Raw genomic sequence first — 57671 nt, forward strand, 5'->3', positions numbered from 1 at the left:
CTCATAACCTGAAGGCCGCAGGTTCAAATCCTGCCCCCGCAACCAACGATCCCTGTGATTGCGCCAAGCCCTTGCCACGCAGGGGCTTTTTGCGTTTCTGGACTGATGAAAACACTTCAGGTCTGCGCCTGCAATGATCGGCCCGATTTCTAGCCTTTTGTCACCTGAGATGGTGGAAAAGCCGGATATGCGGGTTGTGGGAACGCTCCAGGCTAAAGGCTGAGATCCGGAAGAACGGTGCGGATGTGGTTACCCAGCGCCCTGGCTGCTGAAGATGTCTGCGCGTCGGCAAACTCGATGGCAATGCCGATCGTTGGTAGGGGTGGTAGCCCGTTTTTGACGATATGAAGGTCGGCTGGAACGGCTGTCCTTGTCAGCACGCTGATGGCGTGGCCGGAACGCGCGATTGCGATGAGGCCGGAAAGGCTGTTGCTGGCGAAGGCGACGCGGTAGCGGCGATTGGCGGTTTCCATGGCGGCGCACGCCGCGCGGTGATCCAGCGTCACGGGCGCGGAGAGTGCGAGCGGCAGCACATCCTTGGCAAGGAGATCCGGCTCAGGCCTGTCCGCCACCCAGACGAAACTTTCCCTGCGGAGCACATCGCGGTGATCCGGATCGGATTGCGAAACCAGGGCCATGTCGATCTGGCGGCGCTGCAGGAGGGGACGCAATTCCGTCGTGGGCGCACAGACCATGCGCAGGTCGATTTTAGGGTAGGTGCCGAAGAAGCCTCTTAGCAGTTCCGGCAGGAAGGCAATGGAATAATCTTCAGGGCAGCCAAGGCTGACGGTTCCCTGCAGCGTCGCCTCGCCCATATCGGCAAGGATTTCGTCATGCCGGGCAAGCAGGCCGCTGGCATGGGCAAGCAGTCTCTCTCCCGCTGCGGTTACACGCACTCCAGAACCCGTTCGCTGCAGCAGGATATGGCCTACCAGCCCTTCCAGCCGCTGCATCTGCGTGCTGAGCGCAGATTGGGTGCGGCCAATCTGCATTGCGGCGACACTGATGGAGCCGGCGCGAGCGACGATGATGAAGTTCTTCAGCAGGGTGAGATCGAGCATGGTGATATCAAGATTATCAATATCGGAGTATAATACTATCAATTGGACTGAGGGGGCAATGGGTGGTTATGTTTCCGCAAGATAAACTTTTGGGGAATGTGCCATGGACAAGCCTGCGAAGACCTTCGCCTCGCTCAATGACGAACCGGCTTTCTGGGAGGCCGCCAATAAACATCTGACCCGCTACGGACCGGCCTTCGAGGAGATCATCGTCGAGCGGGCTAAGGGAAGTTTCGTCTATGATGCGGATGGGCGCGCCATTCTCGATTTCACCTCCGGCCAGATGAGCGCGTTGCTCGGGCATACCCATCCGGATATCGTCGCCACCGTCAACCGGCAGATGGCATCGGTCGCGCATCTATTCTCGGGCATGTTGTCTCGCCCGGTCGTCGACTTGGCGGCGCGGCTGGCGGCGCTTGCGCCTGGTCTCGATCGTGTGCAATTGCTGACCACCGGGGCTGAGTCCAACGAGGCGGCGATCCGCATGGCGAAGCTCGTGACCGGCGGGCATGAAATCGTCGCTTTCGCGCAGAGTTGGCACGGCATGACGGGCGCTGCGGCCTCCGCTACCTATAGTGCCGGCCGCAGGGGCTATGGCCCTGCCACGGCTGGCTCACTCGTTATTCCCGCGCCGAACGCCTATCGTCCGCGCTTCAAGAATCCCGATGGATCGAATGACTGGCAAGCGGAACTCGACGATGCCTTCGAACTGATCGATCGCCAGTCGACCGGCAATCTTGCCGCCTTCATTGCCGAACCGATCCTGTCGAGTGGCGGTATCCTCGAACTGCCGGTCGGCTATCTCGCTGCGCTAAAGAAAAAGTGCGAGGAGCGCGGCATGCTGCTCATCCTCGATGAAGCCCAGACCGGTGTTGGCCGAACCGGGCATATGTTCGCCTTCCAGCGCGATCGTGTGACCCCCGATATCATGACGCTGTCGAAGACACTCGGCGCCGGCCTGCCGCTTGCGGCGGTGATGACGAGCGCGGAGGTCGAACAGAAGGCCTTCGAGAGGGGTTTCCTGTTCTATACGACCCATGTTTCCGATCCCCTGCCGGCGGCTGTCGGCGTGACGGTTCTCGATGTGGTGGCACGCGATGGGCTGGTGGAACAGGCGATTGCCCGCGGAAACCGTTTGAAGGAGGGGTTGCTCTCGTTGCAGCAGCGCTTCGAATGCGTTGGTGACGTGCGCGGGCGCGGGCTTTTACTCGGACTTGAAGTCGTCGCCGACCGGCATACGAAAGCCCCGGGTTTCGAACTCGGTGCACGCATCATGCAGGAGGCGATGTTGCGTGGCCTCAGCATGAACATCGTCAAGCTGCCCGGCATGGGCGGCGTCTTCCGCATTGCGCCGGCGTTGACGGTATCGGAGCCGGAAATCGATCTTGGGCTGGAGATACTGGTGGATTCGATCGAATCCGCACAGCTTGCCCGCTAGGTGTGGCCGGCATTTGCCGGGAAGGTCAGTTCAACCCTTGCGCCTTCGCCGGGTCTGGAGTTGATATGCGCTTCGCCGCCGCTCTGGCGCACGAAACCGTAGACCATTGCGAGGCCGAGACCTGCGCCGCCATGGTCGCCCCGCGTGGTGAAATAGGGCTCGAAGGCCTTGTCCACGGCCTCCGGCGTCATGCCGATGCCCTCGTCGGCGACGGCGATCACCAGCGAATCTTTGCCCGAAGCGGCCTCGATTGAAATCAGGCCGCCATCGGGCATGGCGGCTGCGGCGTTCAGGCAGAGATTGAGGATGGATTGTTCGAAAAGGGCCGGGTCCAGCGGTATCGAGGGAAGATCGTCATCGATATGGAGCGCGATCCGGCATTTGGGGCCGACAGCGATTTCGAGAATATCGGCCATGCCGCGCAGCAGGCTGGCGACATTGATGACGCTTGGATGTATCGGTTGCTGGCTGCCGATGGTAAGCATGCTGCTGGCCAGAGAGCGGCCGCGATCCGCCGCCTTGCGGATGCGGGCGATGTGCCGCTTCTGGCGGTCGTTGAAACCGGCCTCCCGCTCCAGAAGACCGAGGCTGCCGGTGATGATGCCGATCATGTTGCCCACCTCATGGCTGACCTGGTGGGTCATGCGCATGATGCCATCAAGTCTCTGGGCTTTGACGGCTTCCGCTTCCTGGCGATCGAGCGCGGTCACATCGCGGGCGAGCAGCACGATGCCGCCGTCCGGCTGGCGTGACATCGATACTTCGATCACCCGCTGATCGTCAGTGCGGTGGCGCAGGACTGCGCGGTCGAGCAGTTCTCCCCGCTCTGCCTCGAAGGGTAGCAGGGCCGGGTCGATTTCCGGGATCGGCTCGACAAACCGGCGAAGCGGCAGTTTTCGCGATGAGCCGGAGCGTCCGACGAGTTCGATGATGCGGCGGTTCATGGTGATGGGCCTGCCGGCCGGATCGAAGAGTGCTATTCCCTCATTCATGGTGCGGAATGTCGAGCGGATGGTCCGGGCTGCCGCTTCCGCCGTGCGCCTGAGGCGCGAGACGCGGTCGACGCTGTCATGGAAGGCGCGAAACGCATCGAGCAGCCGGATCAACTCCGTCTCGGGACCAGTATACGAGGGCGGGCCGACATCCTTATTTCCTTTCGCAAGGGCATTCATGCCGTTGGAGAGCGTCACTATCCCGCGCGAGACACGCATCACTGAGCGGATCGAGAAGATCGCCACGATGAGAACCAGAAGCGAGGCGACGGCGACAATGATCAACAGTCGGTTGAGAGCATCGGAGGTCGAAATCAGGTCTTCGTTCAGCCTGCGCGCAACCGCATCGCCCTGGGTCTCGGTTGCGTGGGAAAGATCGCGCGACACGGTGTGAAGACGGGACACCGAGGCACGGATGGCGAACATTTCCAGAAGGTAGCGGCTCTGGGCCTCGAAGACCCGCTCATAGGGGTGCAGCTCGGACACGGGCAGGCGTTCGCCGGGATAGCCCTGTTGGCGCGCTGTTGTTTCCGCCACGTAACGGCGGCGCAGTTCACCAAGCTGGAAGAGGCTGTCGGATGCGGATGCGGCCTGCACGATGCCGTTCATTCGCCGGCGCAGTTCCGGATCTAGGATGCCCTGACCGGTGGCGATTTCGCCGAGTGCTGCTGCCGCTTCCGCTTTATGGCCCTGTGCCGCATCGGCATCCTTCGCAAGATCGAGCGTCTGTTCCCGGATAATCTGGAGGAGTTCAACGATGCGTTCGCTGGCAAAGCCGCGGGTAATCCGTTCGCCGCCGCCCGATCCTGTCATTTCGAGCAAAATATCGACCTGCTGGACCACCGAGCGGCTTTCGCTGGAAACGCGGTAGGGTGAGGCGGCGTTCATCAGAAACGGTGCGCTGGAGACGAGATCGGAGACCTGCCGCGAGACCAGCGACGCCTTGGCGAGACTGGAAAAGGCCTGCAACCCATAAGCCGCCATTTCATCGCGGGCGCGCTGCAGACCATAAATGGCGATGGCGGAAAGGCTGAAGACGAGGAGGCAGGTAAAGACGATCGCAAAGGGCAGGCGGAAGGCGATGGAGGACAGGAAGGAGCGGCTGATCACGGGGAAAGCTCGCCCTCGTCGGTATGCAGGACATAACCCTTGCCGCGCCGCGTCTTGATGTGGCGCGGCAGGTCGGGGTTTATCTCGATCTTGCGCCTGAGCCGCAAAACCAGCACGTCGACATTTCGGTCGATATAACGGTCGCTTTCCGAACCCAGCCTGTCGAGGATCTGGGAGCGGCTGACGGGCTGGTTGGGTGTTTGCGCCAGTATTTCCAGCAGCGCGAACTCCGCAGTCGTCAGCGTTCGGCTATGGTCGCTCAGGCAGACCGCCCGGCGGGCGTCGAGATCGATCGCCCAGTCGCCAAGGCACAGCGCCCCGCGCCCTTGATCGCTGTCCTTGTCCTGTTTCAGCGAAGGGATCGTTCGCCGCAGGACGGCCTTGATCCGGGCGGTGAGTTCGATCGGTTCGAAGGGTTTGACAACATAATCGTCGGCGGCCGTTTCCAGACCGAGAACCCGGTCAGCGGCGCTGCCGGCGGCGGTGACCATGACGATACCGATGTCGATCTGGCTGCGCAGCCGCTGGGCGAAGGTGCGTCCGGACGTGCCGGGCAGATTGTGATCGACGAGCACAAGCTGCATCCTTTCGCGCGCCAATATCTCGTACGCCTCCTCGGCGGAGCGCGCGCAGGTGGGTAGCCAGCCCTCCGCCTCAATGAGGTCCGAGATGAGCTCGGCCATATCCGGATCGTCCTCGACGATCAGAATGCGAACCTTCTGATTAAGCACTGCACTTTCCTCCCATCACCATCATAGGCATGGCAGCGGCGATCTTCAAAGGCTCGCTGGTTATCGCTGCTGTCATAAATGTAATATCTGTAATCTTGTTCGGCGGTGCGGTGAAAGATTGGTAACCATTCTTCGATTGCGGTGCGGGCTGGATGTGACATGCTGTTGGTGGAGACTGGAACGGGGAGGTTCCAGGCAGGGAGGCTTAATTGAAAGCATTGACCGCACTTGCGGCGAGCATGGTCCTATGGCTGTGCGGCGCAGGGCATGGCATGGCCGAGCCGAAGTTGAACGTCCTGTGCGGCGTCGACGAGGCCTGGTGTTTGACCATGAAGCAGGCTTTCGAAGCCAAGACCGGTCTCGAGATTTCGATGGTGCGAAAGAGCACCGGTGAAATCCTCGACCAGATTCGCGCCGAACGATCCCATCCCACTGTTGATGTCTGGTGGGGCGGTACCGGCGACACCCATTTGCAGGCCGGCTCGGAAGGGTTGCTGGATGAATACCGGCCCGTCCACCAGCAGGATTTGTTGCCCTGGGCGCAGAATTTCTCGGTAATGTCGGGATCGCGGTCTGCGGGAATTTATGCTGGCGCGCTGGGTTTTGCCTATAATTCGGAACTGCTTGCGAAGAACAATCTGCCGGCGCCGACCTGCTGGAAGGACCTGGCGAAGGATGTCTATCGCGGCCATATCCTGACCGGCAATCCGAACTATTCCGGTACGGCCTTCACCATGCTGGCCACCCTCGTCCAGCTGTTTGGCGAGGAGGAGGCTTTCGGTTTCATGGCGAAACTCAACCAGAATGTCGTGAGCTATACCAAGGTGGGCGCTGCGCCCGTCAAGGCGGCGGCGCGGGGCGAGATCATGATCGGGATTTCCTTCATGCACGATGCCGTGACCCAGAAGATCGAAGGTTTTCCGCTGGTCATCGTCGCGCCGTGCGAGGGCACCGGTTATGAAATCGGGGCTGTGAGCATCGTCAAGGGCAATCGCAATTCGGCCCTTGCACAGGATTTCGTGGAATTTGCGCTGAGCCCGGAAGGGCAGGCGACCGGGGCCCAGGCCGGCCAGAACCAGGTGCCTTCCAATGCCCGGGCGACATTGCCGCTGACCGCACCTGACATATCGATGATCAAGATGGTGGATTACGATTTCGCCACCTTCGGACAGCCGGAAGAGCGAAGTCGGTTATTGAGCCGCTTCGACAGCGAAATCCACCCCACCCAGACCCAGTAGGGCAAAAACCAACATCCCGAAGAGACAGCGCGTGCTGCAAGACGCCGCGACCGGCAGCGCCATGTCTGCGCGCGGCCCAAGAATTCAGACGCAAGCTACAGGAGGATAACCATGCGACTGACGATATTTTCCACCCTGCTTTTTGCCGGCACGGCACTCAGCGCCGTTTCCGCGCAGGCGGCGGGCGAACTCAACCTGATCTGCTCGGCCGATGTCGTCATCTGCGAGCAGATGAAGGGCGATTTCGAAAAGACGCATGACATCAAGGTCAATATGGTGCGCCTGTCTTCAGGCGAGACCTACGCCAAGGTTCGCGCGGAAGCCCGCAATCCGAAGACAGACATCTGGTGGGCTGGCACCGGCGATCCGCATATGCAGGCGGCATCCGAAAACCTGACGCTCGAATACAAGTCGCCGATGCTGGACCAGTTGCAGGACTGGGCCGTGAAGCAGGCGGAAAGCACCGGTTACAAGACTGTCGGCGTTTATGCCGGTGCACTTGGCTGGGGCTACAATACCGAAATCTTCAAGTCCAAGGGATACAAGGAGCCGAAGTGCTGGGCCGACCTGCTGGCGCCGGAGCTAAAGGGCGAAATCCAGATCGCCAATCCTAATTCGTCCGGCACCGCCTATACAGCGCTCGCGTCGCTCGTGCAGATCATGGGCGAGGATCAGGCGATTGATTATCTGAAGAAGCTTAACGCCAATATCTCGCAATATACCAAGTCGGGTTCTGCGCCGGTCAAGGCGGCGGCGCGCGGAGAAACGGCGCTTGGCATCGTCTTCATGCACGATGCGGTGGCGCAGACGGCGGAAGGCTTTCCGGTCAAGTCCATCGCGCCGTGCGAAGGCACGGGCTACGAGATCGGCTCGATGTCGATCATCAAGGGCGCCCGCAATCTCGACAATGCGAAGATCTGGTACGACTGGGCGCTGAAGCCCGAAGTCCAGTCGCGCATGAAGGACGCCAAGTCCTTCCAGCTTCCCTCCAACAAGACGGCGGAAGTGCCGAAGGAAGCGCCGAAGTTCGAGGATATCAAGCTCATCGACTATGACTTCAAAACCTATGGCGATCCGGCCAAGCGCAAGTCGTTGCTGGAGCGTTGGGACCGCGAAGTCGGTGCGATCGCAAACTGATCTGAACCACTGATCTGAACTCAGGCGACAGGCATCCCGGCTTTTTAAGCCGGGGTGTCCGCCACTCTTTCATCGGCATGAAACAAGCGAGGTCGGCCATGACACGTGGCAATCGCAGGCTGGACATCGTCCTGGCGCTCGGGGCTTTTGCCCTCATTCTTCTCCCCTGGTATCGCATCGAAGGCGGCTTTTTCAGCTTCCGCTGGCTGTCCGGATTTTTCTCTTCGGCCAGCGATGCGCCCGGTGTGCTGCAAATATTGTCCTATGGAAAACCATGGCTCGTCGGCATCGTCCTCTTTTTCCTTGCCGCGTGCCTTGTTCGGCCGATGCGTGATCCAATGCGGCGTGGCGGGTTGCTTGCCTTCATAGGCGCCGCCGGTCTCTTTTTCCTCGCCTTGCAGGGGCTGGCGATCGGCTTCAGCGGCTGGACCTGGACGGCGAGCGAGAACCTCTTCGGCATGCTTGCCGACGGCCAACCCTCCATGGGCGCCGGCGCCGTCGTCATGTCGCTTGTCTTCGTGCTTCTCTTTGCCTTCGGGCTTGCAGAACGCGGAGTCATGAAAGGCGACGCCTTTGTCGTCGCCGCCATTTCTGTTCTGGTCTTCCTCGTCGCGGTTTTTGTCTTCTATCCGATCGGCAGCATGCTGATCGCGTCCGTTCAGGATTTCGACGGCTCCTTCAATGCCGATGGTTTTATTCGCAATATTCAGGATCCCGGCATCTGGAGCCTTGGCTGCGTTACGGGGGAAGAGCGTTGCGGCGTTGCCTGGCGCACGCTGTTTCTTGCCCTGATGACGGCCTTCGGTTCGACCGTGCTCGGTCTCGGCTTTGCTCTGATCGCCACCCGCACGCGCTTTCCTTTCAAGAAGGGCCTGCGCCTTCTCACCGTTCTGCCGATCATCACGCCGCCTTTCGTCATCGGACTCGCGTTGACGCTGCTTTTCGGCCGTGCCGGTGTTGTCACCGAATGGCTTTCTTACCTCTTCGGCATAGAACCGGGCCGCTGGCTTTACGGCATGACCGGCATCTGGATCGCACAGGTTCTGTCCTTCACGCCTATCTCGTTTCTGGTGCTGATCGGCGTGGTCGAAGGCGTCAGCCCGTCAATGGAAGAAGCCTCTCAGACGTTGCGCGCCGACCGCTGGCGCACCTTCTGGCGGGTGTCGCTGCCGCTGATGAAGCCCGGTCTCGCCAATGCCTTCCTGATCGGCTTCATCGAGAGCATGGCGGATTTTGGCAATCCGCTGGTGCTCGGCGGCACGCATGGCGTGTTGTCGACGGAAATCTTCTTTGCCGTCGTCGGCTCACAGAACGATCCGTCCCGCGCTGCGGTTCTGGCGATCATCCTGCTGTGCTTCACGCTTTCGGCCTTCCTTGCCCAGCGCTTCTGGCTGGCGGGCAAGAATTTTGCGACGGTGACGGGCAAGGGTGACAGCGGCGCGCATATCGCGCTTCCGCGTGGCCTGTCCATCGGCGTCCACGCTGTCGTCGTGCCGTGGATGGTCTTCACCATCGTTGTTTATGGCATGATCCTTGTGGGCGGTTTCGTGAAGACCTGGGGTCTCGACAATTCCCTGACCCTAGACCACTACGTCCGCGCCTTTTCCATCAGCTTCTCCAATGGCTCGATTGCCTGGACAGGCGTTGCCTGGAATTCGTTCTGGACGACCATGAAGATCGCATTGGTTTCCGCACCGCTGACCGCCGCCGTCGGTCTTTTGACCGCCTATATCATCGTGCGGCAGAAATTTGCCGGGCGGAACCTCTTCGAATTCGCGCTGATGATGAGCTTTGCCATTCCCGGCACGGTCATCGGCGTCAGCTACATCATGGCCTTCAACCTGCCGCCGGTGGAAATGACGGGATCGGCACTCATCCTCATCGCTTGCTTCGTGTTCCGCAACATGCCGGTCGGCGTGCGCGGCGGCATTGCGGCGATGAGCCAGCTCGACAAGAGCCTCGACGAGGCTTCGCTGACGCTGCGGGCCAATAGTTTCCGCACCATCCGCAAGGTCATCCTGCCGCTCTTGAGACCCGCAATCACGGCCGCGCTGGTCTATTCCTTCGTGCGCGCCATCACCTCCATCAGCGCTGTCATCTTCCTCGTCAGCGCCGAATACAACATGGCGACCTCCTATATCGTCGGCCTTGTCGAGAACGGTGAATATGGGGTGGCGATCGCCTATTCCTCCATGCTGATCGTGGTGATGATCACTGTTATCACCGGCTTCCAGCTCATTGTCGGCGAGCGTCGCCTGCGGCGTGAAAACCGCGTCGCCGGCCTGCCCTCTGCTTCCTCCGTTCCTCTTGCCCAGGAGAAAACCGCATGATTTCCGTAAAGCCCGGCTCCGTCACCTTTCAGAATGTCCGCAAGACCTTCGGCGCCTTCACCGCCATTCCCGACCTGTCGCTCACCATTGAGCCCGGCACGCTGGTGACGCTGCTCGGTCCCTCCGGCTGCGGCAAGACGACGACGCTGCGCATGCTGGCGGGCCTCGAGCATCCGACCTCGGGCCGTATCCTCATCGGCGACAAGGATGTGACCATGCTGCCTGCCAATGAGCGCGATGTCTCGATGGTCTTCCAGTCCTATGCGCTTTTCCCGCATATGACGGCGCTCGACAATGTTGCCTACGGCCTGCAATCCTCCGGGCTGCGCAAGGCGGAAGCGCGGGAAAAGGCGGAAGAGGGTTTGAAGCTTGTCGGCCTTGCCGGCATGGGGCATCGCCTGCCCGCCGAACTTTCCGGCGGGCAGCAGCAGCGTGTCGCGGTCGCCCGCGCTCTGGTGCTCGAGCCGCAGGTTCTGCTGCTCGATGAGCCGCTTTCCAACCTCGATGCCCGCCTTCGCCGCCGGGTCCGCACGGAAATCCGCGAATTGCAGCAGCGGCTTGGCTTTACTGCCGTCTATGTGACGCATGATCAGGATGAGGCGCTGGCTGTTTCCGACCGGATCATCGTGATGAAGGATGGCGAGATCGCTCAGTCGGGTGCGCCACGCGATCTTTACGAAGCCCCGGCCTCCGCCTTCATCGCCGATTTCATGGGTGAGGCGAATGTCGTCGGCTGCGAAGTGATCAGCATTGAGGGTTCGGACGCACTGATCCGCGTTGGCGGCATCGATCATCGGGTTTCGGCGCGCAACGCAAAACCCGGCCCGGCGAAACTTGCTGTGCGTCCCGGCTCGATTTCCATCGGACAGCTTGGCGGGCCGGGCCTTGCCGGCCGGGTGCTGCACAGCGCCTACCTCGGCGGTCACGTCGAATATGAGGTGGAAACCGATATCGGTACGCTTTTCATTGTCGACCATGCCGTGGAGACCAGCCTGCCGGCAGCGAGCAATGTGACGCTGGGGTTCAAGAACAGGGGCATTGCCCTGATTCAGGCTTGAAGCCGCTCCTGCACTCAGGATTACATGACGACAGAGGCAGATTTGTTCTGCCTCTGTCCGTCGGGAGCGCCGGTCTCAAATATCCTTTGCCAGACGCAGCGCGTCGTAGATCGCCGCATGGGTATTGCGCGCGGCGACCGCATCGCCGATCCGGAAGAGCCGGTAGGCGCCTTCCGGGTTGCGCTCGACCGTCTGGGCCGTTCCCGCAAGCAGGGCGTCATAGGAGATTTCGCCAAGGTTCTTCGAACCGGGCTTGAGTTCGAAATAAAGGTCATCCAGCGGGATCGTGCCGTGGTTGACGACGATCTGGTCGACGGTTCTCGATTTCGCCACGCCGCCATAGTCGCTGCCGACATGGGCGACAAGCTGGTTGCCATTTCTTTCCGCCGCTTCCAGCCGGTAGGTAACGGTGAAGGTGACATCGTGTTTTTGCAGCGAGCGCATATAGGGAACGAGGTTCATGGCCATGACTTCCGGGGCGAAGGCGCGGTCGGGCGTCATGATCTCAACCCTTGCGCCTGCCTTTGCCAGAAATTCGGCGGCCTGCAGACCTGCATGGTCGCCGGCATCGTCAAAAACCAGCACATTCGTTCCCGGTTTGACGTCCCCGGAAATGATATCCCATGCCGAGACGACGAGATCGGCGCCGCTGGAAAGCACATCGGTGTGCGGCAGACCGCCGGTGGCGATGAGAACGACGTCAGGGTTTTCCGAAAGAACCGTGTCCGCTTCGGCCCAGTTGTTGAAGTGGAAGGTGACGCCCAGCCTTTGACACTGGCTCATGCGCCAGTCGATGATGCTGATCATTTCCCGGCGGCTTTCGCTTTGCGCGGTTAGCCGGATCTGGCCGCCGGGATTGTTGGCGGCCTCGAACACAACGACCTCATGGCCGCGTTCGGCACAAACGCGCGCGGCCTCGAGCCCGGCCGGACCGGCGCCGACGATCACCACCTTCCGGCGCTCCGCCGCTTTGGGTATCTCGTGCGGCATGGTTTCCTCACGGCCCGTTGCCGCATTGTGAATGCAGAAGGCGAGACCGCCCTGATAGATGCGGTCGAGACAATAATTGGCGCCCACGCAGGGGCGAATATCTTCCTCGCGTTTTTCCATGATCTTGCGCACGATATGCGGGTCGGTCATGTGGGCGCGGGTCATGCCCACCATGTCCACCTTGCCGGCGGCGATGGCGTGGCGGGCGGTGGCGACATCGGGGATCTTGGCGGCGTGGAAGGTTGGGAAACTGGTCGCGGCGCGGATTTCACCGGCGAAATCGAGATGCGGCGCGTTGGCCATGCCTTGGATTGGGATGACGTCGGTCAGGCCGGGGTCGGTATCGATATGGCCCCTGATGACATTGAGATAGTCGATCAGGCCGCTATCCTTCAATCGTCTGGCAATTTCGATGCCCTCTGCCTTTCCGGTGCCGCCCTCAAGACATTCGTCGGCGGTATAACGGACACCGAGGATGAAATCGTCGCCCACGCGTTCGCGCATCGCCCTGAAGACGTCTAGACAGAAGCGCAGGCGGTTTTCGAGCGGGCCGCCATAGGGACCGTCCAGTTCATTGGTCAGCGGCGAGACGAACTGGTCGATCAGATGGCCATAGGCTTCCAGCTCCACGCCGTCCATTCCGCCCGCCTTCATGCGTTCGGCGGCGTCGGCGAAGTCCTTGATGATACGCTCGATATCCCAGTCCTCGATCTTCTTCGGAAAAGCCCGATGCGCCGCTTCGCGATGATGGGACGGCGCAAGGATTGGCAGCCAGTCCCCCTTGTCCCAGCGGGTGCGGCGGCCGAGATGTGTGAGCTGGATCATGATCGCCGCACCCTGTTCATGCACGGCGTCGGTCATTTCCCGGATCCATGGGACGATTTCATCCTTATAGGCGAGTAGATTGTTGAAGACGGGCGGGCTGTCCCTGGAGACAGCGGCGGAACCGGCTGTCATTGTCAGCGCAACGCCGCCCTTTGCCCGCTCCACCGTGTAGGCGCGGTAACGTCCCTTCGGCATGCCATCCTCGGGATAGGCGGGTTCGTGCGATGTGACGATGATGCGGTTGCGCAGCGTGAGGTGTTTTAGCTGGTAGGGCTGCAGAAGTGGATCGCTCGACATAGCCTGCTCCAAAAGGTTTCTATCTCAAGGCTAAGCGTTAATGTACACTTGTGTCAATTTACAAAACACAGTTGTCTTTCTTTTCGACATGGGTGTACATCCGCTTGTCGCGAAGAGGCCTATTTGCTACGAACTCGTTATGGAAGCGACATTGAACGACACCGGTTGGCGTGGATCGCAGGAGGGGTGGCTTGAGGCCGCCTATCAGGCTTTGCTGGAATCGGGCGTGGATTCCGTCAAAATCCTGCCGTTGGCGAAGAAGCTAAATCTGTCGCGCACGAGTTTCTACTGGTTCTTCAAGGACCGGGAGGAATTGCTGGCCGCGCTCGTCGCCCGCTGGCGGGAAAAAAACACCGGAAACATCGTCACGCAATCCGAAGCCTACGCCGAGACGATGGCCGAAGCCATGCTGAATGTTTTCGATTGCTGGCTGGATTCCTCGCTCTTCGACAGCAGATTTGAGTTCGCCGTTCGAAGCTGGGCTCTTCAGTCCGATGAGATTCTTGCGGAAGTTCGCAAGGCTGACGAGATGAGAATGGCGGCGCTTTCACGCATGTTCGTGCGGTTCGGTCACAATGAAAACACGGCGGATGTGCGTGCCCGGACTACCTATCTGGTGCAGATCGGCTACATTTCCATGCAGTCCGAGGAAGATGTGGCGGTGCGGATGCAGAGGATTCCGGACTATATCGCCATCTATACCGGTGAGATGCCGCAGCAGCGTGAGCTTGACCGGTTTTATGCGAGACACGGGTACAGACCGGGTTCGTAAACCTTAGGCGACACGTCCATAAGACCGCCCTTTTGCGAAAACACACGCAATGCCGTCGGATTTTGGCAGGCAGGGTGGTAGAAGATGAACTGTCCGTGCGTCCTCGTGCAATGTAGCTGCAACATTCAGCGAACAGTGGTGAGGGTGGCAAGGATTCATCTGGGGAACGTCATTGCGTATCTTGCTTCTTGAGGATGAACCCGAAATGGCGCGCGCGCTTCTTGAAGCCCTGCGTCGGCGCGATGTGCTTGCCGATCATGTCCGCACCATCAGCGATGCTGAAGCCCTTGCGCGGGACGGGTCTTACGATGTTCTGGTTCTGGATCGCCGCCTTCCCGATGGCGAGGGGCTGAATCTGGTGGCTTCGCTTCGCCGGAGCAGGCATTCCGTGCCTATCCTTGTTCTGACGGCGCTTGGAAGTGTCGATCACCGTGTCGACGGGCTCGATGCCGGAGCGGATGATTATCTTGCCAAGCCCTTTGCAATCGAGGAGCTGCTCGCTCGCCTCAGGGCTCTGCATAGACGCGGCCCTTCTCTTTCCGACAAATATGCGCATTTCGGAAATCTGAGCATCGATCCGCGCAGCAATGAGGTCAGCATTGCCGGCTCCATCATCGAGTTGCGGCGTCGGGAATATCTGGTGCTGGAGGCGCTGATGCGTCGTCCCAACCGCATCGTCACGCGGGCGAACCTGATCGAGGCGGTCTATACGCTCGATGACGAGATCGAGTCCAACGCTCTCGATGCGCACATTTCCCGTATCAGGAAGAAGCTGGCGCAGGCGGAAGCCTCGGTGGAGATAAGGGCCGTGCGGAATATCGGTTATCTCGTCCGGTTGAAGACATGACACAGGAGCGCAATCGATCCCTGCGATGGGTGCTGATGAAGCGCCTTTTCGCATTGCAGGCGTTTCTGCTCGTGCTTTTCGTCATCCTTCTCATAGGCTGGATATGGATCATTGATCCGCGGCTCGAAGGTGCGAATGAAGAGGCCGCCCGCATCGTCGCGGAGAGCGTGACGAAGGATGGACAGGGCAGGCCGCAACTTTCGGCGACGCCGGAGCTGGCGGAGCTGAAACGGCGCTATCCGAATCTCTGGTTTGTGGTGCGGGACGCCAAGGACATCGTCTTGCAATACGGCGTTGTTCCGGCGTCTGCCCTGTCGGCGGCTTTTCCCTGGAGTTTTGACCGCGCGCGGCTGGAGGCGGCCGGTACAGTGCGCGCCACCGTGGAAAACCGCGATACATCCGCCGGGCGGCTTCAGTTCATTGCCGGGACGGAGGAAGGAATTCCCAATGACGGGCTGAGTATCTGGATCAATGTTCAGCTGGATCTGGAAAAGGATGCCGAGGGCGCCATCCGCTGGCTGACCGTGCTGCCAGCGCTGGGTTTCATCATCCTCATCGCCGTCGTGCCCATGCTGATCCTGACGGGCATCGCGACACTGCTCGTGACCCCTCGGGCGGTCGGCCGCTCTTTGAGCGGGCTGATGGAAACCGTCAAACAGGCGCAGTCCATCGATTTCGAGAACCGGTCTGAGCGGATCGACCGTTCGAAAGTTCCCCTTGAAATCATCCCGCTGGTGGATGCCTTCAACGTCGCGCTGTCGAGGCTCGATGACGGGTATAATCGCCGCAACCGCTTTCTTGCCGATGCGGCGCATGAACTGCGGACTCCGATCGCAATCGTACGCACCAGAGCCGACCTCTTGCCCGATGATGCACTGAGCCGCCAGATCAGGGCCGATATCGACCGCTTGACCCGCGTTGCGCAGCAGCTGCTGGAAATGCAGGCGGTGGGTGCGGTGAAACTGCCGGCTGAGCCGCGCGATCTCAATAGGCTTGTCGAGCGCATCGCGACCGATCTCGCCCCGATTGCGATGGATGCCGGTTACGAATTCGATTTCGAGCCAGGCGTGGGCGACGTCGTTTTCACGGTGCAGACTTCGATCATCGAGATGGCGGTCGTCAATCTCGTGCGCAACGCGATAGACCATGCCGGGGGCAAAGGCGCAATTACGATCCGGATCGATCCGGCCGGAGCCATCGAGGTCTGCGATGAAGGGCCGGGCATAGCCGTTTCGGAGCGCGGGCAGGTATTCGAGCCGTTTCACCGTATCAACACGAATTCGCCCGGAGCAGGCCTTGGGTTAAATCTGATCCAGAAGGCCGCCGAGCTTCATCGCGGCCGCGTTCTGTTCCTCGATCTCAATCCCGGCTTCTGTGTCCGGCTCGAGATTCGATCGATAGTTTCCAAAGGGGCTGCGACCGCGCGCTGATAGTGAAATTTCTTACGATTCGGTTAAGAAAACACATCCAAACCATTTAAATAAATAAATAATTTCTAATAAAATTCGCCCGATGTAATGCAGACGCAATTCTCGTGGGGAAAATCCCCTTATCTGCTGAACGCATCCGCATGTCATGTCGGCCGGCGCAGCAGACTAACGGGAGCCGGTTTCCGGTTCTTCAACGCGAACTGAAACTTGGCTGCGCCACAAGATGGCGCATCGGTTTCGTCTGGAGTCATTCATGTCGATCATCAAGAAATCGCTTGTCGCCGTGACCATCGCCGTCGCGGTTGCAGGCAATGCCTACTCCGCTGATCTTACCAACTACAATACGCAGCAATCCTTCGATTATGGCAATACGCCAGCCTTATCCTGGGGCGGGGCCTATGTGGGTGTGCATGGTGGCGTCTCCTCCCCGAAATTCAACCCACTGGCCAGCGGCCGAGGCCTGACGGGCGGTGTGCAGGCCGGGTATAACTTCCAGTTCGGTTCGGGCGTGGTCGGTGCGGAACTCGAAGGGTCCTATCTCGGGAACGAGGCGCGTGTGCCGAACGGTCGGTTGCGGGAGCGTTTCCGTGGCGCGGCCAAGATGAAGGCCGGCGTGGCGCTTGACCAGACGCTCATTTACGGCACTGCCGGCCTGACCACGACGAAGTTCAAGGACGGCAATGGCGTGACGGGTCCCGATGGCTGGAAACAGGGTTATCTGGTCGGGGCAGGCGTTGAACAGAGCTTCGGCGGCGGCCTGTCGGCAAAGTTCGAATATAATTATGTGAGCACAGGAAATGTGGCCACGACGACTTCAAGCGGCAGGTCGAAGACCGATATCAGCGATCATGTCATCAAGGCCGGCCTGAACTATCGTTTCTGATCGGCCCGCCCCATGACAGGCCCAGGGAGACTTCTCAAAAGAACGCCGCCGCTTTCGGCCTGGAAGCGGCGGTGAAAAAGGGCGGGGCGCGGCACATGCGGAACCGGGCTGAAATTTGAAACCGGTAACGGTCATTCGCATTCGAGCGAAGGTTGCCGGAAGCTCGTAACATACCATTCGTTCCCTGAATTGCGGGTGTAGAAGGTATAGAAGCAGTCGATGCGCTCGATATAAGCCGGTGTTTCGGACACTTCGTAACGTTTGCCCCGCCGTGTTGTCCGCACTTCGCCACTCGACGATCCGGCGACAGCCTGCGTCTTGTTTTTCCGCCATTGATAGGCCTGCTGGCCAGGACCCAGACTGTAGATATTGTCCGGCGGCCCATAGTCCAGCATCACGCTGGTGATGGGCGCGCCGATATAGCTTTTCATGACAGTCGAGGCGCAGGCCGTGAGCAGTATCGATGCGCCGGCGATAAGGAAGATTGCTGCCGGGACTGCAAGGGACGATCTATTGGACATGGAAGTTCCTTTCTGCGGTGACCTTCGCAGGGATAGGAACCGGTTATTGCAAGTACATTGCACGGGAAAAGCGGGGCGAGGCGGGTGGCATCCGCTGAAAGCGGCGATGCCCGAATTGCCGGTATCTGAGGCCGGCGATGTTGCGGCGGATGTGTGTCGACAGGCCATTCCGCTATCCTGGGACAGCGGAGGTTTCGTCGTTAAGGAAGCCATTTTTCATTTTTTGCAATTAAGAATCATTTGCAATAAGGATTGACGCTGGGTTTATTTCCCATATTCTTCTGTTGCGAATGAGTTGCAATTTCGGTTTCCGGGCAAGTTCAGATGATCGATATCGAATGTGTCGCCGCGAATGGGTTTATCTGCACGGCGGAGACGGGTGATCCGGCCGGGATCGCAGTTTCTTCCCGCAATTTATTTCTTTCAATTGGATGTTCAGATGCTCTTTGTTCCTGAAGAAACCCGCAAACGCTTCCGCACCGAGGAAGCGATGCTGCGAACGCGGGCAGCCCTGAAGCGGGCCGGCCTGCGTCCAACCCGTCAGCGAATCGTGCTTGGCGGGCTTATTTTCCGGGAGGAGCACAGACATTTCACGGCCGACGATCTGCATCGTGAGACCATTGCGACAGGAACGCGGCTGTCGCTGGCGACGGTCTATAATACGCTCAACCAATTTGCCGAGGCGGGTTTCGTCCGTAGGGTCTGCATCGAGGGCGGCCGGACCTATTTCGACACCGATACCGCCAATCACCAGCATTTCTATGTCGAGGCGGAGGATCGGGTCATCGATATTCCTGCCGGTCGTATCAGCCTTGGAATGCTGCCCGAACCGCCGAAAGGATATGTCATCGACAAGGTGGATATTCTGCTTCGTCTTGTGCGTCTGGAGCCGGAGAAACAGGCTGCTCGAGGTTGCGGTTCCGCATGTCGCAGTGATCCTGAGCGCCGGTGATTGATGGATGGAGACCTGAAATGACGACCTCTTGGAGAACCGCCGGCGCCTGTGCGCCGAGCGTGTGTTCAAACCTGTTCATCGTCTCATAGCCCCGGTGCGGTCGGCGTCCGCATTGTGAAAGCCGTCACAGATTTTGGAAATTGCGGCCCGCCTGTCCGGATGGAGGCGGAATGAGCCGCCTTGTCTCGTCCGGCAAACGGCAATGAAAGGAAATCCAAATGCTTACCATTGGTGCAAGACTACCCGCATTCGACCTCCAGGCGGTTGTTTCCACTGATCCGGCCAATGCTTTTACACGCATCAGCGACACGAGCAGCGCCGGCAAGTGGAAGGTCATCTTCTTCTGGCCAAAGGACTTCACATTTGTCTGCCCGACCGAAATCGCGGCTTTCGGCAAGCTCAACCCGGAATTCGCAGATCGCAACGCGGTGGTCTACGGTGTCTCAACCGACAGTGAATTTGTCCACCTCGCCTGGCGGCAGAACCACGCGGATCTCAAAGAATTGCCAATCCCCATGCTATCGGACATCAAGCGCGAGTTGAGTGCGGCTTTTGGCGTGCTGCATCCCGCGGAAGGCGTTGCGCTGCGCGCCACCTTCATCATCGATCCTGAAGGCATCATTCGCTTCGTCACGGTCAACGATCTCGGCGTCGGGCGCAATCCGCAGGAAGTGCTGCGGGTGCTTGATGCGCTTCAAACCGATCAATTGTGCCCATGCAACTGGCAGAAGGGCGACGACGTCCTGAAGGCCGCATAAGCGAGGGTCGAGCATGAAACAGGTTTCAATCCCAGGCGGCACGCGGGCCTTTGCCGCATCGCGTTCGCGAGACTTCATCGTCATCGATGGCGGCGACCGATATTGGAAGAGGCTGACCGAACGGGCCAATATGGCCTATTCACAAGGGGAAATTTCGCTTGCGCGCGGCATCTATGGCGATGCACTGGCGGAAGGGGAGCGGCTGTTTACCGCCGCCCTCGAAAAGCCCTGCCACTATCCAGCACCGGTCATCTACAACGTCTCGTGCCATAATCTTGCGGAACTGGAGAATGGTGAGGGCAACCACCAGGAGGCGGAGGGGCTTTACCGGAGAGCTTACGAGCGGCTTCTTGAGGCCGCCCGGTCATCCTTCTCGCCAATGGCGATGCGGGTCGCCTGCGTGCAGCATCTCAAACAGGCGCTCGCAGCCCTTGCACATCATCTCCGGTCGCGGGGGCGTGACGACGGAGTGATCGACCGTGCGGTTCAGGAGGCATATGGCACAGCCTTTGCAGTCTTCCGTGCGGCCCGCCACGCGGAGCAGGCGGGCGGCGATCGCCCGCATTGCCCGATCATTCCGTCATGACGATGAAAGCCCACTCTCAAACACATCAGGATAATGCAACGTGAATACGCTAGACGATACGATGAAATCTTTTCTCGCCAAACAGCTGCCGATCCAGTCGACGGTCAGCAGGGACGGCTTGCCGGATATCGGGCCGAAGCGCTCGCTCAGGGTCTATGACGACAGGACGCTGATCTACAATGAGAATACCGGCGGTCAAACGCTGCAAAATATCCGTGACGGCTCGAAGATCGCCGTCGCGGTCATAGACCGGGATGCGCTCGACGGCTATCGCTTCGTCGGCCGGCCGGAGATTTTCACCGAAGGGGCTCCGTTTCAGAATGCCCTGGGTTTCGCCGGCAAGGCGGGAATGAAAGAGCCGAAATGCGCCGTGCTCATCCATCTGGAGGCGATTTATACGCTGCGGTCCGGCCCTGATGCAGGCAAGAAACTCTCAAATCCCGAATAGGCGGAAACCTCTGCTGATCATAACGGCCCGCGTTTTTCGAATGTGGGCCGTTTAGAGGCCGGCAATGTTGCGGCCGATATGGCGTAGTATGCTTTTGAAGAGTTTTACTTCGGCCGGGTCGAGGCCTTCGATCGCGGTTTTTTCGAACATGGCGGCGATGGGCATGAGTTCATCGGCCAGTTCCTCGCCCTTCGGGGTGAGGGTGATGCGCACGATGCGCGCATTGTCGAGCGGTCGTTCGCGGCTGACGAGGTTACGCCGGACCATCAGCCCCACCAGCCGGGAAAGCGTGGAAATCTCCACCGACACCATGTCCGAAAGCTCGGTCAGCGTCTTGCTCTCCTGCTGCCGCAATGTGGCCAGCACCCGGTACATCGGCAGGGTGATGTCATAGGAGGCCAGTCTCACGGAAAAGCGCTCGCCAAGCCGAACGCCCACCCAGTTGAGCAGGTAGGGTACCGAGTCGGTGAATTGATAGGACACGAGCAAATCCCCGTTTGAGAGCCATCTGCGCAGATGCTGATGTGCGCCTATCGGCTGTACCGGCACAATCCATCCGTTTCAATAGCTTCGCCCCATAAGACGGGGGAATGCGGCGTTCTCCCTTTCACAAAAAATGGCGAATAACATTTGCATTGACAAACGTTGCAAATGCAAATAAATAAGAGCACAGGATTTGGGAGGATCTCATGACATCAGCATTGTTTGGCCTCGGCAGCCTTGCGCCCGAAGGCGTCGGTCAGAATTTCCGTTCAACGATGCGCCGTTTCCCGGCGACTGTGACGATTATCACGGCCTGTGCTTCGGGTGATCAGCGCGATCACGGCATGACGGTCACGGCCGTCACTTCGGTCTCGATGGAGCCGCCATCCCTGCTGGTCTGCCTGAACAATCGCACCCTGCTGCATGAACTGCTGCTGTGCCGGCCCGATTTCATCGTCAATGTGCTGACGCAGGATCAGATTGCCCTATCGGATGCCTTTAGCGGCAAGGTGTCGCCGGAAGAGCGTTTCCGCGACGGTCAATGGCATCGCCACGACAATGGCGTTCTCTATCTGCCCACGGCCCATGCCGCCATCGCCTGCCGCCGGGTCGCGGCCATGCCTTACGGAACCCATACCGTTTTCATCGGGCAGGTTGTTTCGGCCGATGTCAGCGAGGTGACACGGCCGCTGCTTTACGAAAACGCCCAATATTGCGCGGCAAGCCCCTCGCACGAACCTGCCTGAATTTCCGCGATCAGAGCATTCCCGCAAGGAGACAATCATGAACGATATGAGCCATGCGCCGCAGCCGGTGCAAACGAACCCGCGTGCCCGCCTCGCCAGCCGCGTTGCCGGCATAGCCGATCTTTTCCGGGCGAGCGCCAGACAGACGGAGGAGGCCCGGCGCGTTCCCGCCAGCCACATCGAGGCGCTTCGCGGCATCGGTTATTTCGATATCGTCAAGCCCTGCGCCTTCGGCGGCAAGGGCGGCGATTTCGCCGAGCTGGTGGAAGCCAATATCGAGCTTTCGGCGGCCTGTGCGTCGACCGGCTGGGTCGCCGGCCTGCTGTCTGCCCATCAATGGCTTCTGGCGATGTTTCTGGAAGAGGCGCAGGCCGATGTCTGGGGCGAAAACCCCGATGCACTGCTGTGCGGTTCCTATGCGCCGGTGAAGATGGCGGAGCTTGCCGATGGCGGTTATCGCCTGAGCGGCAAATGGGCCTTCGCCTCAGGCTGTGAGAACGCGCAATGGTCCCTCTGCGCCGCCATCCTGCCGCCGCAGGGCGAGGGAAAGCCGGTTCCGGCCTTCTTGCTCGTTCCCGCCGGGCATTATGTGATTGAGGACACCTGGCACGTGGTGGGCCTGGCCGGCACGGGTTCCAAGACGCTCGTTCTCGATGATGTCTTTATTCCCAAACACCGGGTTCTGACCTTCCCCGACGCCACCAGTGGGAAGACGCCCGGCGGGCATTATTATGCGGAGGAAGGCCTGTTCAACATGCCGCTTCTGACCGGAATCCCCTCCTGTCTCGCGGCGGCGGGCGTCGGTGCGGCGAGGGGCGCGCTTGCCGCCTATGTCGATCACGTCGGCGGCCGGGTGACGCGCGGTGCGGTGGCGGGCGGCAATAATCGCATGGCCGAATTTCCAACCATCCAGCTGCGCGTCGCGGAAGCAGCGGCGAGCGTCGATGCGGCTTGCGAAATATTGCTGCGCGATGTCGCCCGGGCGCAGGCGCTTTCGCAGGCGAGGATCGAAGGTCGGGCGGAGTTTACCGTGGATGACCGCCTTCTCAGCCGCCGCGGCCAGTCCTTTGCGGTGTCTCTCGCCCTGCGCGCCGTGCAGGCGCTCAACGATTCCACCGGCGGCGTCGGGCTCGATCTTTCCAACCCGGTGCAGCGGGCGTGGCGCGATGCCAATGCGGTCGGCCGCCATATCAGCATGAACTGGGACGCCGTCGGCACCATGATCGGTCAGAGCATGCTCGGGCTGGAACCCAAGGGCCAATATTGATCGCTTCTCAGGCGGCAAATCATACAGTGAATTCGGAGGAAATAACATGCAAGGCAAGGTCGCTCTCGAGGAGCATTTCGCAATCCCGGAAACTCTTCAGGACTCGGCCGGTTTCGTACCCGGCGACTACTGGAAGGAATTGCAGCACCGCCTGCTCGACATTCAGGATACGCGCCTGAAGCTGATGGATGCGCATGGCATCGAGACCATGATCCTGTCGCTGAACGCACCGGCGGTGCAGGCAATCCCCGACAGGAAGAAGGCGATCGAAATCGCGCGGCGGGCGAATGACGTGCTTGCCGAAGAATGCGCCAAGCGGCCGGATCGCTTCCTTGCCTTCGCAGCATTGCCTTTGCAGGACCCGGATGCGGCGACGGAGGAATTGCAGCGCTGTGTCAACGATCTCGGTTTCGTCGGCGCGCTCGTCAACGGCTTCAGCCAGGAGGGCGATGGGCAGACGCCGCTTTATTACGACCTGCCGCAATATCGCCCGTTCTGGGGCGAAGTCGAAAAGCTCGACGTGCCTTTTTACCTGCATCCGCGCAATCCGCTGCCCCAGGACTCTCGCATTTATGACGGCCATCCCTGGCTGCTCGGCCCCACCTGGGCTTTCGCGCAGGAAACGGCTGTGCATGCGCTGCGTCTGATGGCGTCCGGCCTGTTCGACGAGCATCCGCGCCTCAACATCATTCTCGGCCATATGGGCGAGGGCCTGCCCTACATGATGTGGCGTATCGACCACCGCAATGCCTGGGTGAAGCTGCCGCCGCGTTATCCGGCCAAGCGCCGTTTCGTGGATTATTTCAACGAAAACTTCCACATCACCACCTCGGGCAATTTCCGCACCCAGACACTGATCGACGCCATCCTGGAAATCGGCGCCGACCGCATTCTGTTTTCCACGGACTGGCCCTTCGAGAATATCGACCATGCCTCCGACTGGTTCAACGCGACGACCATTGCCGAGGCCGACCGGGTGAAGATCGGCCGCACCAATGCGCGCCGCCTGTTCAAACTCGACGGGAACTGACCCATGCAGCCGTTCGTCTACACGGCCGCGCCCGCCCGCATCGTTTTCGGGGCGGGCAGCTCGGCGGGCGCGGCGGAGGAAATCCGCCGCCTTGGCCTGTCGCGGGCGTTGGTGCTTTCCACGCCACAGCAGAAGAGTGACGCGGAGGCGCTTGCCGCCCGGCTCGGCCGGCTTGCTTCCGGCGTCTTCTCCGATGCGGCCATGCATACGCCGGTCGAGGTGACGAAAAACGCGGTCGAAGCCTATCGCGTCGCCGGTGCGGATTGCGTCGTGGCGCTCGGCGGCGGTTCCACGACTGGCCTCGGCAAGGCCATTGCGCTGCGCACCGATGCGGCGCAGATCGTCATCCCAACCACCTATGCCGGTTCCGAGGTGACGCCCATTCTCGGCCAGACGGAAAACGGGGTGAAGACCACCATGCGCGGGCCGGAAATCCTGCCGGAAGTGGTGATTTACGATGCGGAACTGACGCTTGGGTTGCCGGTCGACATCAGCATGACGAGCGGGCTGAACGCCATGGCGCATGCGGCGGAGGCGCTTTATGCGCAGGACCGCAATCCCATCGCCAGCCTGATGGCGGCCGAGGGGCTGCGGGCGATGATCGGAGCCCTTCCCGGCCTGAAGGCCGAGCCGCGGGATATCGAGGCGCGCGAAACCGCGCTTTATGGTGCATGGCTGTGCGGCTCGGTGCTTGGCGCCGTCGGCATGTCGTTGCATCACAAGCTTTGTCACACGCTGGGCGGCAGTCTCGATCTGCCACATGCGGAAACCCATGCGGTGCTTCTGCCGCACACCATCGCCTATGTGGAACAGGCGGTGCCGGATTTGCTTGCACCCCTTGCCGCTCTTGTCGGCGGCAGGGCAGGGGCGGGGCTTTATGATTTCGCCGCCCGACTTGGCGTGCCGGCAAGCCTTGCGGCTCTCGGGGTCCGGTCGGACGATCTCGATCCCATGGCAGAGCTTGCAACGGCCAATCCTTACTGGTGCCCGCGGCCAATCGAAAAAACTGCGATCCGCGACCTTTTGCAACGCGCCTTCGAGGGCACGCGGCCGGAGTAACGGGAGGAGGAGACGATGGATATGAAGATGAGCAATGATGACGGCTACTTCATCGAGGAACGTTCGGCTGAAACCGTGATCGCGCGCATGCGCGATTGTGACGATCCGCGTTTGCAGGAAATCATGGCGGTCGTAACACGCAAGCTGCATGAGGCGGTGAAGGAAATCGAACCGACCGAGGAGGAGTGGATGAAGGCCATTCATTTTCTCACCGAGGTCGGCCAGATCTGCAATGAATGGCGGCAGGAATGGATCCTGTTTTCCGATATTCTCGGCGTCTCCATGCTGGTTGACGCCATCAACCATCGCAAGCCGAGCGGTGCGTCGGAATCGACCGTTCTCGGCCCCTTCCATGTGGCCGATGCGCCGGAAATGCCGATGGGTGCAAACATCTGCCTCGATGGCAAGGGCGAGGATATGGTGGTCACCGGCCGCATCCTCGATACCGAGGGGGCGCCGGTCGCCGACGCGCGCATCGATGTCTGGCAGGCCAATGACGAAGGTTTTTATGACGTGCAGCAGAAGGGCATCCAGCCCGATTTCAACCTGCGCGGCGTCTTCATCACCGGCGAGGACGGGCGCTACTGGTTCCGGGCCGCCAAGCCGAAATATTATCCGATCCCGGATGACGGTCCGGTCGGGCAGCTGTTGCGCGCCATGGGGCGGCATCCCTACCGGCCGGCGCACTTGCATTATATCGTCTCGGCGGAAGGCTTTACCACGCTCGTCACGCATATTTTCGATCCCAATGACCCCTATATCCGTTCGGATGCGGTCTTCGGCGTAAAAGAAAGCCTGCTTGCCGATTTCCAGCGGGTTGACGATGCGCGGAAGGCGAAAGAACTGGGTTTTACCAACGATTGGTTCTGGTCGGTGAACCATGATTTCGTACTTGCCAGATGAGCGGCCCGAGAAACCCAACACGGCTTTACGTGCGTTTCGCCGAAAGCGATCCCGCTACGGCTTCGCAAACCGCAGCCCATCTGGACGCCCACAAGGCCCACCTGCGCAATGGCGACGCGATGGCCGACGGTTTTAGAATTCTCGCTTCCGGCCCAATGAGCGCCGTTTCCGGCGTCTCATCGGCCGCGCTTGTCATTGCCGAAGCTCTCTCGATCGAGGACGTCATCGCTTTCAGCGAGGCCGACCCCTTCGTCATTCACGGTGTCTATAGCAGGATTCGTATTTTGAACTGGACGCCGACGCTGTCGACGATTTCCGGGCTGGAGGCCGGCTAAAATTTCGTCGGCGCGGTGCGCTTGGCAGTGGCTAACATTTCATTTGCAATTTTTGCAAATGAAACATTTAATCGAAGGCGGGTGATACTGGCGATATGTGCTTGACGGGAGCGAGGCATGTATCAGGGTAAAGCAAGCCGGGCACTCACGGAGGATATCGCAGGGACGGGAAGACGCTTATCCATTCCGGATGGCGCGTTCTTGCGTGAAAGGGAGGAACATGTCCACGAATTATCTGAGCGCCGCGTCAGTGCGGACGAAGAACCCGGCCGGCGTTATCGCGACATGCGGCCTGATGATCATGTTTGATGGTTACGATCTTGTCGTTTATGGCGCCGTCGCACCGGCACTCTTGAAAGAAAGCGCATGGGCGCTGAACCCGGCCATGGTCGGGCGCGCCGCCGCGCTGACGCTGGTGGGCATGCTGCTGGGCGCGCTGTTTGCCGGCACCATGGCCGACCGCATCGGCCGCCGCAAGGTGGTTCTTCTCAGCCTCGCCGGCTTTTCGGCGATGATGATCGCCTCGGCCATGACGCCGAATTTTCTCGCCTTTGAAATCACGCGCTTCTTCGCCGGTCTCGGGCTTGGCGCGCTTTTGCCGACGGTTACCGCGCTGGTGCTGGAATTTTCGCCGCCGCATCGCAGGGCGCAGGCCAACTCCCTGTCTTTCCTCGGTTATCTTATTGGCGGCATCATTTCCGGCGTCATGGGCATCCTTCTTCTGGAGACCTATGGCTGGCGGCCATTGATGCTGATCGGCGGTCTGCCGCTTGTTCTTTTACCGATCTTCATGCGGTTCCTGCCGGAATCGCCCGAATGGCTGGCAAGCAAGGGTCGGCAGGCGGAGGCTGACGGCATTTGCGACAGCTATGGCCTGCAACGCATCGTGCCGCATGCAAAAATTCAAAAGGGCGGGGTCGGCGCGCTGTTTTCGGAAGGCCGGATGCTCTCGACGCTGAATGCCTGGGGCATCCACTTCTGCTCGCTGCTTCTCACCTTCGGCATGGTCAACTGGCTGCCCACCATCATGAACAAGATGGGTTATGACATCAGTTCCGCGCTCAGCTTTTCCGTCATGCTCAATGTCGGGGCTGCGATCGGCATTCTCATCGGCGGGCGATTTGCGGATAAGGGGAACGTCAAGGTGGTCGTGGCGATCCTGTTTGCCATCGGCGCCGCCTCGATCTTTGCCCTTACGGTGAACAAGGGTCCGCTTCTTTATGCCTTCGTCGCCCTTGCGGGTGCGGGCACCATCGGAACGCAGATCCTCGCCAATGTTCTGGTCGGGCGGCTTTATCCCGTCCATATTCGCGGTACGGGTCTCGGCTTTTCGCTGGCGGTCGGGCGGCTTGGCGGCATTGCTGGCCCGATGATCGGCGGCCTTGTGCTGCAGCGGGGTTTGGCGCCGGAGTGGAACTTCTATATTTTCGGCTCGGTCGCACTTGTAGGGCTGATGCTGACGGTATTGACCCTGCTTTACCGCACCTCCGGTGATGCGCGGGCTTGATGAATGAAACGGCCGGCCGCGGAGGACTGAACTCTGCGGCCGGACCATTTCCGATAACGCTGCCGAGCGATTTTACGCCCGGCAGCATCATGCCTTACGGGACACCGGCGCTATTGTCGCCATCTGCTGCAACGTCCGCTCGTTTGTGCGTTTGGCCCGTGCCAGCGCATCGTCGCGATCTTCCGGCAATGTATAAGTCATATAGGACAGCGAGGTTTCGAGGTCGTTGTTGTTATGTCCGAGAATGGCGGCGAAGTAGCTGTTCTTGGTCACATGCGGCGGCGCGAAATTGTGAAAGGCCACCTCTGCATAGAGGTGCCGGAGGCCATAGGGCTTGGGAAGCTCTTCCTTCGGCCAGATATCCTCGAACAGGTTAAAAACCGTGTCCCGGAGCAGCAGACGGGTTTCCGACGAAAAATCGTCGATCGACATGCCATGCCACAATTTTCCCTGGCCGCTTTCACGCAGGCGCCTGTAGGCGGCGAGAATGGTCGCCGAGCGGGCAAGCACCGGGATTTCATAGGTAATCCCGTATTTCGTTCCTTCGCCCTGTTTCGTCTTGGCCTGGCCGTTGAACAGGAGGCTCCATTTGGAGACGCCCTTGCCATAAGGGGCAGGCGAAAATTCGGCCTGGGTGAAGACCTCATAGGGGCGGCGTCCGGTCATGCCGATCAGGCCGATGCCGATCATCAGGGGATCGGCGGACAGGAGCTTATCGGCGCAGATCTTCAGAACCTCCCGGTAATTTTCGAAGGTGATCAGCGCGCCGTGCTTTCTGGCGATCTTCTCCATCTTGACCCGGCGCGCATCGTCATACATCGCGGCATCGCCGGTGGCGATCTTCAGCATCGGATGGTCGTCGCCGAAGGCCTCGCGGATGGCGTTGCGATATTTGGTGATGTAGGAGATGATCGTTGTCTGGGCCCTGCCCTGCATGGTGCTGATTTCAGCGTTCCACAGGGTCTGCATCTCTTCTTTCGTTCCCATACCGTTCATCGCCGAAATGAAATCTGCGATGCGCAGCAGAACGGTCGGCTTGCGACCGGCGGTATTGAACTCCGCCCGTTCGATTTTCTCGACGATGGAGGTCGCCACACCCGTCTTCGTATAGTCGGCGCGCGCAATATAGGTGTTCAGCCGCTCGCGCAGCTTCTTCATGTTGCAGATGGCAAGCGGCGTGCTCTTCGGCCCGAACTCGGCCTTTAGCGCATTGCGATATTTCATGATGTAGAGTTCGAGCGTCTTTTCGGTGCGGCCATTGTCGAAATGGTAGCGGACCTCGGCATCCCACAGGTCGCGGATTTTTCTGTTGCGCAGGGTCTCATCGCTTTTCATCGCCTCTTTGACCTGGCCGACGAAATGATCGATGCGTTCCACGAGGACTGGTGTTTTCGTCTTTCGCTTTAAAGCGGGCATGCGGCGGCTCCCTGAACCCGTCCGGAAATACAAAATCCATGGTTGGCGATCAACAGCAGCACGGTTGCGGAAATGTGATGAACATCCACTGCAGGCCGGTTTCTTTTGAATAATAGTTTAGGCGATTCCGCAAGCACGGCCGCGACGCGAAGACGCGTCGTCGATGCGTTCGCCGTCAAAGATTATCCGAGATGTGGAATATCGGCCTGTGGTGATGCAGGCTATTTCGGCAGCCGGGTCTTCAGCGATGTCACGATACGCTTGGCCAACCCCTCATAGTCCTCGTCAAAATGGTGGCCGCCCTCGATGCCGACCGTTTCCACGCCCTTGGTTTTCAGGCCGGGGCAGGGGTCTTCATCTTCTTCTTCCGTGCCATAGATACATTGCACCAGCTTCGGATCGATCTTGGCGATGTCATCCACCGTCTTGCCGCCCTTGCCTTCACCGGCAACGCCAAGCCAGCCTTCGACGGAAATCTCGAAATCCACTTCGGTCGAAAGTCCCATCAGGGTCACTTGCACGACATGCGACTTGTCGCGGTCAGGCAGCAGATTATAGGTGGCGGGAAGAATATCGGCACCGAAGGAATAGCCGATCAACACCACATTGCGGACTTTCCATTCCTTGCGATAGGTGTCGATGATGCGGCCGAGATCTGTGGCGACTTCCTGCGGTTTCTTTTCCTTCCAAAAATAGCGGAGCGAATCGACACCGATGACGGGTATGCCTTCCTTCTGGAAGGCGCCGCCCACTTCCTCATCGAGATCGCGCCAGCCGCCGTCGCCGGAATAGATCACCGCCATGGTGTCCATCACCGGGCTGGTTTCCAGAACCTTGATCGGCAGGCCGAGCGGGCTGTCGGTGTCGCCTGCGGCGTCGATCTGGTCGGACAGGGTCTGGGTCAGAACCTCGTCCGCCTTGTCATCCACATCCGTCACGTCGATATCGGGATGCAGCTTGACGAGCGCATTGACGTGGTCGCGGCCCTTCTGATCCGCAGCAGAGGTGAACAGCACGCTGACGGGTGCAGGCAGCGGGCCGTCGGTCAGGCCATAGACCGTTTCGCCATCCGCCTTGTCCTTGGTGGCGGGGGTACAGAGAATTTTCTCAAGCGGCAGGCCGGCCTTGGGGTCGACGGCAATGGCTTCGCGGACGGTGGAGACTGGGCTCTGCGCAATCATCGCCAGCGCCAGCGTTCCGCCCTTGCCGATGCCGGTGAGGATGGGCTGGCGATAGCTGCTCGTGCCGGCGGTGCGCTGAATCTGCTGCGAGAGCGACTCGATGTCCGAGATCATATAGATGCACTCGTCGTCATCGGCCTCGAGCGCCTTCAGATATTCCTTGAAGTCGATGCCGACCACGGCAGCACCCTTTTCCACCAGCGCCTTGGCGCGGGTCTCATCGGTGGCCGTCCATCCGTCCGCATCGGAAATCAGGAAGACGCTGGCGAGAATTTCGCCATCCGGCACCATGATGTGTCCGGCGGGGATCATGCCGGTCTCGTAAGCGGGCTTGTCCTGCGCAAAAACGGTGACAGAAGCCAACAAGGGGGCGGCGAACAGGGTGGAGGCGGCAAGAACCGCTTTCAGCATGCTGGATTTCCTCATTTTCCGATCACTCCTCTGACGCCGCCGCTGATGAGAACCGTCGCATCCATCAGCGCCAGAGCGGCGTCTGCGCCGTTCTGCACGGCAAGGTAACGCGGTTCCCATTTCGGGTGGAACTTTGCCTTGAAGGCGCGAAGTCCCTTGAAGTTGTAGAACCGTTCGCCGTGTTCGAACAGCGTGCTGCCGATGCGGTCCCAGACGGGGGCGGCGTCGCGTTTCGACATGCCGGACATGGGGGCCATGCCGAGATTGAAGCTCGCATAGCCCGCATCGCGCAGATATTGCATGATACTGACGAAGAGAAAATCCATCGAGCCACGCGGCGCATCCGGCGAAAAACGCATGAGGTCGACGGTGGCTTCCTTTTTCGTGTCCGTCACCATGAGATTGGCGAAGGCGGTGATCTTTCCATCCTTGCGCAGCACGGCGACTGGTTGCGACAGGATGTAATTCGGCTCGAAAGCACCGAGCGAGAAGCGCTTTTCCCGGGTATTGTGGTGGGCAAGCCAGCCGTCGGATACCTGTTTCAACTCATCCAGAATATCCGCGACCTGCGCTTGCTCGACCACCTCGAAGGTCAGTCCGTCGCGCGCGCCTCGGCTCAGCGACTGGCGAAGATTGGCGAGCTTTCCGCCCTTCAGTTCGAATGCGGTGAGATCGACCAATGCCAGTTCGCCGAGCTTGAAGGCGCGCAGGCCCGCATCGGCGCAATGGGAGAGGAGAAAAGGCGAAATCTGATAGAAGGCGGCGCGCGCGCCGGCGCCACGGGCGGCTTCCACGAATTGCCAGACCAGATCGGGGAAATCATTCTCGTCGCCGACCGGATCGGCGAAAGCGATCCATGAGCGGCCCTGAATCCCATACATGATGAAGGCGTTGCCGTTTTCGGAAAACATTACGTGTTTGTCGCCCATGCGCACCAGATTGGCGTCGGCCGCATCCTGCGTCATGACGATACCGGTCGCGCTCGTGACGTCGTCGGCCTTGATGGCCTCCGGCCTGAAGGCCACCGGCCGCATCAGGCTGAAGATGGCTATCGTGGAGGAGGCGAGCACGAGGCCTAAAAGGGCGCGCAATCCGCGTGGCGCTTCCTCGGAGAATTCGAACTGCCACCATAATGTCTGGCTGTAATCCGTATCGCGATAGACGAAGAGCAGGATTGTCGCCGCGCCCGCAATGATGACGGCCATGGCGGCGAGCCAGCTTGGCCCCAACGCCTGCTTCACCAGCGAGGCATGGCGGTTGAAGCTGCGCATATTGACGGAAAGGGCCGCGATGAAGACGCCGAGGATGGCGGCTTCAAAGACGGCGATGGCCTTGAGGAGCGAGAGGACCAGCGCCAGCGAGGCGGCGACCAGCGCAATCCACCAGGCGCCGTCCAGCCGCTGCCCGAGGCCGCGCGAGGCAACGACAAGTACGAGGCCGAGAATGCTTGTCAGAAAATGCGCGGCCTCGACGATGGGAAGCGGCACGAAATTGGAGAGGAAATCCAGATTGCTGTCCGGTGTCGGCGTCACGCTCGAAAAGATCAGCATGGCGCCGAGGATCATCGCGAAGGTCGATAACAGCGGCGGCGCGAGCCTGACGGCAAGCTGGCTGATATCGGAGACAACAGGCTTTGCCGCGAACTGCTTCATCTCCGAGACGAGCATGACCAGAATGGCCACCACCAGCGGCAGAACGTGATAGATCACGCGGTAGAGAACGAGGCTTCCGAGCAACTGATCGACGCTGATGGCATTGCCAAGCCCCGCGACCATGACGGTTTCGAAGACGCCGAGGCCCGCGGGCACATGGCTGAGGACGCCAAGACCGACGGCGGTGGCGTAGATGGCGAAAAATGTCGGCCAGCCGAGATGTGTGTCGGGCAGGAGGACATAAAGCACGGAAGCGGAAGCGGCGATATCGAAGGCGGAAACGAGGAATTGCCGCGATGATGTCCGGCTGTCCGGAAGGCGCAGACGCCATGCGCCGAGCCGGATGATACGTCCGTTGCGCCCGACAAAGGCCGCCGCCCCGAGAGCCGCGATTATGGCAAGCGCCGTACCTCTGAGGATAGCGGCATCGACGTCGATGATAGCGGCGATGCGCGGCGCGACGATGAAGGTGGAGATGGCGCTGACCGAAAGCAGCCCAAGCCCGAAGGACAGCGTGACAAAGGCGATGACGCGGGCGATTTCACCCGGTGAAAGACCCAGCCGGGAATAGGCCCGAAAGCGGATCGCGCCACCGCTCAAGGGGCCGAAACCGGCAGTATTGCCAATGGCATAGGCCGCAAATGCCGTTGCCGCCATGGGCGGAAAGGGCAACTTGCGGCCGATATATTCGATGGCATTGGCGTCGTAGAATATCAGCGCCAGAAAGCTGAGCCCGGTGAAGACGATGGCGAGCAGCACCGCCGACGCCGAGGTCTGCGTCAGCGCATCGATGACGTCGTCATAACGGACTTCGGAGGTCAGGTGATAGATGGCGAATGTCATCATCACGAAGACCAGCGTAATGGCGATCGCAGTCAGATAGGGGCGGTTTCTGGCAAAAAAGCTTTCAACCGCAGATTCCGTAACATCGGTTTGTGTAATTTCGCTCTTGTCTGCCATTTATTTTGCCCAGCGCCAGTTCCTGTTGGCGAACCACAGGATTGTGTCGCTAATTCGTTTCGGTTGAGGAAATGTGATTAGCAGAAAAGCATGAAGTGTCGATGTGAACTTTGTCGCCGGTTATTCGGGAATAACCAGCAGTTTAATCGCGCAAATGCAACTTAAGAATGCAAGATTTTGGAGATCGTTCCCAAAGGGACAAAATTGACCGCGGCGGTTGCCTGGTGGTGGTGTTTGATGCCATTACACGCTCCTTTTGATTGAAGGAGATGCAGATGAATACGCCATCAAGAATAGCGCTTTCGGTGGTCGTCGCCCTTGTGGCGGGCGGCGGATACATGGCGGTGGACAAGATGCGCGGCGCCGAATGGGTCGTTTCGCCGCAGCAGATTGCGGAGGCCAAGGCGAAAGGGCAGATGGGCTATGAATCCCGTCCGGGTACCGTGACCGTGTTGCCGATCCGCAGCGAGACGGCGGATGTGCTGCCGATGAAATGGGCGATGGTCGGTGTCGTCGCCGGGCTTCTGGCCTTCCGGGCGAGCGGCAAGAAAAAAGCGGCAAAGGCTTAACGGCCTGCCGCTTGATGTCTCCGGCGTCCTGCGCCGGAGATGCACTTGATGGGAGGTTTTACGCGCCCCAGGTCTTTTCCAGCACGCGAATCCAGTTGCCGTGGCAGATTTTGGCAAGCGCCTCGTCGTCATAACCACCCTTGCGCAGGGCTTCGACCAGCAATTGCAGGTCGCCCGCATCCTTCATGGCGGCGGGAATGGTGGTGCCGTCGAAATCCGAACCGAGCGCGACGTGGTCGATGCCGATGCGATTGACGATGTAGTCGATGTGGCGGACGAGTTCGCCAAGGTCGGTATCCGGGTTCTTCACGCCGTCCTGACGCAGGAACAGCACGCCGAAATTGATGCCGGCAAGGCCGCCCGTATCGCGGATGGCGTCCAGCTGGCGGTCGGTGAGGTTGCGGCTGTGATTGCAGATTGCGTAGGCGTTGGAATGCGATGCCACCAGCGGCGCGTCTGAAATCTTGGCGATATCCCAGAAACCCTGTTCGTTCATGTGCGAGAGATCGACCATGATCTTCAGCTCATTGCAGGTTTTTACCAGCCGCTTGCCGGTGTCGGTCAGACCCGGGCCGATATCCGGCGTCGAGGGGAAGCGGAACGGAACGCCGTAAGCGAAGATGTTTGGGCGGCTCCAGACCGGTCCAAGCGTGCGCAGGCCCGCTTCGTAGAGAACGTAGAGCGCATCCAGATCGGCGCCGATCGCTTCCGCGCCCTCGATATGGAAGATGGAGGCGAAGGCGCCTTCTGCCATGGCGCTGCGGATATCGGCGGCGGTGCGGCAGACCTTGAGTGCGCCTGCGGATTGTTTCTCGGCGCGGAACAGCAGGGCGGCCATGGCATGCGTCGCCTTTAGCGCATCAGCCTCGGCAGGTGTCGGGAAGTCACCGTTGGCGTCCTTCTCCATGCTGGGCGACGGCACATACATGGCGCAGAGACCGCCGGCCAGCCCGCCCTTTTTCGCACGTGGCAGATCGATATGGCCAACGGTGTCGCCTTCGATGAGAAGCGTTTCGGGAGAGACATTGCCCGATTTCCATAACCGCAGAAGCACGTCGTTGTGACCGTCGAAGACGGGTACGGGTTTTTGATCGGTCATGGTCATTCACCTTCGGATAGCGGGAGGGCGCGGACGCGCGTCCATCAGACTTTTGGGAATTGGTAGAGGAAAGGTCAAGGCGGGAGCAAATGCAATCCATGCATAGGCTCTGCCAAATTTGGAATTGGTCGGGCCTCGTTTGCTCGTGGTAATCGCGGGAAAACATAAAAAAAACGACTGGATTGGGGCAAACCCATCATTTTCTGAAAAATAAGGTCCGAAAGGGGATTTTCGATGATTTCAAGACGCAACCTGCTGATTGCCGGCGCTGCCGTTCCGTTCCTGTCCTATGCGCGCATTCCGGCCTTTGCCGCAACGCCCAAGGATATTCTGGTCGTGGCCCAGCAGCTGGACAATATGACGAGCCTTGACCCGCATGAAGGTTTCGAAGCCGTCGGCGGTGAAATCATCTCCAACATGTACCAGAAGCTGGTGCGGGCCAACCGTGAGGATTCCACCAAGGTCGATCCGGTTATCGCGAAATCCTGGGAAGCCGATGCGGACGGCAAGGTCTTTACCTTCACGATCGGTGACGATGCGACCTTCTCCAGCGGTGCGAAAGTGACTGCGGAAGACGTTGCCTTCTCTTTGCAGCGCGCGATCAAGATGAACAAGAGCCCGGCCTTCATCATCGGTCAGTTCGGCTTCACGCCTGAAAATGCCGAAACGACCATTGTTGCCGCCGACGACAAGACGGTGAAGCTGACGACGGCCAAGCCGACCGCCATCTCCTTTCTGCTGTATTGCCTTTCCGCCAATATCGGCGCGATCGTTGAAAAGAAGGCGGTTCTCGCCAATGCTTCCGGTGAAGACCTCGGCAATGGCTGGCTGCAGAAGAACAGCGCCGGTTCCGGCGATTTCATGCTTCAGGCCTGGAAGCCGAGCGAAAGCGTTGCGCTCACCGTCAACCCCAACGGCCCCTACAAGGGTAACATCAAGCGCATTGTGCTGCGCCACGTCACCGATCCGTCTTCCCAGCTTCTGATGCTGCAAAAGGGCGATATCGATATCGCCCGCGACCTGACGTCGGAGCAGCTGCGCACCGTCAAGGACGACGCCAATATCGAGCTGCAGCGCAAGTCCATCGCCTCGCTGGTCCTGATTTCGCTCAATCAGGGTAATGAAAACCTTGCCAAGCCGCAGGTCTGGCAGGCCATCAAGTGGGCGCTGGACTATAAGGGCATGCAGGAAAACATCGTGCCGCTGACGCACGAAATCCACCAGAGCTTTGAGCCGAAGGGCTTCCCCGGCGCCGTTAACGACATTCCGTTCCAGCGCGACGTCGAGAAGGCAAAGGCGCTGATGGCGGAAGCCGGCCTTGCCGATGGTTTCGAGATCACCATGGATCACTATTCCGCCCAGCCCTATCCGGATCTGGCGCAGGCCATTCAGGCAAACCTTGCCGATATCGGCATCAAGGTGCGCCTGCAATCGGCTGAAAACCGTCAGGTTCTGACCAAGATGCGTGCGCGTGAGCATCAGATGGCGCTGTCGGCCTGGGGCACGGATTATTTCGATCCGCATTCCAACGCCGATGTCTTCAACATCAACAAGGACAATGGCGACGACGCCAAGTCGAAGCCCTTCCTGTGGCGTTCGCGCTTCAAGAACGACGACTTCGCCGCTAAGGCGGAAGCTGCCCGTGACGAGAAAGACCCGGCAAAGCGCGTGGAGCTTTATGAAGCACTGCAGCGCGAGCACATGGAAAACAGCCCCTTCGTGTTCATGTTCCAGACCACGAAGACGGCAGCCTTCCGCAAGGGCGTTTCCGGCTTTGAACTCGGCGTTCTCTCCGAAGGCAATTCCTACCACGATGCGAAGAAAGCGTGACATTGAACAAGCGCGTTAAAAGCATATCGTCGATACTGAGCAGCGTCCTCCTGACGCTGTTCGGTTTGATGATCATCACCTTCATGATCGGGCGCGTCATGCCTGTCGATCCCGTCATCGCGGCGGTCGGCGACAATGCGCCCGAAGACGTCATCGTGCGGGTACGGGCGGAAATGGGTCTCGACCAGCCGCTGGTCGTGCAGTTCTTCCACTATGTCTCGCAGGTCCTGCATGGCGATTTCGGCAATTCGATCCTGACCCGCAATCCGGTCTGGATCGATATCAAGCGCGTTTTCCCCGCCACCTTCGAACTTGCCACGGCAGCTCTTGTCCTCGCCGCTCTCATCGGCATTCCGCTGGGTGTCTGGGCCGCCGTGAAGCAGGGCAAGCTGACCGACCAGGTGATCCGCGTCGTCTGCCTTGCCGGTCACTCCGTGCCGGTCTTCATGCTGGCGCTGATTTCGCTGCTTGTCTTTTACGCCACGCTCGGCGTTGCACCCGGACCGGGCCGGCAGGACATCATCTATGACGGCATGATCACGCAGGTCACCGGCCTGATGACGGTCGATACGCTGCTTGCCGGCGACTGGGACGCCTTTTACGACGCCATCGCCCATATGGTGCAGCCCGTCTGCATTCTCGCCTATTTCAGCATGGCCTATATCACCCGCATGACGCGCGCCTTCATGATCGACGCGCTGAAGGGCGAATATGTCATCACCGCCCGCGCCAAGGGCCTTTCCGCCATGACCGTTATATGGGGCCACGCCTTCCCGACGGTCGCCGTGCAGCTCGTTACCGTTCTCGCGCTCACCTATGCTGGCCTTCTCGAAGGTGCCGTGGTGACGGAAACCGTCTTCAGCTGGCCCGGCCTCGGCCAATATCTCACCGTCTCGTTGATGAACGCGGACATGAACCCCGTGGTCGGAGCAACACTGTTGATCGGCTTCATCTATGTCGCCCTCAACCTGCTCGCAGACGTGCTTTACAGAGTTATGGATCCTCGCGTTCGATGATGTTAGCTAATTTCAGAAACTGGGCGCTGGATGAGACGCCGCATTCGCGAACACAGGCTGCCTGGGGCAACCGGTATCGCATCTGGCTCAATCTCAAGTCCAATCCGCTGGCGGTGGTCGGTCTGACCATCATCGTCCTCTTCATCGCCCTGTCGCTGCTGGCGCCGCTGCTCGCGCCCTATGATCCGGCGACGCAGAACCTCGGCAACCGCCTTGCCTTCCCGAGCGCCGAGCACTGGTTTGGCACGGATGAGCTGGGCCGCGACATTCTCTCGCGCATTCTCTATGGCGGCCGCGTCACGCTCGGCATGGTCATTGCCGTCGTCGTTCTCGTAGCACCCATCGGTCTCGCCATCGGCTGCATCGCCGGTTATTTTGGCGGTATCGTCGATACGGTGCTAATGCGGGTGACGGATGTGTTCCTGGCCTTCCCCCGCCTCATCCTCGCGCTGGCCTTTGTTGCGGCGCTGAAGCCGGGCGTCGAAAGCGCCATTCTCGCCATCGCGCTCACCGCATGGCCACCCTATGCGCGTCTTGCCCGCGCCGAAACCATGACGGTGCGCGGCAGTGATTTCGTCGCGGCCTATCGCCTGACCGGTGCTTCCGCCTGGCGCATCATCGCCCGGCATATCGCGCCGCTCTGCGTGCCGAGCCTTATCGTGCGCATCACGCTCGACATGAGCTCGATCATCATCACGGCTGCCAGCCTCGGCTTCCTCGGCATGGGCGCGCAGCCGCCTTCGCCGGAATGGGGCGCGATGATTGCGACGGCCAAGCGCTTCATCTTCGAACAATGGTGGGTCGCCACCATTCCCGGCATCGCCATCTTCCTCGTTTCGCTCGCCTTCAACTTCCTCGGCGATGGCCTGCGCGACGTTCTCGACCCGAAGGGACATTGAGCCATGCTGGTCGAAATCGAAAATCTGAAGATCGCCTTCCAGACCCGCACCAGCCGTTTCGAGGCGGTGCGTGGTGTTTCCATGAAGCTCGGCACCGAAAAGCTCGGGATCGTCGGCGAATCCGGTTCGGGCAAGAGCCTGACGGCCCGGGCGCTGATGAAGCTTCTGCCCTCCAATGCCGATATCGGGGCCGACAAGCTCGCTTTCGATGGCATTGATGTGCTGTCGGCCAGCGAAAGGCAGATGCGCCAGATTCGTGGCAAGCGGGCTGGCTTCATTCTGCAGGACCCGAAATATTCGCTGAACCCGGTCAAAACCATGGGTGCGCAGATTGCGGAAGCCTGGCGCGCCCATAAGGGCGGCAGCAAGCGTGCCGCCATGGAAGCGGCAATCGCCCTGCTTGATCAGGTGAAGATCCGCAATCCGCGTCAGGTCGCCGCGTCCTATGCACATGAGGTTTCCGGCGGCATGGGTCAACGTGTCATGATCGCGATGATGCTGGCGCCCGATCCCGAGCTTCTGATCGCCGACGAACCGACGAGTGCTCTCGATGCCACGGTGCAGGCGGAAATCCTGCGGCTGATCGAGGAGCTGGTGTCGGAACGCGGCATGGGTCTCATCCTCATCAGCCACGACCTGCCGCTCGTCTCGCATTTCTGCGACCGCGTCGCCGTGATGTATTCCGGCCGGGTGATGGAGGAGCTGAAAGCGTCCGAACTTCTGAAAGCCGAACATCCCTATACAAAGGGACTTCTGAACTGCATTCCCTCGCTGACGCATCCGCGTGAGCGTCTTCCCGTTCTCAACCGTGATGCAGCGTGGTCCAGCCAATGATCGACGTCGAAAACCTCCGTATCAAGTTCGGCGACCGTGAAGTGGTGAAGGGCGTGTCCTTTTCGGTGGAAAAGGGCGGCAGCTTCGGCATCGTCGGTGAAAGCGGCTCGGGCAAATCCACCATCCTGCGCGCCATGGCCGGGCTCAATGAAAGCTGGGAAGGCCGCATCGCCTTTGCCGGCAAGGACGCGCCGCTACGCCGTACGCCGGAATTCTTCCGGCAGGTGCAGATGGTGTTTCAGGACCCCTACGGCTCGCTGCATCCGCGCCAGACCATCGACCGTATTCTCAGCGAATTGCCGCTGGTGCACGGCATGGACAATATCGAAAAGCGCATCCAGCAGGCGCTTTCGGATGTGGCGCTGCCGCAGGCCGTGCGTTTCCGGTTCCCGCACCAGCTTTCCGGCGGCCAGCGCCAGCGCGTGGCGATTGCCCGTGCCCTGATCGCCGACCCTCAGGTGCTGCTGCTCGATGAGCCGACCTCGGCGCTCGATGTCTCGGTACAGGCGGAAATCCTGAACCTGTTGCAGGACCTGCGTGCCGCGCGCAATCTCACCTATATTCTCGTCAGCCACAATCTGGCTGTCATCGCGCATCTGTGCCCGCAGGTTGGCGTGATGCTGAACGGGGAAATGGTGGAGCAACTGAGCGCGGGTGATCTGCGCGAGGGCCGCACGAAACATCCGCATACGGAAGAGCTGCGCAGCCTGAGCATTCGGCTGGAAGAACCGGCCTGAGGTCGGGGCGCTAGTAGATCGAGTGGGTGCTGCTCGTTTCTTCTCCCCGTCGGGGAGAAGTCCGCGGCAGCGGGATGAGGGGGCAAGCTCTCAGTTTATCGCTGACGTTGCCCCCTCATCCGACCCTTCGGGCCACCTTCTCCCCGGCGGGGAGAAGAAACAAGCTGCGATGGCGGCGATAAACCGTTGTCCTCGCGTGTGCATTCGACCCATAAACACACGAGACCAAACCATGCCACATCAATTCGATTGGAACGCCGCGTCAACCCTTTCAGAGACCTTCGTCTCGCAATGGGCGGGCAACGAGCCGGGCGGAGCGGTCATTGGTTTTGATCTCGATGGCATTCGTTTTGCCCATGCGGGCGGCGTCGAAAGTCTCTCGACCTTCGCACCCTTCACGCCGCAGAGCGTGGTGCGTTATGCCTCCGTCACCAAACACGTTTTCTGCGCCATGGTGCTCGCCCATTCCGATCTGATCGGGCTCAACGATCCGCTCGGCAAACATCTGCCGGAGCTGCAATCGCCGCTGCGCGACGTTACGGTCGGGCAGGCGCTGGATATGAGCGGCGGCCTGCCGGATACGCGCGAATGCCTGTCGCTGCTTGGTCTTTCCGTCTATACCGAAACGAAGGCTGGCCCGCTTCTCGATTATCTCACGCGTCTGACCCGGTTGAACTTTCCAGCCGGCAGCGAGGTTTCCTATTCCAATACGGGCTATCGTCTCGTGGAAGCGGCGCTGGAGCGCCGGGGTTTCCGTTTCGATGATTTCGTGCAGGGGCAGATTGCGAGCCCCTTTGGTGTTTTCCTGAAGGCGCCTGATGTCTGGAACGACCCTGTCGACGGTCTCGTACCGGGTTACTGGAAGTCCGAAGAGAACTGGCAGCTGTCGGCCGCTGGCCTGCATATCTCCGCCTCCGGCAGTCTTGCCGGCAGTGCCGAGGCGCTGACCCGCTGGCTGCAGGGACTGATGCGGGGTGAGGGCAGCTTTGCCGATGTTCTGGGCAGGCTCTCCGCCGTGCGGCCACTCGCCGATGGGCGGATGAGCGAATATGGACTTGGCCTGCGCTGGTCGCATCTCGGTGACCGGCGTTTCGTTGGCCATGGCGGTTCGCATCCCGGCTACAAGACCTATTTTCTGCTCGACCCTGAAAACGGCACTGGCTTCGTCGTGGTGTCGAACCGCGAGGACACCAATGGCTTCAAGATCGCGCTGGAAAGTATGGCGGCCTTGACCGGCCTGCCTCTGCCGAAACCCGCGGCCAGCCTGCCCGACGGTCTTTACGCTACGGAAAGCGGTCCTTGGTGGCTGGAGATCAAGGGCAGCACATCCACTTTCATCGATGGTGACGACACGCTTTACGAGGATGCCGACGGCTGGGTCTCGTCGCGTTCGGCATCCTCGCCCATGCGACTGAGGTTCGATGGCGAAGCGATCATTGGCGAGGCGGGCCATGCGGCCCGACGCTTCCTGCCTGTTGGCGAGCATGCCGTGCCGGATGATCTTTCGGGGTTGTGGCGCTCCGATGAGGGCGCCGAATTTTCGATCAGCGGTTCGTCGCTGACGATGGGCATCGGCCCGACGCGTCGCAGCATGCCTCTGAAGGCGCTCGGCAATGGTCGTTTCCTCTTCACGCTGATTGACGGGCCATGGACGAAGCGCGTCTGCCTCAATCGCCTGGGCGATGATCGGATCGAGCTGGTTTCCAGTCGGGCGCGGATGATCGAATATTCGAGGGGCCTTTAAAAGGGTTTCATTCACCTCCCATTGCTCCTAATAAAGACGCTTTCCGGATAAACGGATAAGATGTTTTGTTGGGAGTGTGAGCCTTGGAAGTCAAATGGCTCGAGGATTTCCTGGCGCTGGCCGGAACGCTCAATTTCTCGAAGGCGGCGGATGAGCGGCATGTGACGCAATCCGCCTTCAGCCGGCGCATCAAGCAGCTGGAAGCCTGGGTAGGCGCGACGCTGGTCGACCGCGCATCCTATCCCTCACGATTGACGGAGGCAGGAGCGAAGTTCGTGCCAGTAGCGCAGGAGACGCTCAAACAGCTCTACCATGCGCGGCGCACCCTGTTACAGGAAGATGGCGAGGATGCGAAGACCGTACGGCTGACCGCCCTCCATACTCTGTCCTTCACCTTTTTTCCTGGCTGGTTGAAACGGGTGAATGACACAGCTGGCCCCCTGTTTTCCGTGCTGCGGCCCGACTCCGGCAGCATGGAGGAAAACCTCAACTCGCTGGTGGACGGGCAGAGCGATTTTCTTCTGACCTATGCCCATCACGAAGTGCCGATGCTGCTCGATGCGCAACTGTTCGAATTCCGTCTGCTCGGGGCGGAAAACATCATTCCCGTTTCAGCGCCCACTCAGGATGGCGCACCGCTGCATGCGCTGGTGGAAAATGCGAAAAAACCCTTTGCCTATCTGGATTATGAAAAAGCCTCGTTCTTCGGGCCGCTGCTGCGCGATCTCTTAAGCGCGCGGTTGCCGCAATTCGAGCGTGTGCATGAGGGCAGCATGTCGGTGGGGCTGAAAGCCATGGCGATGGCCGGCTGGGGTGTCGCCTGGGTGCCGGAAAGCCTGATGCGGCAGGAGCTGGATAGCGGCGCTCTGGTGCGCGCCGCCGATGACAGTTTCGATATTGCCGTCGATATCCGGCTCTATCGTTCCAAAGAGAACCGCCGGCCCGTTGTCGAGCGCATCTGGGCGGTTCTCGAAGGCTGATACCTGCTTAAATCGCCGTACGGCGGGCGTTTTCGAGGTAGAGCGCGCGCAGGCGGCTCACCATCGGGCCGGGCTTGCCGTTGCCCACCGGCTTGCCGTCGATCTTCGTTACCGAGACGACGAAGTTGGAGGCGCTGGTCAGGCATGCTTCGTCGGCATTCATCGCTTCTTCGAGCGTGAAGGGGCGTTCTTCCAGCGTAAACCCGGCCTCCTTGGCCAATTGCAGAGCGGCAAGGCGGGTGCAGCCGGGCAGGGTCTTGTTGCTGTTGCCGCGGGTGATGATCTTTTTATCGGCGGTGACGATATAAGCGGTCGAGGACGCGCCTTCGGTGACGAAACCGTCCTCGATCATCCACGCCTCGTCACAGCCCTCGGCCTTGGCGATGCGCTTGGCCATGACCTGTGGCAGCAGGCAGACGGTCTTGATGTCACGACGTTCCCAGCGCTGGTCGGGAACCGATTTGACGGCGATACCGGCCTCCTCGACGGCGGTGCCAAGCAGCTTTTTTGCCTGGGTGAACATGACCAGTGTCGGTTTCAGATCGGCGGAGAACAGGAAGTTGCGGTCTTCGGCGCCACGCGTCAGCTGCAGATAGATCATGCCTTCGACGAGATTGTTGTCGGCGATCAGGCGACGTTCGGCTTCAACGATCTCTTTCGTCGTGACCGGCAGGGCCACATCGATTTCACGGGCGCTGCGTTCCAGCCGGGTCATATGCAGGTCGCTGTCGATCAGCTTGCCTTCCAGAACCGACGTGACTTCGTAAATTCCGTCGCCGAACAGGAAACCGCGGTCGAAGATGGAAAGGCGGGCGTCCGCTTCGGGCAGAAATTCGCCGTTGACGTAAACGATGCGGCCGGATGGGCTGGTCATGAAAACTCCGTCTGGAAGATCAGGCTGAAACAAGGGTTTTAAGGGTGTCGATGGAAATGGCTTCAACCGTGGCGGCCTTGCCGGTGCCGGCATTGAAGCCCGTAGTCGTGGTTGCTGCGCAGAGCGAATTGAGGATCGCCTCCTCCGTCGCCTCAATCGCAGCTTCGAAGAGCGGCGAAATCGCATCGTTGGAAAGTTCTGGATAGTCCGCGACGGTATTGCGGCGCGCAGGCGTGCGACGCAGCCGCTCATCGGTGGAAAAGGCCAGCGAATAGTCACCGGAGCCGTTGCTGAGTGCGGCGCCCGTGCGGGCCAGTCCACCGAAGCTTCTGGCAGCGAGGCGCTTCAGATTGCGGGGGGAGAGCGGCGCATCGGTTGCGACCACGATAACGATGGAGCCGTCCTTGTCTTTATGCTCAGGGCTGACATAGGGCTTACCGCAGACCAGCAGATGGCCACCATAATTGGACTGCACGAGAACGCCGAGCGTGTAAGTCTCCCCGGCGATGGGGACGATGCGGGATGCGGTGCCTATGCCGCCTTTCATGCCGAAGGCGACCGTGCCCGTTCCGGCGCCAACGCCACCCTCGGCCACCGGGCCTGTGGTAGCGTTTTTCAGCGCGGCCGAGATCTCCTCGACGGTCGGGCGGCTGGCGCGGATGTCATTCAGGCGGGAATCGTTGGTCTCTCCGACCACCGAGTTGATCGACACCACTTTTTCATTGCCCGGCTGTGCCAGAGTATGGCGGTTGATTGCCTCAATGGCCCGGCCTGTCGCCAGCGTGTTGGTAAGGATAACGGGCGTTTCGAGTTCGCCGAGTTCGTCGATCTGGGTCGAACCGGCAAATTTTCCGAAGCCGTTATAGACGGCGAAGGCGGCGGGCACCTTGTCCTGAAAAAGATTGCCGCCATGCGGCAGGATCGCGGTTGCGCCGGTGCGGATCGTCTCGCCTTCAATCACTGTGGAATGGCCGATGGTCACGCCTTCGACATCGGTGATGGCGTTGAGCGGGCCGGTATCGAAATGGCCGGGCCGGAAACCGATATCGCGCAGTCTCGGGCGGGTCGTCTGATGCATCGGGCGATCACTTTTGCGGAATGCGGGCTCAAGCTGGAACAGGCGCGGCTTCATGAAAAGCTTTGCTCTGACTTGACGTTAGCCTAGTTCGCCGTGAAACGGCATCGCAAAAATGGAATAGTTTTATGCGGGCAATGGATGCGCTCAGGAGGCGCGCAACGCGGCTTCGCCTTCCCGCTCCAGCCATTGCCGCATCGCGTCTTCCGTTTCTCCGCGGGTCGGCGCGCCGATGCGGCCGCCGAAGACGGTGCATTTGAGCGCGGCGGCAACGGAGGAGAGGCGGATGGCGGCGCGGCTTTGCATGCCCTCAGCCATCGCCAGCGCAAAGGTGCCGTGGAAGATATCGCCCGCCGCCAGCGTATCCACTGCCTTGACCTGCATCGTCGTCTGGAAATGCACCGCCGGATCGCCGGCCTCCGTCCACCAGCAGCCCGCCGGACCGGCGGTGACGGCGATGAAGGTTTGCGGATGACGGGCGTGTAGCACCGGTAGCATGTCTTTTACAGTTTCGATGCCCGTCATCCGGGCGGCGGCGGGTTCGGAAAAGACGATATGGGTTGCGGCAGGGGCGAGCTTCTCCAGCGTTTCCACCGGTGCAACGTCGCCATCCAGAATGGCGGGTTTGCCGAGCGTACGCGCCACATCAAGGACATCAAGCGCCAGTTCCGGCCAGCGAACATCAACGAGAACGGCATCAAAGGGGGCAATATCTTCCGGCGTGCAGGCGCGTTTTTTCTCGTGCAGGCGGTGATCGTAGAAAGGCACGATCAGCCTTTCACCACGATCATCGATGATGATCGTCGAGAGTGCCGAGCGCGCGCCGGAAGCAACGGTCATGCCGGCAACATCGATGCCGCTTTCGGAGAGATCGCGCAGGATACGGCTTCCGGTCTCGTCGTCGCCCACCGCACCCCACAGGCTGGCGTGGCCGCCCATGCGATGGACGGCATAGGCGGCGCTGGAGGCCATGCCTTCGGCGATCTGCAGCATCTCATAGGGCAGGACCTTGCCTTCGCCCTTCGGCATGTCTGCCACGCGAAACAGGGTGTCGAGCACGGCGGCACCCACGCAGAGCACATGCTTGCCGCCCGCTTCCTTTACCATTCTCTCCGCTCCCGCCGTGTTCAGATGCGCTTGCCGCTGTCCTTGTCGAACAGATGCACCGTTGCCGGGTCGATGGCAATGTGGATCGTATCGCCGAAGCGGACATTCAGGCGCTCGCGGAACAGGCAGGCGATATCGTCACCCTTGCAATCGAGCTTGGCGTAGATTTCCGAGCCGGTGCCTTCGACCAGTTCGACCCGGCCTTCGATGCCGGTCTCGGCAGCGCGGATATGTTCCGGCCGCACGCCGTAGACGAGATCGCGGCCGCCGAGCTTGCCGATATCGGCATGGGCGGGCAGCGGCAGGCTAAGGCCCTTGGTGGTGCGGAAAACGCCTTCTTCCACCCGGCCGCGAATGAAATTCATGGCCGGCGAACCGATGAAACCGGCAACGAAAAGATTGGCAGGATTGTCGTAAAGTTCGAGCGGTGCGCCGATCTGTTCGATCACGCCATCATGCAGCACCACGATCTTGTCGGCCATGGTCATGGCTTCCACCTGGTCGTGGGTGACGTAGATGGTTGTCGTGCCGATGCGCTGGTGCATGGCCTTGATCTCGCCGCGCATCTGCACACGCAGCTTGGCGTCGAGGTTGGAAAGCGGCTCGTCAAACAGGAAGACCTGCGGATCGCGCACCAGCGCCCGGCCCATGGCCACACGCTGGCGCTGGCCGCCGGAGAGCTGGCGTGGATAACGGTCGAGCAGTTTTTCCAGGCCCAGAATGGCGGCGGCCCTGTCGACCTTGGCCCTGGTTTCCTCCGCGCTCACCTTCTTCAGCTTCAGCGCGAAGCCCATATTATCCTTCACCGTCATATGCGGATAAAGGGCGTAGTTCTGGAAGACCATGGCGATATCGCGGTCGCGGGCGGGCAGGTTGCTCACCTCGCGCGGGCCGATGTGGATCTCGCCGTCGCTCAGCTCTTCCAGGCCTGCGATCATGCGCAGCAGGGTGGATTTGCCGCAGCCGGAAGGGCCAACGAGGACGACGAATTCTCCGTCCTTGATGTCGATATCGATACCGTGGATGACGTTGACCGAGCCGAAGCGCTTCTGGACATTTTGAATATTGACCGGTGCCATGTTTTGGTTCCCGTTATAATTTGAATTCAGCCGCCCTTGACGGCGCCGGCGGTGAGACCCGCCACGATCTGTTTCTGTGCGAACATGGTCAGCAGCAGCACCGGCAGCGTCACGATCAGCGCGGCTGCGGCCAGCGGTCCCCAGCTCACCTGTTCGAAGGACAGCATGTTGTAGACCGCGACCGGCAGGGTGCGCGTTTCGCGGCTGGCCAGCACGATGCCGAAGACGAAGTTGTTCCACGAGAAGATGACCGCGAGGATAAAGGAAACGACGATGCCGGGCTTGGCAATCGGCAGCGCCACCAGCCGGAACACCTGCCAGGAGGATGCGCCATCGATGCTTGCCGCCTCTTCCAGTTCCTTCGGGGTCGTCTCGAAGTAACCGATCATGATCCAGACGACGATCGGTACCGTCACCACAAGATGGATGATGATCTGCGGCCAGAGCGTGCCCAAGAGGTTCAGCCATTGGAACAGCAGGAACAGCGGAATGAGGAAAGAAAGGCCGGGCGTCATGCGGGCGATCATGATGACGACGGCCGATTTTTCAGCCTTCAGTCGGGCAATGCCGTAGCCGGCCGGCACGCCGATCACCAACGCCAGAATGGTGGCGGCGCCGGTGACGAGGACCGAATTCCAGAAATAGAGGAAGAAATTATTCTCCTCGAACACTTTCACATAGTTCGACCAGGCAAAGCGTTCGGGAATGAGGATCGGCGGATAGGCGCCGTTGTCGATTTCATATTTCAGCGACAGCGAGATCATCCAGATGAAGAACAGGATGACGGGAGAGATCATCACCAGCGCCACGAAAAACAGGCCGAGCCGGTCGAGATTTTTGCGTTTCAGGATTTTTGCAGACATCAGCGATCCTCCATCTCGTTCCATTGTGAGCGCTGGCGCACCATCAGAAGCACGAAGGACAGCGCCACGATGATGATGAAGAAGACCACCGCCATGGCCGAGCCGTAACCAATGTCGTAATAGGCAAAGGCCGTGTTGTAGAGATAGATGTTGATGGTTTCCGATGCCGTGCCGGGCCCCCCTTGAGTCATCGCATAGATGATGTCGAAGCTTTTGACGGCGTCGATGGAGCGGATGATGACGGCGATCATCAGGAACGGCGCAATCATCGGCATCGTCAGGTAACGGAACTTCTGCCAGGCGTTGGCGCCGTCGATTTCAGCACTTTCATAGGGTTCGCGCGGCACGGCGGCGAGACCGCCGAGCACGATCAGCATGACGAGCGGTGTCCATTGCCAGGTTTCCACCAGAACCAGCGAGGGGATGACGGTGGACTGGTTGTAGATCCATTCCAGCGGCCCGATGTGGATGAAGGACAGGAGATAGTTCAGAACGCCGAGCTGCGGGTGGAACATCATGGTCCAGACGAGCGCGATGGCGACTGGGGTCGCCATCATTGGCATGACGAAGACGCCGCGCAGAAAACCGCGCAGCGGAAACTGTGCATCGAAAACCAGCGCCGCCAATGTTCCGAGGATAAGCGGAGCGACGACCGACAGCACGGTATAGATGAGCGTATGCCAGAGCGATTCCCAGAACCTGATATCGCTTGCAAGCCTGATATAGTTCTCGAAACCGATAAAGCTCTGCTCCTGTCCGAGCGTCCAGCGATGCGCGCTCATCCAGAGGGTGAAGACCCACGGAAAAACGATCACCGCCGAAATGACGACAAGTGCCGGTATGACGAAGGGCCAGTAATTGGGAGCAAGCCTTGCGGGCCTGCTCCCTTCTTTCCGGCTCGCGCCTGTCTTGGTGTTTTCGATGCTCACGGAGGCCATTATCCCTCGCTACGCGCCAGAACGGGTGCGAACTGTTCCGTTGCCTTTTTCAGCTCAGTTGCCGGGTCCGCGCCGCCGATCATGTTGGTGAGGCCGACGCCGTAGATGTCGCGGAATTCCGTCACCGGAATGATGACGGGGAGCGCCAGCTGCGAGACCTTTCCGGAGTCGACGACGGCGTCCAACCAGGTGGCCGGCATCTTGACGCCTTCGCGGACCTTCTGATCTTCGAGAATGGACTGGCGGAACGGAACACCCGCACCGGCCTGCAAGAGACGCGCGCCCATTTCATGCGAAATCGCCCATTGGCAGAAGAGATAGGCGGCTTCCTTCTTGCTGCTGGCTTCGACGACGCCGAGACCATCGCCAAAGGTGCCGGCGGCCTGTGCTGCCGGACCCTTCGGCATGACGCCGTAACCGACCTTGCCGACAACGCGGGATTTTTCCGGGTTTTCGATCGGCGGCGCAAAACCGACGCCATCGAACCACATGCCGATCTTGCCCTGAAGGAAGGCCGACTGCGCTTCGGCCCAGTTGAAGCCGGAGACGCCGGGAGGGGCGGCTTTGGTCATCAGACGCTGATAGAGCTTTGCAGCTTCAACCGCTTCCTTGGATTCGGTATTGATCTTGCCGTCCACGATTGGTTTTGCGCCGTAACCCAGCATCAGCGAGGTCCAGACAGGTGTATTGGCGTTCTTGAGGCCGCGCGCCACGAAACCATAGGTGTTGGTTGCGGGGTCGGTGATCTTTTCCGCCGCCGTTACCAGTTCCTCGAAGGTCTCCGGGTATTTAAGGCCCTTGGCTTCGAAGAGCTCCTTGTTCCAGTAGACGATCCAGTAATCCACCGAGAAGGGGAGCGAGCGCAGCACGCCGTCGCTATCCTTCGCAAACAGCATGCCGGCCTCGGCAAAGTCCTTTTCGGTGAGCGACGGATCGGTGAGCGACGGGTCCTTCAGGAAGCCGCTAATATCGGCCAGCCACTTGCCTTTTTCGAACTGTCGCTTCTGAACGTGGTAGCTCAGATGCACAACGTCGAAGCTGGGCTTTCCAGAGGAAAGTTCGATGACCACCTTCTGGCGCTGCTGTTGTTCCGGCGTTGCTTCGGCATTGACCTTGATGCCGGTCAGCTCTTCGAATTCGCCGAGATATTTGATCAGCGTTTCGCTGCGCGGGCTTTTGACGAGATTGACTTCAAGCGTCGTGCCTGCGTGTTTTTTCCAGTTCACCGCCGCCGATGCCGGGCGAATGCCGAGCATCGCGCTGCCGCCAATCGCGGCCGTGCCTGCCAGAAAGGCGCGACGCGTGGGGTTGAGCAATGAATGCCTCATGTCAGTTCTCCTCCAGTTAGCCGGAAATTCTCCTCACCTCCGGCTTGTTGCTTATTTTCATGCAATTCCGGCGCAGGACCGTTCTGCTGCCCTGCCGGAATTGCCCTATACTGCCAGCGCCCTGTCCCTTGCGTTGCGAATATGGGCGGTCAGGCGCTCTACGGCGTCTTCGACGGATCGCTTCTCAATGGCTTCGAGAATGGCGAGGTGTTCTTTCATCACCGATTTCACGTGGCCTGCGATGCGAAAGCGCTCCTGATTGATGAGGCGCATCTTGATGGAATTGACCCTGTAGGCGTTCGAGATGATCGAGTTGCCGAGACTATCGATGAAGGCATCGTGCATGCCCCAGTCCACCTGCTGGGCATGCTGATCGAGCTCCGGCGATTCCCCACCGTTTTCCGTCGCCTCGGCGATATCGCGGTGCTGTTTCAACAGCCTGGCGATGGTCTCGTCCGAGGCCGAACGGGTAAAGAGCGCCACGGCCTCCTTCTCGAGAAAGATACGGAACTGGAACGCCTCGCGAATGAGGTTGATGTCGATATGGGCGACCTGCAATCCCCGCTGCGGTACCGTCTTGATCAGACCTTCCGCCTCCAGCCGCGGAATTGCCTCCCGGATCGCGCCGAGCGGCAGGCCCGTCAGTTCCACGAGGCGGCGCTGCGAGATGAATTGCCCCGGGCGAACGTCGCGCGAGAGAAGGTGGTGCGTAAAGCTCTCATACGCCCGTTCCCGCAATGTCTGTTCGCCGGTATCGTCCATGCTCAACCTTTCAGCTTTGTTCAGGCGGCCTGCCTGCGAAACAGCGCGTCGAAAGCGCCCTCGATCTGCCGCCGATCCTCAGGTGAAATCGCGACGAGCGGTGCACGCACATCCGACCAGATAGTTTCCCCTGTCGTGTGTGATACCAGCACCTTGACGGCAGGCGTAACCGGGAATTTCAGAAGTTCCACAACAAGATCGACAATGCGGGGATCATCCTTGCCGTCAACGGCCATCGCGCGGACTTCCTGCGTCAGGAAATTGGCAACGCCGGATATGGCGCCCTGACCGCCGAGGCGGACGCCTCTTGCGAGATCACGCTCATCGCCGATCAGAATGGCGAGATCGCCATGTTCTTTCAGCAGGCGCTCGGTATGGCTCCAGTTGCCTGAGGAGTCCTTCACGCCGGTAACGATGCCCGGAAACGCTTGTCTCAGCCGCCCCACCAGTTCGACCGACAGTGTTACCATAGTCACGGAAGGGATGTTGTAGACGAGAATGTCGCGTGCATCCTTACCGATCTTCGAAAAGACCGCCGAGAACCAGGCAAACAGGCCGTCGTCGCTGACATTCTTGAAATAGGAAGGCGGGGCGAGAAGAATATTGCGGGCGCCGGCTTTCAGGGCTTCCGCCGACTGGTCTGCCGCATCTTCGATGGAATCCACCAGAACCCCGGTGACGATACGCGACGGTGCAATGCCTGCTGCAATGAAGCTGGAGAGGATCGTCTGCCGTTCGCGGCTGCCGACAGAGCAGCCTTCACCCGTCGTGCCGAAGAGTGTCACGCTGTCGCAGCCATTGGACAGGCAACGGCGGGCATGGGCGATCATGGCATCGATATCGACCGTTCCGTCCGTTTTGAAAGGGGTTGTCAGGGCTGCCGAAAGGCCGAATTTCTGGGTCAATTAAGATGCTCCTCCAAGGTGACCGCGAATTGATGGCATACTGACATGTTAGTTGTAAAGCAGTAATTGCAGGAGGATTGCTCGGAGCGTGAGCGTTCAGGACTTTACAGGGGAAATGAGTTCTGGGGTGGGCTTGCCAGCACCGATGAGGATTGATTGGATCGGTCCGGATGGGCATGAGTTTATCGCGGTGCGAGACGCACAAGCATCATGGGCAGGGAGACGGAAAAATGCGAAAATAAAATTTGACTGTCGGAGTAAAGATTTTTATCAGGCAGTCTGAATATAGGGATAAGGGACCATCATCATGACTATTGTGGAGTCGGCAGCGCCTGTAGCGGAGACCGAGCAGAGCCGCGTCAAGCGTCTGAAGGCAGCGACGCGCGGGGCGCATGGCGATCTCGATAGTTTCATTATGGCATCGAAGCCGTTCGAGAGCCGTGAGAACTTCGGCAAGTTCGTCGAAACGCAATATCTTTTCCATCGCGATCTCGATGTCTTCTTCGCCAATGCCACGCTTGATGGCCTGCTGCCCGACCTCAAGGGCCGCCGTCGTCTCTCCATGATCGAGCAGGATCTTTCCGATCTCGGTCTTGCCATTCCCGAAACGGCCGCGCCGCGTTTTTCCGCCGAGACGCCCTTCGATCTGCCGGAGGCCATGGGCTGGCTTTACGTGGTCGAAGGATCCAATCTCGGTGCGGCCTTCCTGCTGAAGGACGCGGCAAAGCTTGGGCTTGGGGAAGAATTCGGCGCCCGCCATCTCGCTGGCGCTCCCGAAGGTCGTGGCCTGCACTGGCGCACCTTCACCGCTGCGCTTGATGAAATTTCGCTGACCGTTGAAGAGGAAGAGCGGGTTGTCGCAGGCGCCGAGTCCGCTTTCCGGGCGGTGCATGCCTATGCGCAGCAGCGGATGGGTTGAGGTTTTAGCATAGCTTCCAGAGAGCTATCGCGGGCTGATCGTAGTTCCTGAAACGGTAAGCGTCATCCTCGGGCTTGTCCCGAGAATCTGCAACCGATTGATTTTACGCAACATGGTTAGATCTTCGGGACAAGCCCGAGAATGACGAAGAGTGTGAGGCGAGCCTCGCGGCACTTTCAGGCCTACTGCGAGAGCCGCTCACCTTTGACGTATCGCTCTCAATATTTGCCGAATAAACAGGCAAATATTTTTACCAAATGATAAAAATTTTGCCTTTCGGTCAAGGCTAGATGCGTCCCAAAATTTTATCCATTTGATAAAATTATTGTATTTGGTCTGGCACAGAACCTGCTACTCTTTTCTCAAGTCAGGAGACACCTGACGCAAAAAAGGGAACAGCAAAATGGAAATCGGTGTTTTTATCCCGATCGGGAACAATGGTTGGCTGCTTTCAGAAAACGCGCCGCAATACAAGCCGAGCTTTGATCTCAACAAGGCGATCACGCTGAAGGCGGAGCAATATGGTTTCGACTTTGCGCTGTCGATGATCAAGCTGCGCGGTTTTGGCGGCAAGACCGAATTCTGGGATTATAATCTGGAATCCTTCACGCTGATGGCGGGCCTCGCTGCCGTTACCTCCAAGATCAAGCTGTTCGGCACCGCCGCCACGCTGGTCATGCCGCCGGCCATTGTTGCGCGTATGGCGACGACGATCGATTCCATTTCCGGCGGTCGTTTCGGCATCAACCTGATTACCGGCTGGCAGCGGCCGGAATATAGCCAGATGGGGCTTTGGCCGGGTGACGATTATTTTGGTGATCGTTACGAATATCTCGGCGAATATACCTCCGTGCTGAAAGAGCTGCTGACGGAGGGCCAGTCGGACTTCAAGGGCAAGTTCTTCCAAATGGACGATTGCCGTATGAAGCCGGTGCCGCAGGGGGATGTGAAGCTCATCTGCGCCGGTTCCTCCAATTCCGGCATGGCGTTTTCGGCCAAGTTCGCCGATTACAGCTTCTGCTTCGGTGTTGGCGTCAATACGCCCAAGGCTTTTGCGCCCACCAATGAGCGACTTCTGGCGGCAACGGAAAAAAGCGGCCGCGAGGTTAAATCCGTCGTGCTGACCATGATCCTTGCCGAGGAAAAATCCGAGGATGCCTGGGCGAAGTGGGAGCATTACAAGGCGGGTGCGGATGAGGATGCGATCAAGTGGCTCGGCTTGCAAAGCGCCGTCGATACCAAATCCGGCTCCGACACCAATGTCCGGCACATGTCCAATCCCGTCTCGGCGGTCAATATCAACATGGGAACGCTGATCGGCTCCTATGAGGAAGTGGCAGCCATGCTGGACGAGATGAGCGAGGTGCCGGGGACTGGCGGCGTGATGCTGACTTTCGACGACTTCCTCGAGGGCGTCGAAAAATTCGGCAAATATGTGCAGCCGCTGATGAAGAGCCGCCGGCATGTGCTGGCCGAACTGGAGGCAGCGGAATGAGTGAAGCCGTCGTGGCGGGTTACAAGGGGCCGGAAAGCCGTTCGGAAAGCGTCACACTTCCCGCAAGGCCGGAGCCGATTACCCTCAAACCCAGCGAGACCGCCGTTGTCGTGGTCGACATGCAGAACGCCTATTCGACCGAGGGCGGTTATGTCGATCTGGCCGGGTTCGACATATCAGGCGCCAAAAGCACCATCGCCAACATCAAGAAGACGCTGGATGCGGCGCGCGCGGCGGGTGTCCAGGTCATTTATTTCCAGAATGGCTGGGACAAGGACTATGTCGAGGCGGGTGGACCTGGTTCGCCCAACTGGCACAAGTCCAACGCCCTGAAAACTATGCGCAAAAGGCCAGAATTGCAGGGCCAGCTGTTGGCCAAGGGGACGTGGGACTACGCCATCGTTGACGAGCTGCAACCGCAGCCAGGCGATATCTTGGTGCCGAAGACGCGTTATAGCGGGTTCTTCAACACCAATATGGACAGCGTGCTGCGCGCCCGCGGTATCCGCAATCTGGTCTTCGTCGGCATCGCCACCAATGTCTGCGTGGAAAGCTCGCTGCGCGACGCCTTCCATCTCGAATATTTCGGGGTGATGCTGGAGGATGCCACGCATCATCTGGGACCGGACTATATCCAGCAGGCGACGGTCTACAATGTCGAGAAATTTTTCGGCTGGGTCGCCACCGTCAATGATTTCTGCGGCGTCATCTCGCAGGCCGCACCCGTCAGCGCTTGATATCCAACCACAAAGAGGAGAACGAAATGCCGAAGAAGATCGTCGTGCCTGCCGGCACCAGCAAACCCATCGCCCCTTTTTCGCCGGGAACGCTTGCCGATGGCGTGGTTTACGTGTCCGGCACGCTGCCCTTCGACAAGGACAATAATGTCGTGCATGTGGGCGATGCGAGCGCCCAGACACGCCATGTTCTGGAAACCATCAAGTCGGTCATCGAAACCGCGGGCGGCACGATGGAAGACGTGACGATGAACCACATCTTCATCACCGACTGGGCAAATTATCAGGCCGTCAACACGGTCTATGCCGAATATTTCCCCGGCGACAAGCCGGCGCGTTATTGCATCCAGTGCGGCCTCGTGAAGCCAGATGCGCTGGTGGAAATCGCCACCGTCGCCCATATCGGCAAATAGGCGAGACGGCAGATGATGCACTTCGAGGTTCATGGCCGCACAGATGCCGAGGCACCTACCATCCTTTTGTCTTCGGGGCTGGGCGGATCGGGTGCCTATTGGGCGCCGCAGATCGAAGCCCTTTCCCGTCATTTCCGCGTGGTCACCTATGACCACCGCGGAACCGGAAGGACGGGCGGCGAGGTGCCGGAGGAGGGCGGCATATCTGCCATGGCGGATGATGTGCTGGAGATTGCCTCGGCCCTGAACCTCGAAAAATTCCATTTCATGGGCCATGCGCTCGGCGGCCTGATCGGCCTCGATATCGCGCTGCGGCGGCCCGGCCTTATCGACCGGCTGGTGCTTATCAATGCGTGGAGCAAGGCCGATCCGCATTCGGGACGCTGCTTTGACGTGCGGATCGAGCTTCTGGAGAAATCCGGTGTCGAGGCCTTCGTCAAAGCCCAGCCGCTGTTTCTTTATCCGGCCGCCTGGATGTCGGAGCATCAGGAACGGCTGGCGCGGGATGATGCCCATGGCGTCGCGCATTTTCAGGGCAAGGTGAATGTGCTGCGGCGCATTGCGGCGCTTCGGGCATTTGATGTCGATAGCCGTCTAGGTGAGATCGACAGTCCGGTGCTGGTGGTGGCGACGAAGGACGATCTTCTGGTGCCTTATACCCGCTCGCTGCGTTTGGCGGAGGGATTGCCGCAAAGCGAGCTTTGTCTTTTGGATTTCGGCGCCCATGCGGTGAATATCACCGAGCCCGACCTTTTCAACGAGCGGCTATTGCAGTTCCTGCTGCCAGCCGACCAGACATTATGACAGGATTTTAGAGCAAGATGACGAAAGCACTTGATGACAATGTACTGGACAACGGGGCACTTGACGACGCTGCACTGGCAACGCTTTTCACCGAAGCACGCACCCACAATGGCTGGATGGACAAGCCGATTGGCGACGAGACGCTGAAGGCGCTTTACGATCTGACGAAGATGGGGCCGACCTCGGCCAATTGCTCGCCCGCGCGTTTCGTTTTCGTGCGCAGCCCGGAAGGCAAGGAAAAGCTTCGGCCGGCACTCTCTTCGGGCAATCTCGAAAAGACCATGGCGGCACCCGTGACGGTCATCGCCGCCATTGACGGGGAATTCTACGAGAAACTGCCGGAACTGTTTCCGCATGCCGATGCGCGTTCGTGGTTCACGTCCAGCCCTTCTGTGGCCGAAGAAACGGCTTTTCGCAACGCCACGCTTCAGGCCGGATATCTGATCCTTGCCGCGCGCGCTCTGGGGCTGGATACCGGCGCCATGTCCGGCTTCGACAAGGCCAAGGTGGATGCGGCATTTTTCGCGGGCAGGACGTGGAAATCCAATTTCCTGATCAATCTCGGTTATGGCGATCCGTCGAAGCTGTTCGGCCGCCTGCCGCGTCTTGGCTTTGAAGACGCGTGTCTCCTGGCTTGATGGCCTGTTAAGGAAGGATGGGTTAGATGCAGATGATGTCTCTTGAAAAGGAAGCGGAAATGGAGACGAAGACTGCTGAGCAGCGCAGCCTCGATTATAGAAACGCCATGGCGCGGCTCGGTGCGGCGGTCAATATCGTGACGACGGATGGCGCGGCAGGCCGTGCCGGTTTTGCCGCAACGGCGGTTTGCAGCGTTTCCGATAATCCGCCGACGCTTCTCGTCTGCCTCAACCGCAATGCCTCAGCCTACAAGGTGGTGAAGGCTAATGGCGTTATCTGCATCAATACGCTTGCCGCCCATCACGAGGTTCTGAGCACGCTTTTTGGCGGCAAGACACCGGCGGACGAGCGCTTCGCCGCGGGTAGCTGGGGCGTGCTCGAAACCGGTGCGCCGGTTCTGGAGGATGCACTCGTCTCTTTCGACTGCCGCATCCGCGAGGCGCATGACGGCGGCACGCATGACATTCTGATCTGCGAGGTCGTCGATATGAAGATCAATGCGGGTGATGAAGCGCTGATGTATTTCAACCGGCGTTACCGGGTGCTTTGAACGCAGTCTCTGCGGCCGGATGATACCCCTTAATTCACGATCAGCTATTTGCACGCCGTCATCCTCGGGCTTGTCTCGAGGATCTGCAACCGATTGATTTTATTCGACGTGGATAGAT

The 57671-nt window shown here is 59.8% G+C and carries 54 protein-coding genes; 35 read left to right on the top strand and 19 right to left on the bottom strand.

Annotated features, from left to right (window positions below; genetic code table 11):
- Positions 1-212 precede the first annotated feature (212 nt).
- Positions 213-1061, bottom strand: coding sequence for a LysR substrate-binding domain-containing protein (locus tag BS627_RS00150; RefSeq protein WP_193600475.1), 849 nt, complete (start codon positions 1059-1061; stop codon positions 213-215).
- 103 nt (positions 1062-1164) lie between these two features.
- Between BS627_RS00150 and BS627_RS00155 the strand changes: the two genes are divergently transcribed.
- Positions 1165-2499 carry an aspartate aminotransferase family protein gene (locus tag BS627_RS00155; RefSeq protein WP_077981327.1) on the top strand — a complete coding sequence of 445 codons (1335 nt, stop codon included), beginning with the start codon at positions 1165-1167 and terminating at the stop codon, positions 2497-2499.
- On the opposite strand, the gene BS627_RS00160 is transcribed toward BS627_RS00155, so the two are convergent.
- Positions 2496-4601: a sensor histidine kinase gene (locus BS627_RS00160; protein ID WP_077981328.1), complete on the bottom strand. Its 2106-nt coding sequence runs from the start codon at positions 4599-4601 to the stop codon at positions 2496-2498. The two genes, BS627_RS00155 and BS627_RS00160, sit on opposite strands and share 4 nt — an antisense overlap.
- Positions 4598-5332: a response regulator transcription factor gene (locus BS627_RS00165; RefSeq protein ID WP_077981329.1), complete on the bottom strand. Its 735-nt coding sequence runs from the start codon at positions 5330-5332 to the stop codon at positions 4598-4600. The genes BS627_RS00160 and BS627_RS00165 overlap by 4 nt, the downstream gene beginning before the upstream one ends.
- Before the next feature lie 239 nt (positions 5333-5571).
- Between BS627_RS00165 and BS627_RS00170 the strand changes: the two genes are divergently transcribed.
- The 4 genes from BS627_RS00170 to BS627_RS00185 all read left to right on the top strand — a co-directional run bounded on the left by BS627_RS00170 (position 5572) and on the right by BS627_RS00185 (position 11095).
- Complete coding sequence (locus BS627_RS00170; RefSeq protein ID WP_077981330.1) at positions 5572-6570, top strand: ABC transporter substrate-binding protein; 999 nt, start codon at positions 5572-5574, stop codon at positions 6568-6570.
- Between the two features lie 111 nt (positions 6571-6681).
- A complete protein-coding gene (locus BS627_RS00175) occupies positions 6682-7707 on the top strand; it encodes an ABC transporter substrate-binding protein (RefSeq protein ID WP_077981331.1) in 1026 nt (341 codons plus the stop codon).
- 98 nt (positions 7708-7805) lie between these two features.
- Positions 7806-10037 (top strand): ABC transporter permease, encoded by a 2232-nt coding sequence (locus tag BS627_RS00180; protein ID WP_077981588.1) that lies wholly within the window; start codon positions 7806-7808, stop codon positions 10035-10037.
- On the top strand, positions 10034-11095 hold the full coding sequence (locus tag BS627_RS00185; protein ID WP_077981332.1) for an ABC transporter ATP-binding protein: 1062 nt from the start codon (positions 10034-10036) through the stop codon (positions 11093-11095). The genes BS627_RS00180 and BS627_RS00185 overlap by 4 nt, the downstream gene beginning before the upstream one ends.
- 75 nt (positions 11096-11170) lie before the next feature.
- On the opposite strand, the gene BS627_RS00190 is transcribed toward BS627_RS00185, so the two are convergent.
- Entirely contained in the window at positions 11171-13207 is a 2037-nt protein-coding gene (locus BS627_RS00190; protein ID WP_077981333.1) for an NADH:flavin oxidoreductase, read from the bottom strand.
- A 139-nt stretch (positions 13208-13346) separates the two neighbouring features.
- On the opposite strand from BS627_RS00190, the gene BS627_RS00195 reads away from it, so the two are divergent.
- The 4 genes from BS627_RS00195 to BS627_RS00210 all read left to right on the top strand — a co-directional run bounded on the left by BS627_RS00195 (position 13347) and on the right by BS627_RS00210 (position 17139).
- Positions 13347-13979, top strand: a complete 633-nt coding sequence (locus BS627_RS00195) for a TetR/AcrR family transcriptional regulator (RefSeq protein WP_162520551.1) — start codon at positions 13347-13349, stop codon at positions 13977-13979.
- Between the two features lie 172 nt (positions 13980-14151).
- Positions 14152-14826 (top strand): response regulator transcription factor, encoded by a 675-nt coding sequence (locus BS627_RS00200; protein WP_077981334.1) that lies wholly within the window; start codon positions 14152-14154, stop codon positions 14824-14826.
- 35 nt (positions 14827-14861) lie between these two features.
- Positions 14862-16256: a sensor histidine kinase gene (locus BS627_RS00205; RefSeq protein ID WP_193600477.1), complete on the top strand. Its 1395-nt coding sequence runs from the start codon at positions 14862-14864 to the stop codon at positions 16254-16256.
- A gap of 253 nt (positions 16257-16509) precedes the next feature.
- Positions 16510-17139, top strand: coding sequence for an outer membrane protein (locus BS627_RS00210; protein WP_077981336.1), 630 nt, complete (start codon positions 16510-16512; stop codon positions 17137-17139).
- Positions 17140-17270: 131 nt separating this feature from the next.
- Here the strand turns inward: BS627_RS00210 and BS627_RS00215 are convergent, their stop codons facing one another.
- Positions 17271-17660 (bottom strand): hypothetical protein, encoded by a 390-nt coding sequence (locus tag BS627_RS00215; RefSeq protein WP_077981337.1) that lies wholly within the window; start codon positions 17658-17660, stop codon positions 17271-17273.
- Positions 17661-18099: 439 nt separating this feature from the next.
- Between BS627_RS00215 and irrA the strand changes: the two genes are divergently transcribed.
- From irrA to BS627_RS00235, 4 genes are all read left to right on the top strand, one after another.
- A complete protein-coding gene (gene irrA / locus BS627_RS00220) occupies positions 18100-18612 on the top strand; it encodes an iron response transcriptional regulator IrrA (protein WP_077981590.1) in 513 nt (170 codons plus the stop codon).
- A 221-nt stretch (positions 18613-18833) separates the two neighbouring features.
- Positions 18834-19373: a peroxiredoxin gene (locus tag BS627_RS00225; RefSeq protein ID WP_077981338.1), complete on the top strand. Its 540-nt coding sequence runs from the start codon at positions 18834-18836 to the stop codon at positions 19371-19373.
- Positions 19374-19386: 13 nt separating this feature from the next.
- Positions 19387-19959, top strand: coding sequence for a hypothetical protein (locus BS627_RS00230; protein WP_077981339.1), 573 nt, complete (start codon positions 19387-19389; stop codon positions 19957-19959).
- A 40-nt stretch (positions 19960-19999) separates the two neighbouring features.
- Positions 20000-20407, top strand: a complete 408-nt coding sequence (locus tag BS627_RS00235) for a pyridoxamine 5'-phosphate oxidase family protein (RefSeq protein ID WP_077981340.1) — start codon at positions 20000-20002, stop codon at positions 20405-20407.
- 51 nt (positions 20408-20458) lie between these two features.
- On the opposite strand, the gene BS627_RS00240 is transcribed toward BS627_RS00235, so the two are convergent.
- Complete coding sequence (locus BS627_RS00240; protein WP_004433168.1) at positions 20459-20890, bottom strand: MarR family winged helix-turn-helix transcriptional regulator; 432 nt, start codon at positions 20888-20890, stop codon at positions 20459-20461.
- Between the two features lie 206 nt (positions 20891-21096).
- On the opposite strand from BS627_RS00240, the gene graD reads away from it, so the two are divergent.
- From graD to BS627_RS00275, 7 genes are all read left to right on the top strand, one after another.
- A complete protein-coding gene (gene graD / locus BS627_RS00245) occupies positions 21097-21636 on the top strand; it encodes an FADH(2)-dependent resorcinol hydroxylase reductase component (RefSeq protein WP_077981341.1) in 540 nt (179 codons plus the stop codon).
- 37 nt (positions 21637-21673) lie between these two features.
- On the top strand, positions 21674-22903 hold the full coding sequence (gene graA / locus BS627_RS00250; protein WP_077981342.1) for an FADH(2)-dependent resorcinol hydroxylase oxygenase component: 1230 nt from the start codon (positions 21674-21676) through the stop codon (positions 22901-22903).
- A 46-nt stretch (positions 22904-22949) separates the two neighbouring features.
- Entirely contained in the window at positions 22950-23933 is a 984-nt protein-coding gene (gene tsdA, locus BS627_RS00255; RefSeq protein ID WP_077981343.1) for a gamma-resorcylate decarboxylase, read from the top strand.
- Between the two features lie 3 nt (positions 23934-23936).
- Positions 23937-24992 carry a maleylacetate reductase gene (locus BS627_RS00260; protein WP_077981344.1) on the top strand — a complete coding sequence of 352 codons (1056 nt, stop codon included), beginning with the start codon at positions 23937-23939 and terminating at the stop codon, positions 24990-24992.
- 15 nt (positions 24993-25007) lie between these two features.
- The gene (graB, locus tag BS627_RS00265) at positions 25008-25895 is read left to right on the top strand and encodes a hydroxyquinol 1,2-dioxygenase (RefSeq protein WP_077981345.1); all 888 of its coding nucleotides are present in this window, start codon (positions 25008-25010) and stop codon (positions 25893-25895) included.
- Positions 25892-26230 (top strand): YciI family protein, encoded by a 339-nt coding sequence (locus BS627_RS00270; RefSeq protein WP_077981346.1) that lies wholly within the window; start codon positions 25892-25894, stop codon positions 26228-26230. The genes graB and BS627_RS00270 overlap by 4 nt, the downstream gene beginning before the upstream one ends.
- Positions 26231-26450: 220 nt before the next feature.
- Entirely contained in the window at positions 26451-27737 is a 1287-nt protein-coding gene (locus tag BS627_RS00275; protein WP_162520552.1) for an MFS transporter, read from the top strand.
- An 87-nt stretch (positions 27738-27824) separates the two neighbouring features.
- On the opposite strand, the gene telA is transcribed toward BS627_RS00275, so the two are convergent.
- The 3 genes from telA to mprF all read right to left on the bottom strand — a co-directional run bounded on the left by telA (position 27825) and on the right by mprF (position 33357).
- On the bottom strand, positions 27825-29153 hold the full coding sequence (telA, locus tag BS627_RS00280) for a telomere resolvase TelA (RefSeq protein ID WP_077981348.1): 1329 nt from the start codon (positions 29151-29153) through the stop codon (positions 27825-27827).
- A gap of 221 nt (positions 29154-29374) precedes the next feature.
- A complete protein-coding gene (locus tag BS627_RS00285; RefSeq protein WP_077981349.1) occupies positions 29375-30760 on the bottom strand; it encodes a virulence factor in 1386 nt (461 codons plus the stop codon).
- Entirely contained in the window at positions 30757-33357 is a 2601-nt protein-coding gene (mprF, locus tag BS627_RS00290) for a bifunctional lysylphosphatidylglycerol flippase/synthetase MprF (RefSeq protein WP_077981350.1), read from the bottom strand. The genes BS627_RS00285 and mprF overlap by 4 nt, the downstream gene beginning before the upstream one ends.
- Positions 33358-33632: 275 nt before the next feature.
- Between mprF and BS627_RS00295 the strand changes: the two genes are divergently transcribed.
- Positions 33633-33926 carry a hypothetical protein gene (locus tag BS627_RS00295; RefSeq protein WP_077981591.1) on the top strand — a complete coding sequence of 98 codons (294 nt, stop codon included), beginning with the start codon at positions 33633-33635 and terminating at the stop codon, positions 33924-33926.
- Between the two features lie 58 nt (positions 33927-33984).
- Here BS627_RS00295 and BS627_RS00300 read toward each other — a convergent pair whose 3' ends face one another.
- On the bottom strand, positions 33985-35025 hold the full coding sequence (locus tag BS627_RS00300) for a dipeptidase (protein ID WP_077981592.1): 1041 nt from the start codon (positions 35023-35025) through the stop codon (positions 33985-33987).
- 234 nt (positions 35026-35259) lie between these two features.
- On the opposite strand from BS627_RS00300, the gene BS627_RS00305 reads away from it, so the two are divergent.
- The 7 genes from BS627_RS00305 (at position 35260) to BS627_RS00335 (ending at position 43065) form a co-directional block, all read left to right on the top strand.
- The gene (locus tag BS627_RS00305) at positions 35260-36855 is read left to right on the top strand and encodes an ABC transporter substrate-binding protein (protein WP_077981351.1); all 1596 of its coding nucleotides are present in this window, start codon (positions 35260-35262) and stop codon (positions 36853-36855) included.
- 2 nt (positions 36856-36857) lie between these two features.
- The gene (locus BS627_RS00310) at positions 36858-37871 is read left to right on the top strand and encodes an ABC transporter permease (RefSeq protein ID WP_165691101.1); all 1014 of its coding nucleotides are present in this window, start codon (positions 36858-36860) and stop codon (positions 37869-37871) included.
- Positions 37868-38770, top strand: coding sequence for a nickel transporter permease (nikC, locus tag BS627_RS00315; RefSeq protein WP_004443520.1), 903 nt, complete (start codon positions 37868-37870; stop codon positions 38768-38770). Before BS627_RS00310 ends, nikC begins: the two co-directional genes overlap by 4 nt.
- 3 nt (positions 38771-38773) lie before the next feature.
- Entirely contained in the window at positions 38774-39604 is an 831-nt protein-coding gene (locus BS627_RS00320) for an ABC transporter ATP-binding protein (RefSeq protein WP_077981353.1), read from the top strand.
- Positions 39601-40341 (top strand): ABC transporter ATP-binding protein, encoded by a 741-nt coding sequence (locus BS627_RS00325; protein ID WP_022556864.1) that lies wholly within the window; start codon positions 39601-39603, stop codon positions 40339-40341. Before BS627_RS00320 ends, BS627_RS00325 begins: the two co-directional genes overlap by 4 nt.
- A 232-nt stretch (positions 40342-40573) precedes the next feature.
- Entirely contained in the window at positions 40574-42085 is a 1512-nt protein-coding gene (locus BS627_RS00330) for a serine hydrolase domain-containing protein (RefSeq protein ID WP_077981354.1), read from the top strand.
- Between the two features lie 83 nt (positions 42086-42168).
- Positions 42169-43065, top strand: coding sequence for a LysR family transcriptional regulator (locus BS627_RS00335; RefSeq protein ID WP_077981355.1), 897 nt, complete (start codon positions 42169-42171; stop codon positions 43063-43065).
- 7 nt (positions 43066-43072) lie between these two features.
- Here the strand turns inward: BS627_RS00335 and BS627_RS00340 are convergent, their stop codons facing one another.
- The 9 genes from BS627_RS00340 to BS627_RS00380 form a co-directional block, all read right to left on the bottom strand.
- The gene (locus BS627_RS00340) at positions 43073-43939 is read right to left on the bottom strand and encodes a D-amino-acid transaminase (RefSeq protein ID WP_077981356.1); all 867 of its coding nucleotides are present in this window, start codon (positions 43937-43939) and stop codon (positions 43073-43075) included.
- Positions 43940-43958: 19 nt separating this feature from the next.
- On the bottom strand, positions 43959-45017 hold the full coding sequence (locus BS627_RS00345; RefSeq protein ID WP_077981593.1) for a P1 family peptidase: 1059 nt from the start codon (positions 45015-45017) through the stop codon (positions 43959-43961).
- A gap of 144 nt (positions 45018-45161) precedes the next feature.
- Positions 45162-46121 carry a sugar kinase gene (locus BS627_RS00350; protein WP_077981357.1) on the bottom strand — a complete coding sequence of 320 codons (960 nt, stop codon included), beginning with the start codon at positions 46119-46121 and terminating at the stop codon, positions 45162-45164.
- Between the two features lie 20 nt (positions 46122-46141).
- Positions 46142-47200: an ABC transporter ATP-binding protein gene (locus BS627_RS00355; RefSeq protein ID WP_077981358.1), complete on the bottom strand. Its 1059-nt coding sequence runs from the start codon at positions 47198-47200 to the stop codon at positions 46142-46144.
- A gap of 26 nt (positions 47201-47226) precedes the next feature.
- Entirely contained in the window at positions 47227-48048 is an 822-nt protein-coding gene (locus tag BS627_RS00360) for a carbohydrate ABC transporter permease (RefSeq protein WP_170985582.1), read from the bottom strand.
- A 14-nt stretch (positions 48049-48062) separates the two neighbouring features.
- Entirely contained in the window at positions 48063-49001 is a 939-nt protein-coding gene (locus BS627_RS00365) for a carbohydrate ABC transporter permease (RefSeq protein WP_077981360.1), read from the bottom strand.
- A complete protein-coding gene (locus tag BS627_RS00370) occupies positions 49001-50329 on the bottom strand; it encodes an ABC transporter substrate-binding protein (protein WP_077981361.1) in 1329 nt (442 codons plus the stop codon). Before BS627_RS00370 ends, BS627_RS00365 begins: the two co-directional genes overlap by 1 nt.
- Positions 50330-50434: 105 nt before the next feature.
- Entirely contained in the window at positions 50435-51091 is a 657-nt protein-coding gene (locus tag BS627_RS00375; RefSeq protein ID WP_077981362.1) for a GntR family transcriptional regulator, read from the bottom strand.
- Between the two features lie 20 nt (positions 51092-51111).
- Positions 51112-51996 carry a dihydrodipicolinate synthase family protein gene (locus BS627_RS00380; RefSeq protein WP_077981363.1) on the bottom strand — a complete coding sequence of 295 codons (885 nt, stop codon included), beginning with the start codon at positions 51994-51996 and terminating at the stop codon, positions 51112-51114.
- 307 nt (positions 51997-52303) lie between these two features.
- Between BS627_RS00380 and BS627_RS00385 the strand changes: the two genes are divergently transcribed.
- The 7 genes from BS627_RS00385 (at position 52304) to rutF (ending at position 57553) form a co-directional block, all read left to right on the top strand.
- Positions 52304-52915: a biliverdin-producing heme oxygenase gene (locus BS627_RS00385; RefSeq protein ID WP_077981364.1), complete on the top strand. Its 612-nt coding sequence runs from the start codon at positions 52304-52306 to the stop codon at positions 52913-52915.
- A gap of 403 nt (positions 52916-53318) precedes the next feature.
- Positions 53319-54410, top strand: coding sequence for a pyrimidine utilization protein A (rutA, locus tag BS627_RS00390; RefSeq protein WP_077981365.1), 1092 nt, complete (start codon positions 53319-53321; stop codon positions 54408-54410).
- The gene (gene rutB, locus BS627_RS00395; RefSeq protein WP_077981366.1) at positions 54407-55147 is read left to right on the top strand and encodes a pyrimidine utilization protein B; all 741 of its coding nucleotides are present in this window, start codon (positions 54407-54409) and stop codon (positions 55145-55147) included. The genes rutA and rutB overlap by 4 nt, the downstream gene beginning before the upstream one ends.
- A gap of 26 nt (positions 55148-55173) precedes the next feature.
- The gene (gene rutC, locus BS627_RS00400; RefSeq protein WP_003492069.1) at positions 55174-55560 is read left to right on the top strand and encodes a pyrimidine utilization protein C; all 387 of its coding nucleotides are present in this window, start codon (positions 55174-55176) and stop codon (positions 55558-55560) included.
- 12 nt (positions 55561-55572) lie between these two features.
- A complete protein-coding gene (rutD, locus tag BS627_RS00405; RefSeq protein WP_165691080.1) occupies positions 55573-56364 on the top strand; it encodes a pyrimidine utilization protein D in 792 nt (263 codons plus the stop codon).
- Between the two features lie 17 nt (positions 56365-56381).
- Positions 56382-57002 (top strand): malonic semialdehyde reductase, encoded by a 621-nt coding sequence (locus BS627_RS00410; RefSeq protein WP_077981367.1) that lies wholly within the window; start codon positions 56382-56384, stop codon positions 57000-57002.
- Between the two features lie 26 nt (positions 57003-57028).
- Positions 57029-57553, top strand: coding sequence for an NADH-dependent FMN reductase RutF (gene rutF / locus BS627_RS00415; RefSeq protein ID WP_077981368.1), 525 nt, complete (start codon positions 57029-57031; stop codon positions 57551-57553).
- The last annotated feature ends 118 nt before the right edge of the window (positions 57554-57671 follow it).

It is taken from the genome of Agrobacterium salinitolerans (assembly GCF_002008225.1).
Taxonomy (GTDB): domain Bacteria; phylum Pseudomonadota; class Alphaproteobacteria; order Rhizobiales; family Rhizobiaceae; genus Agrobacterium; species Agrobacterium salinitolerans.

Bases quoted from the DNA above. Each gene is read 5' to 3' on its own strand.
- BS627_RS00155 (WP_077981327.1), top strand. From the start codon at position 1,165: ATGGACAAGCCTGCGAAGACCTTCGCCTCGCTCAATGACGAACCGGCT.
- BS627_RS00375 (WP_077981362.1), bottom strand. From the start codon at position 51,091: ATGGACGATACCGGCGAACAGACATTGCGGGAACGGGCGTATGAGAGC.
- rutD (WP_165691080.1), top strand. From the start codon at position 55,573: ATGATGCACTTCGAGGTTCATGGCCGCACAGATGCCGAGGCACCTACC.
- BS627_RS00210 (WP_077981336.1), top strand. From the start codon at position 16,510: ATGTCGATCATCAAGAAATCGCTTGTCGCCGTGACCATCGCCGTCGCG.
- BS627_RS00185 (WP_077981332.1), top strand. From the start codon at position 10,034: ATGATTTCCGTAAAGCCCGGCTCCGTCACCTTTCAGAATGTCCGCAAG.
- BS627_RS00215 (WP_077981337.1), bottom strand. From the start codon at position 17,660: ATGTCCAATAGATCGTCCCTTGCAGTCCCGGCAGCAATCTTCCTTATC.
- BS627_RS00330 (WP_077981354.1), top strand. From the start codon at position 40,574: ATGCCACATCAATTCGATTGGAACGCCGCGTCAACCCTTTCAGAGACC.
- tsdA (WP_077981343.1), top strand. From the start codon at position 22,950: ATGCAAGGCAAGGTCGCTCTCGAGGAGCATTTCGCAATCCCGGAAACT.
- BS627_RS00195 (WP_162520551.1), top strand. From the start codon at position 13,347: ATGGAAGCGACATTGAACGACACCGGTTGGCGTGGATCGCAGGAGGGG.
- BS627_RS00225 (WP_077981338.1), top strand. From the start codon at position 18,834: ATGCTTACCATTGGTGCAAGACTACCCGCATTCGACCTCCAGGCGGTT.
- nikC (WP_004443520.1), top strand. From the start codon at position 37,868: ATGATGTTAGCTAATTTCAGAAACTGGGCGCTGGATGAGACGCCGCAT.
- BS627_RS00295 (WP_077981591.1), top strand. From the start codon at position 33,633: ATGAATACGCCATCAAGAATAGCGCTTTCGGTGGTCGTCGCCCTTGTG.
- BS627_RS00370 (WP_077981361.1), bottom strand. From the start codon at position 50,329: ATGAGGCATTCATTGCTCAACCCCACGCGTCGCGCCTTTCTGGCAGGC.
- BS627_RS00325 (WP_022556864.1), top strand. From the start codon at position 39,601: ATGATCGACGTCGAAAACCTCCGTATCAAGTTCGGCGACCGTGAAGTG.
- BS627_RS00300 (WP_077981592.1), bottom strand. From the start codon at position 35,025: ATGACCGATCAAAAACCCGTACCCGTCTTCGACGGTCACAACGACGTG.
- BS627_RS00275 (WP_162520552.1), top strand. From the start codon at position 26,451: ATGTCCACGAATTATCTGAGCGCCGCGTCAGTGCGGACGAAGAACCCG.
- graB (WP_077981345.1), top strand. From the start codon at position 25,008: ATGGATATGAAGATGAGCAATGATGACGGCTACTTCATCGAGGAACGT.
- BS627_RS00345 (WP_077981593.1), bottom strand. From the start codon at position 45,017: ATGCATCAGACGACCCGCCCGAGACTGCGCGATATCGGTTTCCGGCCC.
- BS627_RS00385 (WP_077981364.1), top strand. From the start codon at position 52,304: ATGACTATTGTGGAGTCGGCAGCGCCTGTAGCGGAGACCGAGCAGAGC.
- BS627_RS00285 (WP_077981349.1), bottom strand. From the start codon at position 30,760: ATGAGGAAATCCAGCATGCTGAAAGCGGTTCTTGCCGCCTCCACCCTG.
- BS627_RS00410 (WP_077981367.1), top strand. From the start codon at position 56,382: ATGACGAAAGCACTTGATGACAATGTACTGGACAACGGGGCACTTGAC.
- BS627_RS00305 (WP_077981351.1), top strand. From the start codon at position 35,260: ATGATTTCAAGACGCAACCTGCTGATTGCCGGCGCTGCCGTTCCGTTC.
- rutA (WP_077981365.1), top strand. From the start codon at position 53,319: ATGGAAATCGGTGTTTTTATCCCGATCGGGAACAATGGTTGGCTGCTT.
- graD (WP_077981341.1), top strand. From the start codon at position 21,097: ATGACATCAGCATTGTTTGGCCTCGGCAGCCTTGCGCCCGAAGGCGTC.
- BS627_RS00205 (WP_193600477.1), top strand. From the start codon at position 14,862: ATGAAGCGCCTTTTCGCATTGCAGGCGTTTCTGCTCGTGCTTTTCGTC.
- BS627_RS00355 (WP_077981358.1), bottom strand. From the start codon at position 47,200: ATGGCACCGGTCAATATTCAAAATGTCCAGAAGCGCTTCGGCTCGGTC.
- irrA (WP_077981590.1), top strand. From the start codon at position 18,100: ATGCTCTTTGTTCCTGAAGAAACCCGCAAACGCTTCCGCACCGAGGAA.
- graA (WP_077981342.1), top strand. From the start codon at position 21,674: ATGAACGATATGAGCCATGCGCCGCAGCCGGTGCAAACGAACCCGCGT.
- rutC (WP_003492069.1), top strand. From the start codon at position 55,174: ATGCCGAAGAAGATCGTCGTGCCTGCCGGCACCAGCAAACCCATCGCC.
- BS627_RS00175 (WP_077981331.1), top strand. From the start codon at position 6,682: ATGCGACTGACGATATTTTCCACCCTGCTTTTTGCCGGCACGGCACTC.
- BS627_RS00365 (WP_077981360.1), bottom strand. From the start codon at position 49,001: ATGGCCTCCGTGAGCATCGAAAACACCAAGACAGGCGCGAGCCGGAAA.
- BS627_RS00190 (WP_077981333.1), bottom strand. From the start codon at position 13,207: ATGTCGAGCGATCCACTTCTGCAGCCCTACCAGCTAAAACACCTCACG.
- BS627_RS00260 (WP_077981344.1), top strand. From the start codon at position 23,937: ATGCAGCCGTTCGTCTACACGGCCGCGCCCGCCCGCATCGTTTTCGGG.
- BS627_RS00340 (WP_077981356.1), bottom strand. From the start codon at position 43,939: ATGACCAGCCCATCCGGCCGCATCGTTTACGTCAACGGCGAATTTCTG.
- telA (WP_077981348.1), bottom strand. From the start codon at position 29,153: ATGCCCGCTTTAAAGCGAAAGACGAAAACACCAGTCCTCGTGGAACGC.
- BS627_RS00270 (WP_077981346.1), top strand. From the start codon at position 25,892: ATGAGCGGCCCGAGAAACCCAACACGGCTTTACGTGCGTTTCGCCGAA.
- rutF (WP_077981368.1), top strand. From the start codon at position 57,029: ATGCAGATGATGTCTCTTGAAAAGGAAGCGGAAATGGAGACGAAGACT.
- rutB (WP_077981366.1), top strand. From the start codon at position 54,407: ATGAGTGAAGCCGTCGTGGCGGGTTACAAGGGGCCGGAAAGCCGTTCG.
- mprF (WP_077981350.1), bottom strand. From the start codon at position 33,357: ATGGCAGACAAGAGCGAAATTACACAAACCGATGTTACGGAATCTGCG.
- BS627_RS00150 (WP_193600475.1), bottom strand. From the start codon at position 1,061: ATGCTCGATCTCACCCTGCTGAAGAACTTCATCATCGTCGCTCGCGCC.
- BS627_RS00320 (WP_077981353.1), top strand. From the start codon at position 38,774: ATGCTGGTCGAAATCGAAAATCTGAAGATCGCCTTCCAGACCCGCACC.
- BS627_RS00350 (WP_077981357.1), bottom strand. From the start codon at position 46,121: ATGGTAAAGGAAGCGGGCGGCAAGCATGTGCTCTGCGTGGGTGCCGCC.
- BS627_RS00180 (WP_077981588.1), top strand. From the start codon at position 7,806: ATGACACGTGGCAATCGCAGGCTGGACATCGTCCTGGCGCTCGGGGCT.
- BS627_RS00170 (WP_077981330.1), top strand. From the start codon at position 5,572: ATGGTCCTATGGCTGTGCGGCGCAGGGCATGGCATGGCCGAGCCGAAG.
- BS627_RS00230 (WP_077981339.1), top strand. From the start codon at position 19,387: ATGAAACAGGTTTCAATCCCAGGCGGCACGCGGGCCTTTGCCGCATCG.